The 57671-nt window shown below is 69.3% G+C and carries 46 protein-coding genes and 1 pseudogene (1 of these 47 running past the window's edge); 24 read left to right on the top strand and 23 right to left on the bottom strand.

From position 1 onward, the window contains the following. The 7 genes from VFZ09_RS37780 to cra all read right to left on the bottom strand — a co-directional run. Window positions 1–77 carry the 5' portion of a hypothetical protein gene (locus VFZ09_RS37780; RefSeq protein ID WP_329732630.1) on the bottom strand. Its footprint begins 67 nt before the window's first position, so 77 of the gene's 144 nt are visible here — the first part of the coding sequence; its start codon is at window positions 75–77; the stop codon falls past the left edge of the window. A gap of 254 nt (window positions 78–331) precedes the next feature. After that, window positions 332–997 carry a thiamine phosphate synthase gene (thiE, locus tag VFZ09_RS37775; RefSeq protein ID WP_329732629.1) on the bottom strand — a complete coding sequence of 222 codons (666 nt, stop codon included), beginning with the start codon at window positions 995–997 and terminating at the stop codon, window positions 332–334. 13 nt (window positions 998–1010) lie between these two features. Beyond that, on the bottom strand, window positions 1011–1805 hold the full coding sequence (gene thiM / locus VFZ09_RS37770) for a hydroxyethylthiazole kinase (RefSeq protein WP_329732628.1): 795 nt from the start codon (window positions 1803–1805) through the stop codon (window positions 1011–1013). Window positions 1806–1820: 15 nt separating this feature from the next. After that, window positions 1821–2960: an acyl-CoA dehydrogenase family protein gene (locus tag VFZ09_RS37765; RefSeq protein WP_329732627.1), complete on the bottom strand. Its 1140-nt coding sequence runs from the start codon at window positions 2958–2960 to the stop codon at window positions 1821–1823. Between the two features lie 27 nt (window positions 2961–2987). Further along, window positions 2988–4184 (bottom strand): acyl-CoA dehydrogenase family protein, encoded by a 1197-nt coding sequence (locus VFZ09_RS37760; protein ID WP_329732626.1) that lies wholly within the window; start codon window positions 4182–4184, stop codon window positions 2988–2990. Between the two features lie 33 nt (window positions 4185–4217). After that, on the bottom strand, window positions 4218–6302 hold the full coding sequence (locus VFZ09_RS37755) for a 3-hydroxyacyl-CoA dehydrogenase NAD-binding domain-containing protein (RefSeq protein ID WP_329732625.1): 2085 nt from the start codon (window positions 6300–6302) through the stop codon (window positions 4218–4220). 195 nt (window positions 6303–6497) lie between these two features. Beyond that, complete coding sequence (gene cra, locus VFZ09_RS37750; RefSeq protein WP_329732624.1) at window positions 6498–7481, bottom strand: catabolite repressor/activator; 984 nt, start codon at window positions 7479–7481, stop codon at window positions 6498–6500. Window positions 7482–7592: 111 nt separating this feature from the next. Between cra and ptsP the strand changes: the two genes are divergently transcribed. The 4 genes from ptsP (at window position 7593) to VFZ09_RS37730 (ending at window position 13940) form a co-directional block, all read left to right on the top strand. Beyond that, window positions 7593–10466 carry a phosphoenolpyruvate--protein phosphotransferase gene (gene ptsP, locus VFZ09_RS37745; protein WP_329732623.1) on the top strand — a complete coding sequence of 958 codons (2874 nt, stop codon included), beginning with the start codon at window positions 7593–7595 and terminating at the stop codon, window positions 10464–10466. After that, window positions 10466–11431, top strand: a complete 966-nt coding sequence (pfkB, locus tag VFZ09_RS37740; RefSeq protein WP_329732622.1) for a 1-phosphofructokinase — start codon at window positions 10466–10468, stop codon at window positions 11429–11431. The genes ptsP and pfkB overlap by 1 nt, the downstream gene beginning before the upstream one ends. Further along, window positions 11428–13212, top strand: coding sequence for a PTS fructose-like transporter subunit IIB (locus VFZ09_RS37735; RefSeq protein ID WP_329732621.1), 1785 nt, complete (start codon window positions 11428–11430; stop codon window positions 13210–13212). Before pfkB ends, VFZ09_RS37735 begins: the two co-directional genes overlap by 4 nt. A 116-nt stretch (window positions 13213–13328) precedes the next feature. Continuing rightward, window positions 13329–13940: a hypothetical protein gene (locus VFZ09_RS37730; RefSeq protein WP_329732620.1), complete on the top strand. Its 612-nt coding sequence runs from the start codon at window positions 13329–13331 to the stop codon at window positions 13938–13940. Between the two features lies 1 nt (window position 13941). Here the strand turns inward: VFZ09_RS37730 and VFZ09_RS37725 are convergent, their stop codons facing one another. Then, entirely contained in the window at window positions 13942–14097 is a 156-nt protein-coding gene (locus VFZ09_RS37725; RefSeq protein ID WP_329732619.1) for a hypothetical protein, read from the bottom strand. Between the two features lie 169 nt (window positions 14098–14266). On the opposite strand from VFZ09_RS37725, the gene VFZ09_RS37720 reads away from it, so the two are divergent. Continuing rightward, on the top strand, window positions 14267–14752 hold the full coding sequence (locus tag VFZ09_RS37720) for a hypothetical protein (protein ID WP_329732618.1): 486 nt from the start codon (window positions 14267–14269) through the stop codon (window positions 14750–14752). A 50-nt stretch (window positions 14753–14802) separates the two neighbouring features. Here the strand turns inward: VFZ09_RS37720 and VFZ09_RS37715 are convergent, their stop codons facing one another. Further along, window positions 14803–15387, bottom strand: a complete 585-nt coding sequence (locus VFZ09_RS37715; protein WP_329732617.1) for a hypothetical protein — start codon at window positions 15385–15387, stop codon at window positions 14803–14805. Between the two features lie 16 nt (window positions 15388–15403). Continuing rightward, complete coding sequence (locus VFZ09_RS37710; protein ID WP_329732616.1) at window positions 15404–16081, bottom strand: hypothetical protein; 678 nt, start codon at window positions 16079–16081, stop codon at window positions 15404–15406. A 435-nt stretch (window positions 16082–16516) separates the two neighbouring features. On the opposite strand from VFZ09_RS37710, the gene VFZ09_RS37705 reads away from it, so the two are divergent. Beyond that, a complete protein-coding gene (locus VFZ09_RS37705; protein ID WP_329732615.1) occupies window positions 16517–18520 on the top strand; it encodes a hypothetical protein in 2004 nt (667 codons plus the stop codon). Between the two features lie 75 nt (window positions 18521–18595). On the opposite strand, the gene VFZ09_RS37700 is transcribed toward VFZ09_RS37705, so the two are convergent. Then, window positions 18596–22948 carry a carbohydrate binding domain-containing protein gene (locus VFZ09_RS37700; protein WP_329732614.1) on the bottom strand — a complete coding sequence of 1451 codons (4353 nt, stop codon included), beginning with the start codon at window positions 22946–22948 and terminating at the stop codon, window positions 18596–18598. Between the two features lie 101 nt (window positions 22949–23049). Between VFZ09_RS37700 and VFZ09_RS37695 the strand changes: the two genes are divergently transcribed. Then, on the top strand, window positions 23050–23535 hold the full coding sequence (locus VFZ09_RS37695; protein ID WP_329732613.1) for a hypothetical protein: 486 nt from the start codon (window positions 23050–23052) through the stop codon (window positions 23533–23535). A 36-nt stretch (window positions 23536–23571) separates the two neighbouring features. Here the strand turns inward: VFZ09_RS37695 and VFZ09_RS37690 are convergent, their stop codons facing one another. Beyond that, window positions 23572–24204, bottom strand: coding sequence for an SRPBCC family protein (locus tag VFZ09_RS37690; protein WP_329732612.1), 633 nt, complete (start codon window positions 24202–24204; stop codon window positions 23572–23574). A 133-nt stretch (window positions 24205–24337) separates the two neighbouring features. On the opposite strand from VFZ09_RS37690, the gene VFZ09_RS37685 reads away from it, so the two are divergent. From VFZ09_RS37685 to VFZ09_RS37670, 4 genes are all read left to right on the top strand, one after another. Continuing rightward, window positions 24338–25624 carry a TolC family protein gene (locus VFZ09_RS37685; protein ID WP_329732611.1) on the top strand — a complete coding sequence of 429 codons (1287 nt, stop codon included), beginning with the start codon at window positions 24338–24340 and terminating at the stop codon, window positions 25622–25624. Next, a complete protein-coding gene (locus VFZ09_RS37680; RefSeq protein ID WP_329732610.1) occupies window positions 25621–27228 on the top strand; it encodes an efflux RND transporter periplasmic adaptor subunit in 1608 nt (535 codons plus the stop codon). Before VFZ09_RS37685 ends, VFZ09_RS37680 begins: the two co-directional genes overlap by 4 nt. 9 nt (window positions 27229–27237) lie before the next feature. After that, the gene (locus VFZ09_RS37675; RefSeq protein WP_329732609.1) at window positions 27238–30378 is read left to right on the top strand and encodes an efflux RND transporter permease subunit; all 3141 of its coding nucleotides are present in this window, start codon (window positions 27238–27240) and stop codon (window positions 30376–30378) included. Window positions 30379–30477: 99 nt separating this feature from the next. Then, window positions 30478–31140: a hypothetical protein gene (locus VFZ09_RS37670; RefSeq protein ID WP_329732608.1), complete on the top strand. Its 663-nt coding sequence runs from the start codon at window positions 30478–30480 to the stop codon at window positions 31138–31140. Window positions 31141–31169: 29 nt separating this feature from the next. Here the strand turns inward: VFZ09_RS37670 and VFZ09_RS37665 are convergent, their stop codons facing one another. Continuing rightward, window positions 31170–31595: a transposase gene (locus VFZ09_RS37665; protein WP_329732607.1), complete on the bottom strand. Its 426-nt coding sequence runs from the start codon at window positions 31593–31595 to the stop codon at window positions 31170–31172. Between the two features lie 207 nt (window positions 31596–31802). Here VFZ09_RS37665 and VFZ09_RS37660 point away from each other — a divergent pair, with 207 nt between their 5' ends. Further along, window positions 31803–32585, top strand: a complete 783-nt coding sequence (locus VFZ09_RS37660; RefSeq protein WP_329732606.1) for a hypothetical protein — start codon at window positions 31803–31805, stop codon at window positions 32583–32585. A 34-nt stretch (window positions 32586–32619) separates the two neighbouring features. On the opposite strand, the pseudogene VFZ09_RS37655 reads toward VFZ09_RS37660, so the two are convergent. From VFZ09_RS37655 to VFZ09_RS37640, 4 genes and pseudogenes are all read right to left on the bottom strand, one after another. Beyond that, window positions 32620–32907: pseudogene (locus tag VFZ09_RS37655) on the bottom strand (tyrosine-type recombinase/integrase); the annotation flags it as partial. A 304-nt stretch (window positions 32908–33211) separates the two neighbouring features. Beyond that, entirely contained in the window at window positions 33212–34003 is a 792-nt protein-coding gene (gene istB, locus VFZ09_RS37650; RefSeq protein ID WP_329732605.1) for an IS21-like element helper ATPase IstB, read from the bottom strand. Next, window positions 33975–35462: an IS21 family transposase gene (gene istA, locus VFZ09_RS37645; protein WP_329732604.1), complete on the bottom strand. Its 1488-nt coding sequence runs from the start codon at window positions 35460–35462 to the stop codon at window positions 33975–33977. Before istA ends, istB begins: the two co-directional genes overlap by 29 nt. Further along, a complete protein-coding gene (locus VFZ09_RS37640) occupies window positions 35459–35839 on the bottom strand; it encodes a hypothetical protein (RefSeq protein WP_329732603.1) in 381 nt (126 codons plus the stop codon). The genes istA and VFZ09_RS37640 overlap by 4 nt, the downstream gene beginning before the upstream one ends. A gap of 653 nt (window positions 35840–36492) precedes the next feature. On the opposite strand from VFZ09_RS37640, the gene VFZ09_RS37635 reads away from it, so the two are divergent. Further along, a complete protein-coding gene (locus VFZ09_RS37635) occupies window positions 36493–37047 on the top strand; it encodes a hypothetical protein (RefSeq protein ID WP_329732602.1) in 555 nt (184 codons plus the stop codon). A 51-nt stretch (window positions 37048–37098) separates the two neighbouring features. Beyond that, window positions 37099–38001 carry a LysR family transcriptional regulator gene (locus VFZ09_RS37630; protein WP_329732601.1) on the top strand — a complete coding sequence of 301 codons (903 nt, stop codon included), beginning with the start codon at window positions 37099–37101 and terminating at the stop codon, window positions 37999–38001. Between the two features lie 49 nt (window positions 38002–38050). Here the strand turns inward: VFZ09_RS37630 and VFZ09_RS37625 are convergent, their stop codons facing one another. Further along, complete coding sequence (locus tag VFZ09_RS37625; protein WP_329732695.1) at window positions 38051–38371, bottom strand: NAD(P)-binding oxidoreductase; 321 nt, start codon at window positions 38369–38371, stop codon at window positions 38051–38053. 705 nt (window positions 38372–39076) lie between these two features. Between VFZ09_RS37625 and VFZ09_RS37620 the strand changes: the two genes are divergently transcribed. The 5 genes from VFZ09_RS37620 to VFZ09_RS37600 all read left to right on the top strand — a co-directional run bounded on the left by VFZ09_RS37620 (window position 39077) and on the right by VFZ09_RS37600 (window position 43278). Beyond that, complete coding sequence (locus VFZ09_RS37620; protein ID WP_329732600.1) at window positions 39077–39307, top strand: hypothetical protein; 231 nt, start codon at window positions 39077–39079, stop codon at window positions 39305–39307. Then, complete coding sequence (locus tag VFZ09_RS37615; RefSeq protein WP_329732599.1) at window positions 39295–39993, top strand: hypothetical protein; 699 nt, start codon at window positions 39295–39297, stop codon at window positions 39991–39993. The genes VFZ09_RS37620 and VFZ09_RS37615 overlap by 13 nt, the downstream gene beginning before the upstream one ends. A gap of 341 nt (window positions 39994–40334) precedes the next feature. Continuing rightward, window positions 40335–40583, top strand: coding sequence for a hypothetical protein (locus VFZ09_RS37610; RefSeq protein WP_329732598.1), 249 nt, complete (start codon window positions 40335–40337; stop codon window positions 40581–40583). Between the two features lie 603 nt (window positions 40584–41186). After that, a complete protein-coding gene (locus tag VFZ09_RS37605; RefSeq protein ID WP_329732597.1) occupies window positions 41187–41504 on the top strand; it encodes a hypothetical protein in 318 nt (105 codons plus the stop codon). Window positions 41505–41547: 43 nt separating this feature from the next. Further along, entirely contained in the window at window positions 41548–43278 is a 1731-nt protein-coding gene (locus tag VFZ09_RS37600; protein WP_329732596.1) for a hypothetical protein, read from the top strand. Between the two features lie 490 nt (window positions 43279–43768). Here VFZ09_RS37600 and VFZ09_RS37595 read toward each other — a convergent pair whose 3' ends face one another. From VFZ09_RS37595 to VFZ09_RS37580, 4 genes are all read right to left on the bottom strand, one after another. Further along, window positions 43769–44017, bottom strand: a complete 249-nt coding sequence (locus VFZ09_RS37595; protein WP_329732595.1) for an ATP-binding protein — start codon at window positions 44015–44017, stop codon at window positions 43769–43771. Window positions 44018–44064: 47 nt separating this feature from the next. Then, window positions 44065–45846 carry a hypothetical protein gene (locus VFZ09_RS37590; protein ID WP_329732594.1) on the bottom strand — a complete coding sequence of 594 codons (1782 nt, stop codon included), beginning with the start codon at window positions 45844–45846 and terminating at the stop codon, window positions 44065–44067. A 24-nt stretch (window positions 45847–45870) separates the two neighbouring features. Then, a complete protein-coding gene (locus tag VFZ09_RS37585; protein WP_329732593.1) occupies window positions 45871–46698 on the bottom strand; it encodes a HEAT repeat domain-containing protein in 828 nt (275 codons plus the stop codon). Window positions 46699–46932: 234 nt separating this feature from the next. Continuing rightward, window positions 46933–47790, bottom strand: a complete 858-nt coding sequence (locus tag VFZ09_RS37580; protein ID WP_329732592.1) for a hypothetical protein — start codon at window positions 47788–47790, stop codon at window positions 46933–46935. A gap of 192 nt (window positions 47791–47982) precedes the next feature. On the opposite strand from VFZ09_RS37580, the gene VFZ09_RS37575 reads away from it, so the two are divergent. From VFZ09_RS37575 to VFZ09_RS37560, 4 genes are all read left to right on the top strand, one after another. After that, on the top strand, window positions 47983–49377 hold the full coding sequence (locus tag VFZ09_RS37575) for a sigma 54-interacting transcriptional regulator (protein ID WP_329732591.1): 1395 nt from the start codon (window positions 47983–47985) through the stop codon (window positions 49375–49377). Then, window positions 49374–53213: a protein kinase domain-containing protein gene (locus tag VFZ09_RS37570; protein ID WP_329732590.1), complete on the top strand. Its 3840-nt coding sequence runs from the start codon at window positions 49374–49376 to the stop codon at window positions 53211–53213. The genes VFZ09_RS37575 and VFZ09_RS37570 overlap by 4 nt, the downstream gene beginning before the upstream one ends. Before the next feature lie 80 nt (window positions 53214–53293). Continuing rightward, window positions 53294–54964: an ADYC domain-containing protein gene (locus VFZ09_RS37565; RefSeq protein WP_329732589.1), complete on the top strand. Its 1671-nt coding sequence runs from the start codon at window positions 53294–53296 to the stop codon at window positions 54962–54964. Between the two features lie 235 nt (window positions 54965–55199). After that, window positions 55200–55838, top strand: coding sequence for a DUF3575 domain-containing protein (locus VFZ09_RS37560; protein ID WP_329732588.1), 639 nt, complete (start codon window positions 55200–55202; stop codon window positions 55836–55838). Window positions 55839–55870: 32 nt separating this feature from the next. Here the strand turns inward: VFZ09_RS37560 and VFZ09_RS37555 are convergent, their stop codons facing one another. Continuing rightward, a complete protein-coding gene (locus VFZ09_RS37555; protein ID WP_329732587.1) occupies window positions 55871–56650 on the bottom strand; it encodes a hypothetical protein in 780 nt (259 codons plus the stop codon). A gap of 452 nt (window positions 56651–57102) precedes the next feature. On the opposite strand from VFZ09_RS37555, the gene VFZ09_RS37550 reads away from it, so the two are divergent. Beyond that, the gene (locus VFZ09_RS37550; RefSeq protein WP_329732586.1) at window positions 57103–57513 is read left to right on the top strand and encodes a hypothetical protein; all 411 of its coding nucleotides are present in this window, start codon (window positions 57103–57105) and stop codon (window positions 57511–57513) included. The last annotated feature ends 158 nt before the right edge of the window (window positions 57514–57671 follow it).

Below are 57671 nucleotides of genomic sequence, written 5' to 3'. Positions count from 1 at the left end.
ACACCCCCCGTCACCATGAACTTCACCGAGGCCGAGAGCGCCAACAGGTCCATGCCGTTGGAGATGGAGCCGATCACCAGCGCGCCGAGCGAGGAGGGCGATCTTCTTCTCCGCCCCGGGCGCTCCGGCGCTGGCCCCCTCGGGTTTCTTGTCCCGGTTGCAGGCCGAGGCCAGGAGCACCGCCAGCACGAGCAGCGGGAGACGGCCGCTGAATCCGCTGTTCGAGGAACGCATCCCGCGACCATGGCGTCTGGCCCACGGGCTCGGAGAAGAAGACCGCGGAGGATTCGTCGTCCATGCGACGCGCACCGTCCAGTACCTGCCGCGAGGGTCACCCTGTCGGCGGAGAGGCCCTGCGCGCGAGCCCCTGTCGGACGGCCCGGACGAGGGCACTCGCGGCCAGCTCGCAGTCGTCCGCCGAGCAGATGGCGGAGACCACCGATACGCCGTCCGCTCCCGCGGCGATGACCGCCGGGGCGTTGGCTGCGGAGATGCCACCGATGGCCACCACGGGGACGGGGAGCAGACGCCGCAGCCGGGCGAGCTCCTCCAGTCCGAGCGCCGGGGTGGCGTCCGCCTTGGAGCCGGTGGGGAAGATGGGGCCCACGCCCGCGTAGTCCACCACCGCCGGGTCCAACGTGGGCAGGTCCGCCGCCCCGGTGATGGACAGGCCCACCAGCGCGTCGGGCCCCATCAGCCGTCGGGCCACCTCGGGGGGCAGGTCTCCCTGTCCCACGTGGACGCCATCCGCTCCGAGCGCCAGCGCCAGGTCCACCCGGTCATTGACGATGAGCGGCACCCCGAGGGGCCGCAGCCGTTGGAGCAGCGCCCGGCCCAGCTCCAGCGTCTCGCGGGCCGAGGCGTCCTTCTCGCGCAGCTGCACCACGGTGGCCCCACCGCGTACCGCGGAGAGCACCACGTCCACCAGCTCGCGCCCGCGCGACAGCAGGCGGTCGGTGACGAGGTAGACGGACAGGTCGGGCACACGGCGAGGCATTGCGGGCGTCTCCTCAGCGTACGCGGGCGCGGGTGCGCACGGTGGCTTCGTCCAGGGTGTGGAGCACGTCCAGCAGGTGCATCTGCAGCGAGCCCGGTCCCCGGGACTGCTCGGCGGCGAGCTCTCCGGCCAGACCCAGCACGACGAGGGCGCGCGCGGCGGCCAGCACCGCATCGGGCTCCACGGCCAGGAATGCGCCCACGAGCGCGGAGGCCGTGCACCCCATGCCCGTCACGCGGGACATGAGCGGGTGCCCGTTATCCACCGCGACCACGCGGGAGCCGTCGGTGACGTAGTCCGTCTTGCCCGTGACGGCCACCACGGTGCCCAGGCTGGAGGCCAGCCGCCGGGCCGCGTCGAGCGAGGCCTCGGAGGACTGGGTGCTGTCCACGCCGCGTGTGGCGCCCGCCTCGCCCGCCACCGCGAGCACCTCCGAGGCATTGCCTCGAATGACGGCGGGCGCCTGCCGGGCCAGCTCGGCGGCGGTGGTGGTGCGGTAGCGCGTGGCCCCGGCACCCACCGGATCCAACACCCAAGGCACCCGGGACTGGCGCGCGGAGTGGATGGCCAGCCGCATGCCCTCCACCCATTCTGGCGACAGGGTGCCGATGTTCACGACCAGCGCCTGCGAGATGGCGGCGAACTCGGCCACCTCCTCCCGCGCATGCACCATGGCGGGCGAGGCCCCCACGGCGAGCAGGGCGTTGGCCGTGTTGTTCATCACGACGTAGTTGGTGATGTTGTGCACGAGCGGCGAACGCTCCCGCACCGCCTTCAGCGACTCCCATACTCCTGCGATCAAGTCCAACGCGAGCTCCTCTCCCTACGCCGCGTCCGAGGTGGCGAAGCGGGTCAGGTGGAAATCGGCATCGCCGAAGGTTCGGTCGATGCTGGTCAGCCGTTTGAAATAGTGGCCGGCGTTGTACTCCATCGTGGTGCCGATGCCGCCGTGCAACTGGATGGCCCACTGGCCGATGAAGCGGCCGGAGCGGCCAATCTGGACCTTGGCGGCCGACATCGCCTTGGTGCGCGCCGGAGCGTCCGTGCTGTCCGCCCGGCCGGCGGCGAGGATCGCCATGGACTTCGCCTGCTCGTGGGCGATGTACATGTCCACCATGTGGTGCTGCAGCACCTGGAAGCTGCCGATGGGCACGCCGAACTGGGTGCGCGTCTTCAGGTAGTCGAGCGTCACCTCGTTGAGCGCCTGCATGTTGCCCACCGCTTCCGAGCACAGGGCGGCGATGCCACGGTCGCTCGCCTGCTGGATGAACGGAAACGCGCCGCCCTCCGGTCCCATCAGGGCCGAGCGTGGTACCCGCACACCCTGGAGCGTGACCTCGGCGGCGCGGGTGCCATCGACCGTGGGGTAACCGCGGATCTTCAGGCCCGGCGCGCCGCGCTCGACGAGGAACAGCGACAACCCGTCCTGTGCGTCCGGCTTGCCCGCCGTGCGCGCCGAGACGATCAGGTAGTCCGCGCAGTCGCCCCCGAGCACGACCGCCTTGGCCCCATCGAGCGTGTAGCCATCAGCGCCGCCCCTGGCGGTGGTCGTGACGTGGGTGAGCGAGTAACGCGATTTGGGCTCACCGTGCGCGAAGGCCAGGAACAGCTTGCCCTCGGCCAGGCGGGGTAGCAGCTCGGCTTTCTGTGCGTCGCTGCCGGCGGCGCGCAGCAGGCCCGCGCCCAGGACGACCGTGGGGATGTACGGCTCCACCACCATGCCGCGGCCGAATGCCTCCAGCACGATGGCGAGGTCCTGGAAGGTACCGCCGATGCCGCCGTGCTCCTCGGCCAGCTCCACACCCAGCAGGCCCAGCTCGGCGAAGGTGGCCCACAGCTCCCGGGAGAAGCCGTCCGCCGAGGCCAATATCTTCGCCCGCGCCTCGAAGCCGTAGCGCTCGCGGATGAGCCGGGCGGCGGTGTCCCGCAGCATCTGCTGCGTGTCGCTCAGACTGAAGTCCATGAGAGTTCTCCTTCCTTCCGCGCGAGCTCAGAGCCCGAGCACGGCCTTGGCCAGGATGTTGCGCTGGATCTCGTTGGAACCGCCGTAGATGGTCACCTTGCGGTAGTTGAAGTAGTCAGGCCCCAGCGGGGCGGCATACTCCGGGCCGATCGGCTCTCCGTGCCAGCCGGGCTCACGGGCCTCGGGGTTGAACGGCAACGCGTAGGGGCCCACCGCTTCCATCATCAGCTCGGTCAACGTCTGCTGGATCTCCGAGCCCTTGATCTTGAGCATGTTGGCCTCGGCGCCCGGCGCCTGGCCCGCGCGCTCGGCGGCGATCATCCGGAGGTTGGTCAGCTCCAGCGCCATCAGCTCGATCTCCACCGCGGCGATCTTCTCGCGGAAGCCCGGGGTCTGGATGAGCGGCACGCCGTCCACCGTCTCCTCGGTGGCGATCTTCTTGAGCCGTGTCAGCTCCGACTTGGAGCGGCCGATCCGGGCGATGTTGGTGCGCTCGTGGCTCAGCAGGAACTTGGCGTAGCTCCAGCCCATGCCCGGCGCGCCGACGATGTGGTCCTTCGGCACGCGCACGTTGTCGAAGAAGACCTCGTTGACCTCGTGCTCACCGTCGATGGTGATGATGGGCCGGATCGTGATGCCCGGCGTGCTCATGTCCGCCAGCAGCATGGAGATGCCTTGCTGCTTCTTGGCCGCCGGATCCGTGCGTGCCAGCAGGAAGATCATGTTCGCGTACTGGCCCAGGGTGGTCCACGTCTTCTGCCCGTTGAGCACCCACTCGTCACCGTCCAGCTCCGCCTTCATCCGCAGCGACGCCAGGTCCGAGCCCGAGCCCGGCTCGGAGAAGCCCTGGCACCACCAGTCGTCCTGCCGCAGGATGCGGGGCAGGTAGTAATCCTTCTGCTTCTGGCTGCCGAAGGCCATCAGCACGGGGCCGATCATGCTCAGGCCGAAGGGCAGGGCCTGCGGGGCGCCCTCCTCGGACAGCACCTCGTCGAAGAGGTGTTGCTGGACGGAGTTCCAGCCGGGTCCGCCGTACTCCTTCGGCCAGCGGGGGGCTCCCCAGCCGTGCGCGTGGAGCCGGCGCTGCCACTCGACCTGCTCCTCCTTGCCGAGGCGCTTGTGGTGGAGGACGCGCTCCCGCGTCTCGGGCGGGAGGTTGGCCCGCACCCACTGCCGCACCTCGTCGGCGAAGGCGAGCTCTTCGGGGGTGTAGTTCAGGTCCATGGTGCTCTCCTGGGTGTCTCGTGCGTTCCCGGCTCAGACGGCCTGGGCGAAGCCCTTGCCCTCGGCGACCCACCGCTCCAGCAGCGGGGACGGCGTCCACCAGCGGGCGCCGTGCTTCCGGCCGTACTCGCGAATCTTCTCCAGCGCCTGGGGCAGGCCCACCTCGTGCTCCGCCCAGAACATCGGGCCCCCGCGGTGCGCCGGGAAGCCGTAGCCGTAGAGGTAGACGATGTCGATGTCGCTCGAGCGGTAGGCGATGCCCTCGCGCAACACCTCGCAGCCGATGTTCACCATGGCCAGGAAGCAGCGCTCGAGGATCTCCTGCTCGCTGATCTCCCGGCGCTGGATGCCGTACCCGGCCGCCGTCTCTTCAATCACCCGGGCCACGACGTCGGAGGGAACCGGGGTGCGATTGCCCGGCTGGTAGTCGTAATAGCCCGCCTGTGTCTTCTGGCCGAGCCGGCCCATCTCGACGAGCTTGTCGGCCACGGCGCCAGCCCTGGGCTCGAAGGTGGTGGGGTCCCGGTCCTTGCGAGACTTGTAGCCGATGTCGAGTCCGGCCAGGTCACCCATCTGCAACACGCCCATGGGCATGCCGAACTTCACCAGGGCCTGGTCCACCTGCTGCGGCGTGGCGCCTTCCAGGACGAGCAGGCTGCCCTCGCGCATGTAGCCTTCCAGCATGCGGTTGCCGATGAAGCCGTGGCTGTTGCCGGCCACCACGCCCACCTTCTTGATGCGTTTGGCGATGTCCAGCGCGGTGGCGAGCACGTCGGGCGCGGTCCGGGCGCCGCGGACGACCTCCAGCAGCTTCATGACGTTGGCGGGGGAGAAGAAGTGCATCCCCAGCACGTCCGCCGGGCGCGAGGTGTAGCCGGCGATGGTGTCGATGGACAGGTAGGAGGTGTTGGTGGCCAGGATGGCGCCCTTCCTGGCGACGCGGTCCAGTGTCTCGAAGACCTTCTTCTTCACCTCGAGCGTCTCGAACACCGCCTCGATGACGAGGTCCGCTCCGGCCAGCGCGTCATAGGAGAGGGTGGGGCGGATGAGGCCCATGCGCGTCTCCACCTGCTCGGCCGTGAGACGCCCCTTGGCCGCGGTGGCCTCGTAGTTCTTCCGGATGACGCCGAGCCCTCGGTCCAGCCCTTCCTGGTTCACCTCCAGGAGGGTGACGGGGATGCCGGCGTTCGCGAAGTTCATGGCGATGCCGCCCCCCATGGTGCCGGCGCCGATGATGGCCACGGACTGGATGGGGCGGGGCTTCACGTCGGCTGGGAGGCCCGGAATCTTGGAGACCTGACGCTCGGCGAAGAAGACGTGCTGGAGCGCCTTGGACTGGCTGTTCCGCGCGCACTCGAGGAACAGATCGCGCTCGCGCTGGATGCCCTGGTCGAAGGGGAGGGTGACCGCGGCCTCCACCGCGTCGATGATGCGCTGGGGAGAGAAGAGGTTGCGCTTCTCCTTGGCGGTGCGCTGGCGGGCCGTGTCGAAGAAGCCGGCGGGGACGGCGTTGGGCGCGAGGGTGAGGTCTCGCACCCGGCGCCGCGGCGAGCCGATCTTCTCCCGCGCGAAGATGACGGCGGCCTCGGTCAGGTCGCCCTCCACCAGCTTGTCGATGGCACCCAGGCCGAGCGCCACGGGCGCGGGGATCGGGTCACCGGAGATCATCGCCTGCAGGGCCGGCTCGACGCCCACGAGGCGCGGCAGGCGCTGGGTGCCGCCAGCGCCCGGCAGCAGGCCCAGCTTCACCTCGGGCAGGCCGACCTGGGCGCTGGCCACGGCCACGCGATGGTCGCAGGCCAGCGCGACCTCGAAGCCTCCGCCGAAGGCCGTGCCGTGAATGGCCGCGACCACCGGCTTGGAGAAGGCATCGAGCGCGTCGATCACCTCCGGCAGGCCCGGGGACTTGAGCGGGCCACTGAACTCGGTGATGTCCGCGCCCGCCATGAAGGTGCGCCCGGCGCAGGCGATGACCACGGCCTGGATGGCGCCGTTGGACTCCGCCTGTTTCAACCCGTCGAGGAGCGCCACCCGCACGGCGTGACTGATGGCATTCACCGGCGGGTTGTCGATCCAGAGGATGCCCACGTCACCGCGTGCCTCGAAACGTCCCGACATTCACCTGCCTCCCTTGGCGTGCGCTTGGAGCGGCTCAAGCGCCGCGCACTATACCGGGGCCGCTGGCGTGCCTACCCCTGCAATTCGCCTTGGGGCGGGAAGCCGTGCTGCTTCCGCCCCTCGTCGCCCTCGAAGAGGGCCGTCGTCTTGAACAGCCATCCGCTCCACCGGTCCGACAGGCGACACAGTGCCCGCTCAACCGCGGCGCTTGAGTTCGCGAGCCACCACTTCGCAACCGGGCGCGTAGTGGCCCCGCACCGCTTCCAGCGCGCGCGCCAGCGTCAGCTCGGCGATGCGATCGTGCCGCTGCGGCAGCGAGTTGACGCGCAGCGGGAGGAAGTCGAGCAGCCGATCGTCTCCGAACGTCGCCAGCCGCAGTGACCGTGGCAGACCGGCGGGTGACTCGAGCAGCACGTCGAGCACACCCTGCAGCAACGTATAGGAGCTGGTGACCAGGGCGTCCGGCAGGCCGTGCCGGGCGAGCAGTTCGCGCATCAACAGGGCGCCACTCTCGCGGTCGTACCGGGCGCCGGTGAGCTCGTGGACGTGCTCGATGCGTCCCTTGACGGCACGCCGGAAGCCCTTGCGCCGCTCGACGCTGATCGACAGCGCGGGCACCGCGTCGAGCCAGGCGATGCTCCGGGTGTGCTCGTCCATCACCGAGTCCGTCAGGGCCTCGGCGGCCGACACGTTGTCGCTGATGACACAGACGAAGCGCTTCGGGTCCAGCGCGCGGTCCACGGCGATCACCGGCGTGCCGCCCTCCATCAGCCCCGTGTAGAACGAGTCCTTCGCGGGCAGCGCGCTCGCGACGATCAACGCATCGCAGCGCCGCGCGCGCAGGGTCAACGCGAGCTCCCGCTCCGTCTGGGGGTCATCGCCGGAGCCGGCGATCAGCAACTGGTAGCCCTCCTTCCGGGCGCCGTGCTCGAGCAGCTTCGCGAGCCGGGCGTAGCTGGCGTTCTCGAGGTCCGGCACGATGAAGCCCAGCGTGTGGCTGGCACCCCGACGCAGTGCGGCGGCCTGGGCGTCGATGCGGAAGTTGTGACGTTGGACCACGGACATCACCCGCTCCACCGTCTGGGGGCTGATGCGGCGCGCCTCGGCCTGTCCGTTCAGCACGTAACTGGCCGTGGTCCGCGAGACGCCCGCCAGCCGGGCGATGTCCGCCAATGTCACTGCGTCCTCCTGCTGCCCGGGAATTCCAGGTGGGCCCCTGGCATTGAATCCACGTAGGTGACACGATTCAGCAAGTCATCTATAAGCCTCGGGACGGGGAGGACGCAACGGATGCTGACGCTGACTCGGGACGATGTCCGGCTGGGTTGCCGCGCCGCCGATTGGCGTGCGGCGTTGGACCAGGCCGCCGCCGCGTTGGTGGAGGCCGGCCGTGTCTCGGCCGAGTACCGCGAGGGGCTGCTCGCTCGCGAGGCCCAGTCCTCCACCTATCTGGGCCACGGCATCGCGATCCCCCACGGCACGCCGGACAGCCGGCGCTACGTGCGCTCCACGGGAGTGCGCGTGCTGCAGTTTCCGGAGGGCATCCGGTGGCACGACGGCACCCGCGTCAACCTGCTGGTGACGATCGCCGCGCAGTCCGACGAGCACCTCGACATCCTGCGTCAGCTCACGCACGTGCTGGAGCGCGAGGGCGTGGCCGAGACCCTGGCCGGTGCGACGACCGCGGACCAGGTCATCGCGGCGCTGTCCCGCGCGCCGGTGTCGGCGAGGCTCGATGCCGGGACGCTCTGTCTGGGCGTGCCGGTCCGAGACCGTCTGGAGCTGGCCCTGGCCGCGGCGGCGCGGCTGCGCCAGGCCGGCTGCGTGGACGCGGGCTTCGTCGCGGCGATCGCCGGACAGATGCCGCTGCCGCTGGGCCAGGGACTCTGGCTCGTGTACGGCGCCTCCGGCGTCAAGACTCCGGCCCTGGCGCTGGCGACCCCGGAGCAGCACTTCCGCGACGACGTGGGCGAGGTCTCCGGCGTCTTCTGTCTCGCGGCCCAGGGGGACACCCATCGCGCGCTGCTCGTGCGGCTGGATGAGCTGATCGCGCGAGGAGACGGTGGGGGGCTCGCGGGCCTGCCCGCCGATCAGGTCCTGGCCCGGCTGGCCGGTGAGTCCGCGCGGGCCGAGACCGCTCGGGTCCGCCTGCTCAACGCGCACGGGCTCCATGCGCGGCCGGCGAGGGAGCTGGTGCTGGTGGCGCGGGCGCAGACCGCCCAGGTCCGCGTCCGGTTGCTCGAGGGCAATGGGGAGACGGTGTCCGCGGCCAGTCTGACCAGTGTGCTCAGCCTCGGCGCGCGGCGGGGCCAGACGTTGGTGTTCTCCGCGGAAGGGGAGGGCGCCGCACAGGCCGTGGCGGCGCTGGCCGACGCGGTGCGGGGGGGCCTCGGTGAGCCGGTGACGCCGCTCCAGGAGACGCGCGAGGAGAGCGCTGCCCGGACTCCCCAGACTCCCCGTGCCGCTCCGGTGGAGCCGGTCGTCCCTCCCCGGGTGGACGAGCCGCTGACGGCCGTGCCGGCCTCGCCGGGACTCGCCATCGCGCCCGCGTACGTGCTGCGCCTGCCGGAGTTCCATTACCCCGAGCGGGCGGAGGTCCCCACGCACGAGCGCGGACGGCTGGAGCGCGCGCTCGACGGTGCCCGCCAGCAGCTCGAGGCGTTGGTGAAGCGGGCGGTGGGGGGAGAGGTCTCGCAGATCCTCTCCATCCACGCGGAGATGCTCGGAGACCCGGACCTGCGCGATGCGGCCTTCGAGTCCATCGAGGAAGGTGTGTCGGCCGAGGCCGGCTGGTGGCGCGCGATCGACACGGCGGCGCGCGCGCAGGAAGCGCTGGCGGACCGGTTGCTGGCGGAGCGCGCCGCGGACCTGCGGGACGTGGGCCGCCGCGTGCTCGGTCTGCTGTGCGGTGTCGAGATGCCGATGCCGCCGGAGCAGCCCTACATCCTGGTGGCCGACGACGTGGGGCCGTCCGATGTCGCGCGGCTGGACACGGCGAAGGTGCGCGGGCTCGTCACCGCGCGCGGCGGGGCCACCTCGCACAGCGCGATTCTCGCGCGGGCCCTCGGTATCGCCGCCGTGGTGGGCGCGGGGGAGCGCGTGCTGGCGTTGACCTCCGGTGTCGAGCTGATCGTCGATGGCGAGGGTGGGCGCATCGTGGCCGCTCCGACGCCGGAGCGCCGCCAGCGCACCGAGCGGCGCATCGAGGAGCAGGAGACGCTGCGGCGCGCGGCCCATGCCCGGAGGCACGAGGAGGCGCGCACGCGTGACGGCCACCGCGTGGAGATCGCCGCGAACCTCGGCAACACCGCGCATGCCGCGGATGCCGTCGAGCGCGGAGCCGAGGGCATTGGCCTCCTGCGCACCGAGTTCGTGTTCATGGAGCATGCGGAGGCGCCGGATCTGGCGACGCAGATCGCCGAGTACGGTGAGGCCTTCGATGCGCTGGCGGGCCGTCCGCTGGTCGCGCGGACGCTCGATGTCGGTGGCGACAAGCCGCTGTCGTACTGGCCGATGCCCCACGAGGAGAATCCGTTCCTCGGGGTGCGCGGCATCCGTCTCACGCTGATGCGGCCGGAGGTGCTGGAGACGCAGATCCGCGCCCTGCTGATGGCCGCCGGCAAGCGGCCGGTGCGCATCATGTTCCCCATGGTCAAGGACATCGAGGAGTTCCGCGCGGGCAAGGCGATCTTCGACCGCGTGCAGGCCGAGGTGAAGGCGGCCGACGTCCAGCTCGGGGTGATGATCGAGGTGCCGTCCTGCGCGCTGCTCGCGCCCACGCTCGCGAAGCAAGCCGACTTCTTCTCGATCGGCACCAACGACCTCACGCAGTACACGCTCGCGATCGACCGTGGCCACCCGCGGCTGTCCGCGCAGTCCGATGCACTGCACCCGGCCGTGCTGCGGCTGATCCAACTGACGGTGGAGGCCGCTCATGCCGAGGGCCGTTGGGTGGGCGTCTGTGGCGAGCTCGGCTCGGATCCCCAGGCCATCCCGGTGCTGGTGGGCCTGGGCGTGGATGAGCTGTCCGTGAGCAGCCGCCGTGTCCCGCTGGTGAAGGCCGCCGTCCGCGAGCTGACGCTGCCCCGGGCGCGTGAGCTGGCCGCGCTCGCATTGAGGCAGCCGACCGCCGCCGCGGTGCGCGAAGCCCTGGAGGTGGTGTGATGGCCCGGATCCTGACGCTGACGCTGAACCCCGCATTGGATCTCGCGATCCGCCTCGGACCCATCCGGCTCGGCGAGGTCAACCGCACCGAGAGCACCCGGCTCGACGCCGCCGGCAAGGGCATCAACGTGGCGCGGGTGCTCGGGGACCTGGGCCATGACGTCACCGTGTCCGGCCTGCTCGGTGCGGACAACGAGACGGCCTTCGTGCGCGCCTTCGCCCGCTACGGCTTGCACGATGCGTTCGTCCGGATACCGGGCGAGTCGCGCATCAACGCGAAGCTCTCCGAGCCGGACGGGCGGGTCACCGATCTGAACGGTCCGGGTCCGCTCATTCCGGCGCATGCCCTGGACATGCTGACCGTGCGCCTGGGGCCGCTTCTTCCCGGAATCGAGGCGGTCGTCATCTCGGGCAGCCTGCCGCCGAACATGACGCCCGCGCAGCTCGCCAGCCTCATCGCCCGCGTTCGTGAGCGCGAGATGCCGGTGTGGCTGGACACCAGCGGTCCCGCGCTGTTGGCGGGCCTGGCCGCGCGGCCCACGGGCGTCAAACCCAACGAGACAGAGCTGGCCGACTGGGCGGGCCATCCGCTCGACACGCCCGACGCGCGGCTCCAGGCGGCGCTGCGGCTCAATGCCGAGGGCATCGAGGACGTGCTGGTCTCCGCCGGAGCCGAGGGCGTGATCTGGGCCCAGCGGGGTGACGCCCTGATGGCGGAGTCGCCAAGGGTCTCCGTCGTCAGCACCGTGGGCGCTGGCGATACGCTGCTGGCGGGCGCGCTGCACGGCGTCATGTCCGGCTGGCCTCGGGAGCGCACTCTGCGCTTCGCGACGGCGCTCGCCGCCGAGTCCGTGCGCCACATCGGCGTGGGAGATGCATCGGCCGCGGATCTCGACATGCTCCAGGCGCGGACGGTCGTGCGGAGCCTGACCGGGCAACCACTCACCGGGGAGACGCAGCGATGAACGTGATCCTCATCACGGCCTGCCCGAGCGGCGTGGCCACGACCTTCCTGGCCGCCCGGGGGCTCGAGCGTGCCGCGAAGCGGCGCGGTTGGAACGTGACGGTGGAGATGCACAGCCAGCTCGAGCCGGTCGTCGTGCCCGGCCGTGAGGCCATCGAGGCCGCCGACCTGGTCGTCGTCGCGGCGAGCGCGCCCGTGGACCTCTCCCGGTTCGTCGGCAAGCGCGTCCACCAGGCGCCGATCTCCGAGGCGCTGCCCGACCCGGACGCCTTCCTGACGCAGGCCGAGCAGAGCGCCAGGACGCTGACGGCGGACGCCGCGGCCAGCCCCACCGAAGTGGCGCCCGCGGCCCGGCCTTCCACGGAGGGCGGGAAGAAGATCGTGGCCGTCACGGCCTGTCCCACCGGGGTGGCCCACACGTTCATGGCGGCCGAGGCGCTGACCCGGGCCGGGCAGGGGCTCGGTCATCCCATCCGCGTCGAGACGCGAGGCTCGGTGGGGGCGCAGGATCCGCTGACGGCGGAGGAGATCCGGGACGCCGAGGTGGTCATCCTGGCCGTCGACATCGAGGTGGACTCCTCGCGGTTCGCGGGCAAGCGGGTGTGGCGGACCTCCACCGGCACCGCGCTGAAGAAGTCCGAGCAGACGATTCGCGATGCCCTGGAGAAGGCCCAGGTCATGGCGGGCGCGCCGGGCCGTCCAGCGGGCGGTCCCTACCAGCACCTGCTGACTGGCGTGTCCTTCATGCTGCCCATGGTCGTCGCGGGCGGTCTGCTGATCGCCCTGTCCTTCGTGTTCGGCATCGACGCCTTCAAGCAGGAGGGCTCGCTGGCGGCGGCGCTGATGCGCATTGGTGGCGGAGCGGCGTTCAAGCTGATGGTGCCGCTGCTCGCCGGTTACATCGCCTACTCCATCGCCGACCGGCCCGGCATCGCTCCCGGGATGATTGGCGGCTATCTGGCGAGCGAGCTCGGGGCCGGCTTCCTCGGAGGCATCGCCGCGGGCTTCATCGCGGGCTACGCGGCACGAGGACTGAGCCGCTACGTCAAGCTCCCGGCCAGCGTGGAATCCCTGAAGCCCATCCTGATCATCCCGCTCGTGGCGAGCCTGATCACCGGGCTGGTGATGATCTACGTCGTTGGCGCGCCCATGGCCGCGATCATGTCAGCGGTGACGGGCTTCCTGACGAACATGAACTCCGGCAACGCGATCCTGCTCGGCGTGCTGCTCGGCGCGATGATGTGCTTCGACCTGGGCGGTCCCATCAACAAGGCGGCGTACACCTTTGGCGTGGGGCTGCTGTCGGCGGGAGCCGGCTCGTACGGTCCCATGGCGGCGATCATGGCGGCCGGCATGGTGCCGCCCATTGGCATGGGCCTGGCGAGCCTCCTGGCCCGGAACAAGTTCTCGGAGCCGGAGCGCGAAGCGGGCAAGGCCTCGCTGGTGCTGGGCCTGTGCTTCATCTCCGAGGGAGCCATCCCCTTCATGGCCAAGGATCCCCTGCGCGTGATTCCCGTCAGCATGATCGGTGGAGCGTTGACGGGCGCGATGTCGATGTACTTCGGCGTGCAACTCATGGCCCCGCACGGGGGACTGTTCGTGCTGCTGATCCCCAACGCGGTCAATCACGTGCTGCTGTACCTGTTGTCGATCGCCGTCGGTTCCCTGGCGGTGGGCGTCGGGTATGCGGTGATCAAGACCGGCCAGGCCGAGCTGCCGGGCACGGCGGCACCCCCTCGGCTGCTTCCGGCCGCCGCGGGGAAATCAGGGATGAGTCACTGATAGGCCCGGGCTATCAGCCCGATGAAAACCTTGTCTTGGTCACATCCGGGCCCGGAACGCATCCTTCCATGCACGACACCAGCGTGTTGCCGCGCTGGCGCACTGGGAGGCTGTTCATGGTTGCTGCCCTTGCTGGATTGGGATCTGGAGCGCTTCACGCCGTCTCCGGTCCGGATCACCTGCTGAGCCTGGCGCCCCTCTCCCTGGGCATCGGCCGGAAGGCGTGGCGCGTGGGGTTGATGTGGGGGCTGGGGCATGCGCTCGGCACCCTGCTGTGTGTGGCGGCCGTGGTGGTGGTGGCCGCGGCCCTGAACCTCGACGTGCTGCGGACGTGGGGCGAGCGCATCGCGGGCGGTGCGCTGGTGATGACGGGCATGGTGGGGTTGCGCCGTTGGTTGTCCCATCGCAAGCCGGCCAGGGACGCGACCGTCTCCAAGGCCGGCGGGACGAGCACCTGGGGCGTGTTCTCCATCGGCTTCATCCATGGCCTGACGGGGGCCGCGGCGGTGCTGCTGCTGCTCCCGGCCGCGGTGGCCTCCTCGCCCGTGTGGCAGGCGCTGTACCTCGGCGGCTTCATGGTGGGCAGCACCGTGGCCATGGCGGCGCTCACCGCGGCCCTGTCCGCCGGCTCGAGCGCCATGCCCAGGCCCGAGGCGCTCCTGCGGCACGTGCCGGCGGTCGCCTCGTTCGGCTCGGTGGTGCTCGGCGGCTGGTGGATGGTGGCGTGACTCAGTGGCCGCGCAGCACCGTGAGCCCGGCGTCGGTGAGGACGTAGAGCATCGCCGGGGTGCCGTTGGGCAGGTCTCCCTCCAGGAAGCTCGAGTCCTGGTAGGAGCTCCGCTGGGAGCACCTTCGTCCCCCTCGTGCCGGGCCATGCGGGAGCAATCCGCGTACCGGGCTGGAGGAGGAGAAGACGGGCCCGCGCCCACCCCGATGGAAACCGGTGAAACCGAGGGCTGGAGATGCGAGGAGGCAGGCTTGTGTCTACACTGACGGCATGCCCCTTCTACGCTCCTGGTCAAGTGCTCTGGGTCTCGGACTCCTCGTGGGAGGAGTGGCCCTGGCGGAAGGCACACCGGTCATCTCGGTGGACCTTCCGTATGACAATTACAACCTGCAGCTCCGGGGAGATGACGTCGTGTCGCGCGACCTCCAGCTCCACCGCACCCCGACGGAGATCCGCGGGCGGGCGCTCGGCTCGGTGGCGCAGCTCTCGCTCGAGAAGGACGGTGTCTCGGGGGCGGTGGGCAACTCCCCCGTGAACCTGAAGGTCCGCACGGAGGGAGACTCCCTGATCGCCGAGGGCGGCTTCATCGATGGGCCGGTGACGCTGCGCTTCAGCCCGAAGGAGCTCCACGTCTACATCAGCCAGTGCCGCTACGAGCTGACGTCCACCCAGGGGGTGTACGAAGGGCGGCGCAGCTGTGACAGCCGCCTGCTGCCCCCGGTGCGCATCACCGTGCCGGCCGGGCTCCGCGAGCGGAGTCCCGCGGAGCAGGCGGCCCTGCTGCTGTTCGCGCTGGCCCCCGCGGCCAGGTAGCGCGGCGCACTCCGGACCCGTCTCCCACCGGGTCCGGAGCGCACCGGGCGCTAGTTGATGATCGGAATGCAGCGGCAGCTGCTCATGTCACACCGCGCGGCGCCGCCGCAGGTGTCGCCGCAGTTGGGCTTGCAGACGCACTGATCACCCGCCTCGTTGCAGCCGAGCAGCGGGCCGGAGCAGTGGTCCGGCTCGGTCTCGCTGTATTTCGGGTCGTCCTCGCAGGGGATGCCGCCGTCGGGAGACTTCACCGCATCCACCCAGTACTGGTACGAGACGGCCACCTGGGTGGACTCGCTCGCGGGGCGGCAGGCGCCGAAGAAGGAGAGGGTGCGCGCGCTGCCATCGAAGTCGAAGCCGTTGACGGTGCTGCGCGGGATGTCACCGCTCGCCTTGCAGACGGCCGGGTCGCGCACGTTCTCCATGGCCACCTTGATGGACGCGCCGATGGGCGGCTTGAGCGTCTTGTAGCCCGCGTTGCCGATGGTGTCAGCGATGATGGCGTCCATTGAGGACCCGATGGAGGCGGTGTCGAGGATGGAGCCGAGCACGCCGCCCGTGGCGTTGACCACCGACGCGTGGCGCTGCGGGCCGTTGGCGGGCAGCGGGTTGAACTCGCGCGTGCCCTCGGTCACGGTGCAGGTCTTGCCCTCAGTCCGTGGTGGTGCCGGGATTGACGTCCGGGCGGAAGATGCCGGCGCAGTTGGCCTCGTCCAGGTGGGTGATGGCGCCCACCTCCACGCCGTCGGAGATGCCATCCCCATCCGTGTCGAAGCGGCGCGGGTCCGTCTCGGAGGCCCCGCGGGTGCCGTTGGCGTCCTGGTCCTCGCCCTTGATGCTCCCGCTGGAGGGACCGTCGCGCAGACCGTCGCAGTCCGTGTCCGCCAGCAGTGGGTGCGTCTCGTCGTCGTCCACCTTGCCGTTGTGGTTGGCGTCCTCCACGCCGTCCGGCAGGCCGTCCCCGTCCGAGTCCGCCTTCACGGGGCTCGTCTGCAGCGAGGTGTCCGCGTCCGCGGGGACGGTGCAGGAGGTTCCGGTCACCGGCGTGCCCACGCCCACCTCGAGCCCGTCCGGCAGCCCGTCCTGATCCGTGTCCGTCACTCCGGGGTTCGTCTTCTTCCCGTCGTAGGAGGCCTCGAATTCGAGCTTGTCGCTCAGGCCATCACAGTCGGTGTCCTTGGTGGCGTTGTTCGGATCATTGGCATCGGTGGGCAGCGGCGTGGGGCCGGGATCCGTGGGGCCGGGGTCCGGGTTGGGATCGGTGCACGCGGGTGCCGCCATCAGGCTCATGGCGAGCAATGCGGCGCTGAACAACTGTCTTGGATTCATGGGGCCTTCCTCACAGAGGAACCGAGGTGTCTGGAATACCGCCCCCCCCCCGTACGGCGAGTTCGAATCATATACAGTATCGGACGTATTCCACCTTGTTTCGCTGGGGCTGGGATTTACGGCTCGAAGTGGATTCCGCTGCCGGCAGGGGATTTCACGTGTTGGAAGAAGGTGGAGGCCCTGTATTTGAAAGGGATTGAGAACATGAGAAGGCTTTGAAGCCAGGGCCTGTTCCCATACGGACAGTGCGTGGCATGTGGGTGAGCCGGATGTATGTGAACAGGGGGAAGCCTCGGAGTGGGACTCACGGCTCGCGTGCCGGGATGTTGTCGATTTCGGCTGTCAGCGGACGTGCTTCGTCAGACACGGAAGACATACGAAAGTATCGACGGCACGCGCCCCCTCGCGTGCGTCCCCTTTCTGGATCGGAGGCCCATGATGTGCCGGACCTTGAGCACCCTGGTGCTGACGCTGCCCCTGTTTGCCCTGCTGGGTTGTGAGCCGGATCCTGGAGGAGGGCCTGGCGGGAACAATTCCGAGGTGACGGTGGTGCTGAAGCCGGCGGCGGTGACGCTGCCCATGACGGCGGCGCAGCACTTCACGGTGACGGTGACGGGCGCGAGCGACACGTCGGTCATCTGGACCTCGACGGGCGGGGACATCACCCGGGAGGGGGCGTTCACGGCGCCGAGGAAGGAGGGGACGTACAGGGTCCGGGCCACGAGCATGGCGGATACGACCCGGTATGCGGAGTCCGTGGTGACGGTGAAGAGGCCGACGGTGCCACCGGCCCTGCCGAAGATCCATGCCTTCACGGCGGCGGCGGCGACGATCAACCCGGGGGAGGGCACGACGCTGAGCTGGGAGGCGGCGGGCGCCACGAGCCTGAGCATCGAGCCGGACGTGGGCACGGTGACGGGGACGAGCGTGGCGGTGAGCCCGTCCGAGACGACGACCTATACGCTGACGGCCACCAACGCGGCCGGCAATGTCACGGCCACCACCACGGTCACGGTGACGCCTCCGGCCGCTGACACCTGGGCGTCCCTCGGTTGGGCCAACGAGCTGCCTGGCAACTACGACTCGGACGTCTACCGCTGGCTGGATGCGGGCAAGCAGCAGCGGACGGCGGTCCTCACGCGCAACACCGCTCGCGATCCGGGTGGCAGCCATGGCGGCATGCTGCGCCAGTTCCGCTTCTACATCGGCAGCACGGAGCGTGTCGCCACGGGCACCGGTGCCAGCAGCGGCGCCGGCTACATCTGGAACGGCTGGGGCTACGTGGTGAGCCACTTCGGCAGTGGCGGTGTGAGCCACTCCGGAAACCTCGCGGGCAACTACCGCCGGGTCTTCGTGGGCAAGCACCACGCCATCCACGAGTTCTCCTGGAACATGCCCATCAATGGCACTCCGGTGAAGGTCACGGTGCACTGGTTCTTCTCCACGGGCCGGGATTACCCGGTGTACGCCGTCACCTTCGACACCAGCGCCGCGGGGTCCTCGGGCCTGTCCACCAGCGCCGATTCCCGGACGCCCTACGGCGACATCGCCTGGGATGGGGACGGCACCAACGCCTTCGTGGACGGCGTGAAGTGGGGCGACAAGTACAAGTTCTACTCCCGCACCGAGCCCTTCACCGCCCAGAGCCAATGGGACTACAGCCAGCCCAACGTCGTCCCCTACACCCTGCTCTATTCCCGCGCCGCCGATGCCGAGATGGGCATGGTGCAGACGCTCGACTGGGTCCAGCACAACACGGGGGGCACCTGGTTCAACGACAACTGGGGCAAGAACTCCGAGACTCGCGTGGGAAGTTTCGATGGCTGGATGATGCCGCCCAATTGGAACTGGCCCTACCAGATGTGCCAGTACGAAATGGACGGCTACAGCCAGACCCGCAGCAAGCGCCTCGCCTGGGGCTTGATGTACGGGGCCGTGGGCAATCCCGCCTACTACGGCTATGGCTATGGAGGGACGTTCTCGGGCCATCCCTACCAGAGCTACTCCGTCTTCATGGTCATGGGTCAGCAGAGCGCTGGAGAGGTCCTGGCCCAGGCGACGCAGGTGGAGCGCATGCTCAAGGCGCAGCTCACCGTGACCCAGGGCGCGGTGGTGATCTCCGGTCCGCTCGGCGTGGCCCGCTCCGACACCGCCACCTATCCGGTGCCCGGGTACAACAGCAACTACGCGGTCTACGAGCTCCGGGCGGACCTGTCCGGCCTGTTCAACGCGACCCTGAACGCCGCCGGAGGAGAGTTGCAGAATCCGCTCTTCCTCGTCCGCGCTGCGGCGGGCGTGCCGGCGCGCCTCTACCTGGACGGCGTGCTGCTCAAGGCGGACGTGGACTACTTCGCTTCCTTCGACTCCAGCTCGGGCGTGCTGTGGCTCACCCTCAACCGGGCCTGGAGCGGCAGCCACACCCTGTCCAGCGGTACGTAGGCAAGCGCGGGGTCGCCGCGGGGACCACCGGCGCGAGGCTCATGGGCCTCGCGCCGGGGCACTTCCCGCGACGGATTACTTCCAGGTGTCGTTGAGCGTCAGGGTGCCGGTCGCGGGTGTCGTGGAGGTGCGGTTGGTGCCGCTCTCCCAGATGACGTTCCCGCTGCCGTCCTTCTTGATGTACTTGTACTCGAAGGCCGTGGAGCCGGGCAGGCTCAGCGTCACGCTCCACGTCGGGTAGTTGGTGGGCGAGAGCTGGATGGCGGCGGCGGTGCTCCAGCTCCCGAGCGCGGCGATGCTGCCCACGACGTAGATGTTCTGTCCCACCACGGTGCTGGCCGTCTCGTTGAAGGTGACGGTGGCGCCGGTGGTGCTGGTGGTGACGCTCAGCGCGGTGCTCAGCGCGGAGACGTTGCCCGCGGTGTCCCGGGCGCGCACGGTGTAGCTGTACGTGGCGCCAGCGCTCAGGCCGTTGTCGGTGTAGCTGGCCGAGGCGGGCGAGCCCACCAGCGAGCCATTGCGGTACACGTCATACCCGGCGATGCCGCTGGCGTCCGTGGAGGCCGTCCACGTGAGCGAGACGGAGGTGGACGTCTTGGACTGCACCGCGAGGCCCGTGGGGACGCTCGGCGCGGTGGTGTCGGCGGACGGAGCGCCCGCGGTGATGGTGCCGGCGCTGAACGTCTGCACTCCCGCGGGGAAGAAGTAGTTGAGCCCGCCGTTGTTGTCCCAGGTGCCGCTGCCGTTGTTGAAGACGGCCTCGAGCTGCGTGGCCGAGCCCAGGTTGACGGTGTACTTCGCGTAGCCGGCCACCTCCGCGGCGGGCATGGCGACACCCGGCGACGTCGTCCACGTGCCACCCGCGGGGCGGTAGTGGATGTACGGGGTGGCGAAGCCCTTCTTGTAATAGACGGTGACGGAGTTGCCCGCGCTGGTGGTGACGGAGAGCGCCGTGCTGGCCGCCGAGGTGTTGCCCGCCGCGTCCCGCGCCTTCACGGTGTAGCTGTACGCGGTGCTCGCCGCGAGCCCGCTGTCCGTGTACGTGGTGCCCGTGGGCGTGCCCACCTGCGTGCCGTTGCGGAAGACGAGGTAGCCCGTCACGCCGGCGTTGTCCGTCGACGCCGTCCACGACAGGGACACGGACGCGGCCGTCTTCGAGGGCGAGGTGAGGCCACCGGGAACGCTCGGCGGCGTGGTGTCCACCACCGGGGCGCCCGCGGTGATGGTGCCGGCGCTGAAGGTGGAGACGCCCGTGGGGAAGAAGTAGTTGCCGCCGTTGTTGTTGTCCCACGTGCCGCTGCCGTTGTTGAAGACGGCCTCGAGCTGCGTGGCCGCGCCCAGGTTGACGGTGTACTTCGCGTAGCCCGTCACCTCGGAGTCGGGCATGGCGTAGCCCGGCGCCACCGTCCACGTGCCGCCCGTGGGACGGAAGTGGATGTACGGCGTGGTGAAGCCCTTCTTGTAATAGACGGTGGCGGTGTTGCCCGCGCCGGTGGTGGCGGAGAGCGCCGTGCTCTGCGCGGAGAGGTTGCCCGCCGCGTCCCTGGCCCTCACGGTGTAGCTGTACGGGGTGCTCGGCGACAGGCCCGTGTCCGTGTAGCTGGTGCCCGTGACCGAGGCCACCTGCGTGCCATTGCGGAAGACGTCATACCCGGCCACGCCGTAGTTGTCGGTGGAGGCCGTCCAGAGCAGGGCCACCGAGGAGCTCGTCGTGCCCGAGGCCGTCAGCCCCGTGGGCGTGGAGGGCACGGTGGTGTCCGGCGCCAGGGTGGTGACGGAGAGCGCCGTGCTGGCCGCCGAGGTGTTGCCCGCCGCGTCCTTCGCCTTCACGGTGTAGCTGTACGCGGTGCTCGCGGTGAGCCCGCTGTCCGTGTAGCTGGTGCTGGGGCTCGAGCCCACCTGCGTGCCGTTGCGGAAGACGTCGTAGCCCGTCACCGCCACGTTGTCCGAGGCCGCGCTCCAGGTGAGCGTCACGGAGCGATCCGTCTTCGTGGAGGCCGCCAGGCCCGTGGGCGTGGAGGGCGCCGTGGTGTCGATCACCAGGAACGGGTGCGTACCCTGCACCGTGCCGTTGGGGTCCTCGATGTACTTGCCGCCCACCAGGTTGTACTTGCCCGAGCCGACGTAGACGGACTGGATCTCGCTGCGCGTCACGTTGCCCCGGCTGTCCGTGGCCTCGACGTAGTAGTCGAGCAGCTGGTCCCGGTAGTTGCCGAGGTAGACGTAGTAGAGGTCGCCGATCTCCTGCGCGGGCACCTTCGCCATGACGGGCAGGTAGGCGGGCTGCCACGAGACGCCGTTGATGACGGGCTTCAAATCCCTCCGGCTCAACGGGAAGTCCACCCAGGCGCCCACGCGCGTGGTGTCGATGTTGGGCACGCCCGCGGCCTTGAGCGCGGCGGGGTCATACACCTTGTGGGTGTTGTCCAGCGGGTCGATGCTCTTGTTGGTGTGCACGCGGACGCGGGCCTTGATGCTGGTGATGCCGCTCACGTCGTACGCGTAGGTGTAGATGGCGAAGTTGTTGTTGAAGTGGTGGAGCGTCCAGCCCTCGGACTTGTCCGTGTTGGGGCTGCCCGGGTTGTACGGCCAGCGCTGCGGCCACCAGACGGACGGGCCCGTACGGTCCTGCGTGAGGCGGTCCTGCACGTAGGGCTTGGAGAAGTAGAGCGAGTTGTTGAAGGCGAGCGTGGGCTTGACGATGTCGTCCTGGTTCTCGTCGTAGTAGCCGAAGCCCGAGTCCATGGCGGGCAGCAGGAAGTACCAGGCGAGCTCGGCGGGGTTGGCGCCGCCCGCCCAGTCGTTGGCCGCGTCACCCTTCACCGGGAAGGACATCATCCACGGGTTGAGCTGGTTGCCCGCATGCGTCACCTGGTTGTCCAGCGTGGTGGTGGGCTTCCAGTGGTTGGGGTGGGCGTCGAGCCAGATCTGCTCGGCCGTCTTCGCGTAGTTGAGCGAGGCCTGGAGCAGGGCGAAGTTGCGCTCCAGGTAGTGCCAGCCGTGCTCGAAGGAGACCGTCATGCCCTCCTGCACGCCGCTGAGGTTCGTCTTGGGCGCCAGGTTGAGGCCCGTGGCCGAGTTGAACGCGGGGAACTGGCCCCTCCAGATGCCGAAGGGCAGCTTCCAGTGGTGCCACTGGGGGTCGGACGAGGAGTCGCGCGTGTCCACCCACGAGCCGTCCTGCACGTGCACCACGTCGGTGGCGGGCGGCGTGTTGTTGACGAGGTACTCGCTGATGCCCAGGCACTGCACGCCAGCGGTGCAGGTGACGCTGCGGCCGTTGTACCAGGTGGTCTCCGAGCCCGCGCGCCCGCCCGAGTTGTCTCCGTCATGCGCGATGACGAAGAACTGCTTCTGCGGGACGAGCCCCTCGAAGCTCTGGAGGTTGACGATGTCGACGGTGACCTGGCCCTCCCAGCCCTCGTACCAGGAGCCGTTCTGGTTGACGGGGATGCCCACCACGCGCGACTCGGCGCCCGTGGCCGGGTCCACGTAGCGCACCCAGTGCGGCGTGGAGGCGAACGGGTACTTGTTGCGGATGACCTGCTGCTCGTGCGCCATCTGCAGGCTCACCCAGCTGCCCACGTTGCTGGTGTTCTGCAGGTCCGCGCGGTTGGGCGGCGACACCAGCGTGTCCGAGCCCGGATCGTTCAGGAAGGGGTAGTCCTTGAGCGTGCGCGAGAAGTGGTTGTCACCGATGACGGACCACTGGATGCCCAGCTTCGCCAGCGTGGGGATGAGGCGCTCGGAGAAGCCCAGCTCCGTGGGGAAGAAGCCCTTGGAGGACTGGAAGCCGCTGCCCAGGAAGTAGGGCTGCGCGAGCGTGGCGCTCTGGTTGACGAGGTCCTTGAGGAAGTAGTCCGGCCCCACCAGCGGCCCCATGGTGTGGTGGCCGGTGAAGTGGATGAGATCCAGCGTCCGGTTGCCCGCCGGGGTGCGCAGGGTGTTGTACCGGTCCCGCCAGGGCGAGCCCCAGCTGGTGTTGGTGTAGCCGGGCACGTTCTGCAGCGTGTTGATGTCCTGGACGTTGTTCACCACCGCCCCGGACATGGTCACGTGGACCTGGCCGGTGGGGGCGTTGGTGCTCATGTCCGCCGCCACGCTCGGGGGCCAGTACATATAGGCGCCCGTCTTCGCGTGGTGCGAGTAGTAGGCGACCAGGTCGTCGTGCGGCATCGGCGCGCCCGACGGCAGGAAGTACGTGTAGTTCGACGGCGGGCTCTGCTTGATGTTGATGACCTGGCCGTCATACGCGTAGCGGATGGCTCCGCCCACGGGCGTCGATGCGTACTTGCCCAGGTCGTAGTACGGCCAGAAGTTGGGCATGTGGTTGTGGTACACGTGCGACGCGGCGATCTGCGCCTGCGCCGGTCCGGCCCACAGCAGCGCCGCCACGGCGGGCAGCAGCAATGGCTTCAATCGGTTCACGGGGCTCCTCGGGGGAGGGGTGGGGGAAAGCGCCGGACGGATTAGTGGGGCTTACGCTTTTTGTCACTTTTTTATGCAATTCAGTTTTATTAGGAGCTCAGATGAACAAGGGGTTCTGGGTGTGCGCGCTGCTGCTGGTGGCGTGCTCCGAGAAGCAGGGGAGTGGGGCCGGGCCGGGCGCGCAGGACAAGGAGGCGGCGGCCCTGGCGAAGCAGGACGCGCAGTGCCCGGGCGGGACGGTGAAGGGGTGCCTGGACGGGGCCATGGAGGCCGATCGACGCGGTGAGTCACCGCGCGCGGTGGAGCTGTACACGCGCGTCTGTGACGCGGGCGTTGCACGGGCGTGCAACGTGCTGGGCACCTTCGTCTGGCAGGGGCGGGGCGTGAGCGCGCCGGATCCGGCGCGGGCCTATTCGCTCTACAAGCGCGCCTGTGAGGGAGGGGATGCCGCGGGGTGCTTCAGCGCGGGCATCTGCCACCGGACGGGCTCGTGCGCCGAGAAGAACGACGCGGAGGCCCACACGCTCATCCAGCGCGCGTGCGATGGCGGGGACAAGCGGGCCTGCGCCAACCTGGGCGGCCGCTGAAGGCCCGCCCGGCGGCTCAGGGAAACAGCGGGGACTTCACGGCGTGGGCGTGGCCGCCTGGGCTTCCTGCTCGGCCTTGGCGGCCTCGGCGGCGGCCCGGGCCTTGAGCTGGAGCTCGCGCTCGAGGCGGTTCTTCGCCTCCTTCTCGGTGATCGTCTTCAGGGTGGCCAGGCCCTGCTCGAAGTCCTTGCCGATCATCTCGTCCATGTCCACGAACAGGGAGAAGGCCTTGCCCATGAAGTCCTGGTGCCCCTCCATGGCCCACGTCACCTGGATGCTGCCATCACCCGTGGGCTTGAACGTGAAGAGGGCGGTGTTCGTGTTCGGCCAGGGCTCGAGGAACTCGAGCTGGATCTGGATGGACTCGTAGAGCTTCGCGTCCACGAGGGTCATCCTGCCCTTGCCCACCTGATCATTGCCGGACCAGGCGTAGATGGAGCCGGGCCCCGCGAAGGCTCCGTCGAAGGCCGTCTGCATCTTCGGGTCCTTCTCCGCCCACGGAGACCAGAACTTCCACTTGTGGAAGTCGTTCACGGTGCCGAAGGGGAGCTCGACAGGGGCGGCGATGGTGATGGACCGCTCGATGCGGAAGGTGGACGGCCGCGAGGCCACCACGGCACCCACTCCGATGAGGGCGACCACGAGCGCGAGGGAAATCTTCTTGAGCATTTCGTCTCCTGAGAGGCGGGGTGAACCGTATGTCCCCTCGCGGCTGGACGGCAAATGCCATGTGCCTCGGGACGGAGTGTCCGGGTGACCCGCTCCGGGTGTCCGGCCGAGCAGGCGTGCTAGGCTGCCGCCCATGAGCACGTGCTCGCCCCGTCGACGCTCGTCGTCTCGTCCTCCCTGGAGTTTCGTTCTCATTCTGCTGGCCGGGAGCGCCCTGGCCCAGCCCGCGCTCGACGAGTCCCAGTACGTGGAGCGGGTGCTCACCGCGAGCCTGGAGGCCCGTGTCGCCGGGCTCGAAGCCGCGCTCGGCCGGGCCGAGGCCGTGGGTGTGGGCCTGTGGCCCAATCCCTCGCTGGAATGGCAGCGTCAGAAGACGACCTCCGGGACTCGGGATGGGGAGAGCCAGGACGTGCTGGTGGCCTCCATTCCCCTCGTGCTCTCCGGGCGGTTGGGCCTGGAGGCCGAGGCCGCCGAGCGGAGCGCGCAATCCGCCGAGGCCCGGTACGCGTGGGCCCGGGCCGGGCTGCGCCATGAGGCCACCCGCGCATTCACCGCGGTGCTGGCGGCCCGGGAGCGCCGGAGCCTCCTCGAGGAGTCACTCGCCTCGCTGGAGCGCCTGGCCGGGGCCATCGCCGTCCGCGAGAAGGCGGGTGAGGCCGCGGGTTACGACCGGTTGCGCATCGAGCTGGAGGTGGAGGCGGTGCGGGATGCGCTGCGCGGCGCCGTGCTGGAGGAGCAACAGGCCTCGGCGCAGGCGTTGTGGTTGCTCGGGCCCGGGATGGCGTCCCTGCCTCCGTTGCAGGGCACTCTCGGGGTGGAGCGGCCCCTGCCGGACGTGGCCACGCTGTTGGAGGGGCTCGGCGAGCGGCGGGGTGATCTGCGTGCGCTCTCGCTGGAGGCCAGCGGCGCGGAGGCCGCGCGGCGTGCGGCGGGCCGCGGCGTGATTCCGGAGCCCACCGTGACGGCGGGCGCGCAGTTCCTCGACGTGGGATTGCCGGGCGCGGGGACGGGGTATGTCGTGGGCGTCGCGCTGCCGCTGCCTTTCTTCGAGCGCCGGCAGGGAGAGTCCGCCCGGGCGGAGGCGCGCAAGCAGCTCTCCGAGGCCCGCCACGCCGCGCTCCTGTACGCCGCGCGGACCCGGCTGCCGGTGCTGCGGGAGGCGGTGTCCGGCAGGCGGGAGCGGCTCGCGCGGCACCGTGCGGATGTCCTCTCGCGCGCCGAGGAGCTGCGCCGCATCGCCGCGACGGCCTACCGGGGTGGCAGCGCGGAGCTCCTCGTCCTGGTGGAGGCCGAGCGTGCCGCACGCGAGGCGCGGCTGACGGCCATCCAGCTGGGTGTGTCCCTCGTCGAGGCAGAGACCGATCTTCTTCTTTTCGTGGGCGCCTATGACGGCGCCGGATCCCGGAGCCCAGGGCGATGAGCCGACTGTCGTTGATCCTTCTCACCGTGGCGTGTCTGACCGCCTGCAAGCCGCGCCAGGAGGGGCATGAGCATGGGCCGGGCCAGGAGCATGGGCACGAGCACGGCGCGGCCTCCTCCGCGGAGCCGGAGCGGCCAGGCATGTCCGTGACCGTCTACCAGGATGGGCTCGAGCTGTTCATGGAGTACCCGGCGCTGGTGGTGGGCCAACCGTCGCCGCTGGTGGCGCACTTCACCGACGCGCGAGATCCCAACGGCTTCCGGGTGGTGACGAAGGGCCGGGTGACGGCCACGCTGCGCTACGCGGATGGCACCGAGGAGCGCTTCGTGGCCGGCAAGCTCCTGCGCGATGGCATCTTCAAGCCGCCGGTGCAGCCCACCCGGGCCGGCGAGGGCACGCTCACCCTGCGTCTGGAGGGCGAGCAGGTCTCGGGCACGGTGGAGGCGGGCAAGGTCGTGGTGTACCCCACCGTCGCCGCGGCCGTGGCCGCCGCGCCTCCCGAGGAGCCGGGTGAGGCCACCGTGCCCTTCCTCAAGGAGCAGCAGTGGAAGACGCAGTACGCGACGGCGCCGGCCGAGCCGCGCGCGCTGCAGGGAGGCGTGCGCGCCACCGGTGAGCTCAAGCCCGTGGCGGGACAATCCGCGGAGCTGTCCGCGCCCGTGGCGGGCCGAATCCCCGTGGGGGACCGCGTGGTGCACCTGGGGCAGCGCGTGCGCAAGGGCGAGGTGCTCGTGCGGCTGATGCCCACGAGCGCCGCCGCCGGGACGGATGTGGCCACGGTGGAGATGGAGGCGGCCCGGGCCCGGGCGGAGCTGGGCCTGGCGGAGCGTGAGGTGAAGCGCGCGGAGGAGATGTTCGCGGGCAAGGCCATCCCCGAGAAGCAGCTCGACGCGGCGCGGGTGGCGCGGGAGGTGGCGGCGGCGCGGGTGGATGCCACCGAGCGTCAGCTCTCGCTCTACCGCAGCACGCAGAATGGAGGTTCGGGGGGCCCCGGTGGCGCGGCCTTCGAGCTGCGCTCGCCGGTGGACGGGGTGGTGTCCTACGCGGAGGTGACGCCCGGGGCCATCGTGGACGTGGGCACGCGGCTCGTCTCGGTGGTCAACCCCGAGCGGCTGTGGCTGGAGGCGCGGGTGTACGAAGCGGACGTGGCGAAGGTGGAGCGCTCGCCGGGCGCGGCCTTCACGGTGGCGGGCTTCGAGCGCGAGTTCTCCGTGGACGAGAAGACGGGCCGCCGCGTGGCGGTGGGCTCGGTGGTGGATCGGCTGACGCGCACGCTGCCCGTCATCTTCGAGCTGCCCAATCCCGAGGGTGTCCTCAAGCCGGGCATGTTCGCCAAGGTGATGCTCTACACGGGCGAGACGGTGCGCGGGGTGGCCATCCCCGAGTCCGCCATCGTCGACGACAACGGCAAGCCCACCGTGTTCGTCATGGACGGGGGCGAGTCCTTCTTCAAGCGGGCCATCCAGCCCGGGGTGCGCTCGGGCGGCTACGTCCAGGTGCTCGAGGGCGTGAAGGAGGGCGAGCGGGTCGTCTCCCGGGGCGCCTACGAAATCAAGCTGTCCACCGTGGCGGGCGCCGCCGTCGGGCACGGACACACGCACTGAGGGCCCGGCATGAACCGCCTCATCCGCTGGTCCATCGACAACCGTCTGCTGGTGGTGGCCGCCTCGGTGCTGCTGCTCCTCCTGGGCATCGAGACCGCCCGGAACATGCCCGTGGACGTCTTTCCGGATCTCACCGCCCCCACCGTCACGGTGCTCACCGAGGCGCACGGGCTCGCGCCCGAGGAGGTGGAGACGCTCATCACGTTCCCCATCGAAACGGCGGTGAATGGCGCCACGGGCGTGCGCCGGGTGCGCTCGGCCTCGGCGGTGGGCATCTCCATCGTCTGGGTGGAGTTCGACTGGGGCACGGACATCTACACCGCCCGGCAGGTGGTCAACGAGAAGCTGCAACTGGTGGCCAGCCAGCTCCCCGCGGACGTGCCGCCGCCCACGCTGGCGCCCATCTCCTCGGTGATGGGGGAGATCCTCTTCCTGTCCATCTCCTGGGACAAGGCCGCGCAGGCGCCGGACGCGGCGGGGCGTGAGGCGCAGATGATGGAGGCGCGCAGCGCGGTGGACTGGGTGCTGCGCAAGCGCCTGCTGTCGGTGGCGGGCATCTCCCAGGTGGTGCCCATTGGCGGGGCGGTGAAGCAGTACCAGGTGCTGCTCCGGCCCGAGGCGCTCCAGGCGCTCGACGTCAGCTTCGAGCAGGTGGTGCACGCGCTGCGGACGACGAACCGGAACACCTCCGGTGGTTTCTTCGTGGAGCGGGGGCAGGAGTACCTCCTGCGCGCCGTGGGGCGGGCGCGGGGCGTGGAGGACGTGGCCAACACGGTGGTGACCGTGCGCGCGGGCCAGCCCATCCGCGTGGGGCAGGTGGCGGACGTGCGGGTGGGGCCGAAAACCAAACGCGGGGAGGGGAGTGCCAACGCGGAGCCCGCCGTCATCCTCGCTGTGATGAAGCAGCCGGACGCCAACACGTTGGAGCTCACCCGGCAGTTGGACGCGGTGCTGGACGACATCCAGCCCACCCTGCCCAGGGGGCTGATCATCAACCGCCACATCTTCCGGCAGGCGGACTTCATCTCGGTGGCCGTGCGCAACGTGTCCGTGGCGCTCCGGGACGGCGCCATCCTCGTCGCCGTCATCCTGCTCGTGTTCCTGATGAACCTGCGGGCCACCTTCATCTCGCTCGTGGCCATCCCGCTGTCGCTGGTGGTGGCGGTGCTGGCGCTCAAGGCGCTCGGCGTCACCCTCAACACGATGACCATTGGCGGGCTGACCATCGCCATCGGGGCGCTGGTGGATGACGCCATCATCGACGTGGAGAACGTCTTCCGGCGCCTGCGGGAGAACGCGCACCTTCCCGAGGGCCAGCGCCGCTCCGCCTTCGAGGTCATCTACCGGGCCTCGGTGGAGGTGCGTGCCTCCATCGTCTTCGCCACCCTCATCATCATCCTCGTCTTCGTGCCGCTCTTCTTCCTCTCGGGGTTGGAGGGGCGGATGCTGGCGCCGCTGGGGCTGGCCTACATCGTGGCCATCGCCGCTTCGTTGGCGGTGGCCGTCACGGTCACCCCCGCGTTGTGCGCGTACCTGTTGCCGCAGGCCCGCTCGCTGGGCGCGGAGGAAGGGCCCGTGCTGCGCTGGCTGAAGGTGCGCTACCAGCCCGTCCTCCTGTGGGCCCTGGCACGTCCCCGGGCCGTGCTGGGTGGAGCCGCCCTGGCCTTCCTCGCCACGCTCGCGATCGTCCCCTTCCTGGGGCGCTCCTTCCTGCCCGAGTTCAACGAGGGGACGTTCACCGTGAACGTCGTCACGTTGCCGGGCACGTCGCTGGAGGAGTCGGACCGGCTCGGCCGCCGGGTCGAGCAGGCGCTGCTGGCCCTTCCCGAGGTGGTGACCACCTCCCGCCGCACCGGGCGCGCGGAGCTGGACGAGCATGCCCAGGACGTCAACGCCTCGGAGCTCGATGTGGGCGTGGACCTCTCCAAGGGCAAGCGCGGCAAGGAGGAGATGCTGGAGGCGATGCGCCAGGCGCTCGCGCAGGTACCGGGGGCCGTGGTCACCATCGGCCAGCCGCTCTCCCACCGGATCGATCACATGCTCTCGGGCTCGCGCGCGGCCATCGCGTTGAAGCTCTTCGGGGATGACCTGGACACGCTGCGCGGACTGGCCGAGCGCGTGAAGACGGTGGCGGAGACGACCCGGGGCGCGGTGGACGTGTCCATCGAGCAGCAGGTGAACATTCCGGAGGTGGAGATCCGCATGGACCGTGACGCCGTGGCGCGCTACGGCCTCACCACGGGCGAGGTCGCCGAGGCGGTGGAGCGGGCCTTCTCCGGTGAGACGGTGGGCACCCTGCTGGAGGGACAGCGGGCGGTGGAGCTCGTCGCGCGTCTGGATGACGCCTCGCGGGCGGACCTGGATGCCATTGCCTCCACGCCGCTCGACACCCCCACGGGCCCGCGGATTCCCCTGAAGATGCTGGCGAGCCTCACGCGTGAGTCCGGCCCCAACACCATCACCCGGGAGAACGTGCAGCGGAAGATGGTGGTCCAGGCCAACGTGTCGGGCAGGGATTTGTCCTCGCTGGTGGACGAGCTCCGGGCCCGCGTCGCGAGCGAGGTGCGATTCCCCGAGGGCTACTACATCGTCTACGGCGGCCAGTTCGAGAGCGCCGAGCAGGCCGCGCGCACCATCACCCTGCTGGGTCTGGGCGTGGTGGTGGGCATCTTCCTGCTGCTGGTGGTGGCCTTCTCCTCGGTGCGCAATGCCTTGCTCACGCTCATCAACCTGCCGCTGGCGCTCATCGGCGGGGTGGTGGCGGTGGTGCTCACCTCGGGCGTGGTGAGCGTGGCCTCGCTGGTGGGCTTCATCACCCTGTTTGGGATTGCCACGCGCAACGGCATCCTCATGGTGAGCCATTTCGAGCACCTGATGACCGAGGAGGGAAAGAGCCTCCCCGAGGCGGTGGTGCAGGGCTCGCTGGAGCGGCTGGCGCCCATCCTCATGACGGCGCTGTGCGCGGGGCTCGCGCTGGTGCCGCTCGTCATCGCCGGGGGCGAGGCGGGCAACGAGATTCAAGCGCCCATGGGCGTGGTCATCCTGGGCGGGCTGCTCTCCTCCACCTTCCTCAACATGCTGGTGGTGCCGGTGCTCTTCCGGCTCTTCGGCCAGCCGCCAGGGTCAGGCTCCGCCAGCCCCTCCATCTGACGAGGCGCGTCAACGCCTGCCTCGCCTGCCTCGCAACCCCGTGGCTTGTATTTCAGGGCTGGAATATTGTACCTTGATAACAATCCTCGCGAGGTAATCATGAAATCACGGAAGACGACTGGTATTTCCCTTGGCGCCGTGCTGTCCGGTTTGATGCTTCTCGCTTGTGGCGGTGTTCCCGACGCGGAGCTGACTCCGGCCGATGGGCCCCAGGGCACCACCACGTCGGCCCTGTGCTCTGGCGTGAGCGTCACGACGCTCAGCCTCGCGGGCATCAGCACGTATCAGGGAGAGATGGCCGGGAGCGGGGACTGGGCGGTGGCCAACCCCGCCAATGCCGTCCGGCTGGAGTACTATGTCGATGGCGTCCTGCGCAGCTCGGAAGATCGCTGCAACGCCTCGGGCGGGACGTCTTCCTGCACCGGCTCGGGTTCCTGGTCCTTCAGCGCCTCGGGCATCACCTGCGGCTCGCACAACTTCCAGGTGAAGGCCTATCCGATGGTCATCGACAGCGCGGGCAATCGCACCGTCTGCTTGGACAGCCCCAGGTCGCTCTCCCAATCCGTTGCCGGTGATGCGTGCCCCCCGCTCATCACGCACATCCTGTACAACCCCTACTTCAGCGGCACCTATCAGTATGTCGATTCCGCCAATGTCACTCGCTATATCTTCGTGAACAAGAATCAGACGTACTACATCTGCGCGCGGGATGGCAGCGTCAACGGAGGACCCTTCACCAAGGGAGGTGGCTGCAATTACTAGTGGACTGTCCACGAAGTTATTGGACAAAATCAGGACGGGTGCCGATCCACCCACTCGTGCATCTTGGGACGGGTCCACGACCAGGTAAATGGATGGGCGTAGAGCCGGTTGTACTCGGGCCAGCTCGCTTCGAGGTGGGCAATGAACTCGGAGCGGCTGGCCCAATCTCCCCGCTGCAAGTAGTGGGCTCCGAAGGTACGCAGCAGCAGTTCAGCCTGATTGAGCCAGGAGGCATGCGCTGGGGTGAAGAGCACCCGGACATGAGGGTAGTTGTGCCGCAGGAAATCGAGCGTTTGTCGGCAGACATGGCTGGAGCCGTTGTCCCAGATGAGGTGGATGCGTGGTGAATGCCTGTACTCCTCGAGCAACTCGGGTAGGACGGCTCGCAGGCTGGCTGAGTCATTGCGCTCCAGACACCAGCCGCGCATCTGTCCGGTGTGGACCTCCAGTTTCACCAGGACTTCGTGGACAGTCCACTAGCGCCGGAGTTGGCCGAGCTTGTGGAGCACCTCGGGTATTCGCCGGCCTGCCCGGGATGTCTCGGCGAGCCTTTCCGCACCGGGCTCCGACTCGAATGCGTCGGGAGGAGTTCCAGGGGGTGGCGGGATGGGGTAGGTCCTGACTTAGGCTTTCTGGGTTTTGCTTGGTGAAAGGACACTCGCGTGAAATTCGAGGTCTTCCAGGTGCTGTTCAGCGCTGCTCTGGAACGGCGGCAGCACTATCTCTCCGACCCCTCGCTGGCCCCTTGGTTCAAGAACACGGCATTGCCGCCCATCATCGGGTTCGGGCTTCCAGCCGATGAGGCGCCGGTCCATCTCGTGACGATTGGCCTGAATCCGAGTGACCGAGAGGTGACCGAGGGCTTCGTGCCGAAATCGGACGATGCCAAGAGTCACTGGGACCGGCAGACTGGGTACTTCACGCGTCCGTACCGCACCTGGTTCGACAAGGCTGAGCGCATCGTTCGGGCGGCTTCGGGCGGAGAGGTCTCCTACGGCGGCGTGTACGGGACGGGACGACGGTGCGTGCACCTCGACGTGTCGCCCCTGCCGACGGCCGGCAAGTTCGACACGGTCTTCGATGCCTCTGAACGAACGCCGGAGGAGCGCGCACGGGCGATTGATCTCCTCAAGCGGGAGTCCGACGAGTTGCTGCGTCCGCTTGTCCGCCTGCTCGTGGAGAAGCACCAGCTGCCCCGCGTCCTCATCATGGGGTATTGCCCCCCGGCTGGAGGCTCCGCGACCATGAAGCGCTTCTGGGGCCGCGGCGCAGAGTTCAAGGTGCGCGATTTCGGGGCCGAGGCGGGTACGCGGTGGGCCGTGGGCGCGTGGGCCATTGGGACGTCTTTGCAGCTGCCGGTCGCGTTCCTGTCGAAGGGGCCTTCCAGTCAGGCAGGCATCGGTGACCTCGAGCGGGCGGCCTCGCGGCTCTCACCAGAACATTGATCGCCTCCCGGCGCGCGTCCGGGCTCAGGTGCGCGTACTTCATCATCATGTCGATGGTGGCGTGACCCAGCAGTTCCTGTGCTGCTTTGAGCGTCATGCCCTTCATCACCAAGTGGCTGGCGAACGCGTGGCGGAGCGTGTGCCAGCAGCCCACCTCACGGAGTCCTGCCCCCACTCGACTGCCCTTCGGTGGTGAAGCGCGGGCCGCAGCGGTACTCTCTGACCCCGGTTTGTTCTTCCTATCCGCGTAGCACGCCGGGCGCCGCGCCGTCAGAACTCGTAGTTGGTCTGATGGTAATTGAATTTTCCGCACTCGAGGCATTCGTACCAGCACTCATTCCACTGCGAGGTCTCAGCGCTTCCGAAGTGCGTCGCAGAGCTTGCGTAGATGACGCGGGTCTCCTTGCTCGCGCAGTTCATGCAGCGGGAGAACCAGCCATTCGCAAGCGGATGCTCCGAGGCCGGAACGCCCGAGCCCACGTAGGTTCTCGCGTAGCCACTGTAGACGGCAGCGAAGATCCGACGGAATTTGACGGTCGGGTCGGCCGAGCTCCCCGCCCCCCAAGACGACAAAACCCCCGGTCGTTGGGGCGACCGGGGGCGGGGGCGTCATGGGGGCTGGGCGCTCAAGCGGATTTGGCGCGCTTGCGCGTGGGGGCCGGAGGTGTCGGCTGCGGGTCATGGCCCGCGTGCTTCTGCCTCCAGGAGTCCGCGTCGATGTCCAGCACGTGGCAGTGCTGGACGAAGCGGTCCACCAGGGCCGCGACGCACGCCGCACCTGGGAAGACAGTCCCCCATTGCTTGAATGACAAGTTGGTGGTTATGACCGTCGCGCGTTTTTCATGCCGCTGGCTGATGATGTTGTAGAGCAGGTCTCCAGAGCGGCTGTCACACGGCAGGTAGCCCAGCTCGTCGAGAATCAGCAGGTCTGGCTGGAGGTAGCGGCGTAACCGCCTGTCGAGCGCGGGGAGTGACTCCTGTTTGAGCAGGTCGGCCAGCGCGCCCGCCAGGGTGGTGAAACGCACGGTGTAGCCCTGCTGGAGGGCGGTGAGGCCGAGGTTCTGTGCCAGCATCGTCTTGCCCACGCCACTCTGGCCGCGCAGCAGCACGTTGTGTCCGTGCTGGAGGAAGTCGAGTGTGAGCAGCCGCTCGTAGAGAGGCTTGTCGATGCTGCGCGGGTGATTCCAATCGAAGCGGTCCAGGGGACAGAGGGTGCCCAGGGTGGCGACGCGGGTGCGGCGGTCGAGGTTGGTGGCATCGCGGGCCCGGTGCTCCAGTTCCACCAGGCGCTCGCACACCTGGGTGGGTGAGGCCCGGTCGCGGGTGGAGCTCTCCAGCAGGGAGCGCAAGGCCTCGGGGGTGGCGCGCAATCCGAGGGCGCGCAGTCTGTCAATCACGTCGACGGGTGGTGCACTCATCGTAAGACTCCAGGGAGTGAGGCAGCACGTCCCGGTCAGGGACATGGCTGCCGAGGTGGACTTCGAGGGGAAGGGGCTGGCGCAGGGCGAGGCGGCGCTGCTCGCACACGGCGGCCAGGGCGCCCGGGTCATGAGTGCCGCGCTGGAGCACCTCGGCGACGGCGTCGGCCAACAGGGAGGGGCCGTAGGTGTCCAGCAGCCGCAAGGTGCGGGCGGTGAGGCTGCCCACGTTGCGGCCGGCCTCCACCCAGCGGGTGAAGAGAGCCTCCACGCCGGGCACGCAGGCGCGCAGCCTGTCCTGGCCCTTGGGCTCACGTGCATGGCGCTTGAGGGCCAGGAGGGCTTCGCGGTGCTCGGGGGCTTCCACCAGCTGGCGCCGGCCCCAGCAGCGGGCATGGCGGGCCACCTCCTGGGCGCCGTCCAGCAGACGCACGCAGGTGTCATCGGCCACCAGGGTGAGGCTGGTGCTGGCGTAGCGTGGGGGCACGGAGTAGCTGTTGGTGTCCAGGCGGATGAAGGCGGTTGCATCCACGCTCACCGGCTCCACCCTGTCGGTGCTGGCCGGTGTTGGTGGAAGCGGCAGCAGGCGTTGCTTCTCCTCGGCCAGGCACTCGGCCACGGTGCGCCCGGGCTGCGTGGGGTGGGGGCGCGCATGGGCCACCTCCTGAAGGAAGGCCCACAGCTCCTGGTTGCCCTGCTCCACCGAGTGCACGCTACGGCCCGCCAGGAAGCGCTCGCGCAGGTAGCGGATGGCCCGCTCCACCTTGCCCTTCTGGTTGGCTTTACGTACCGCGCACACCCTCGGCTGCACCCGGTAGTGCCCCGCCACCTCCAGCAGCAGCGGGTGGAAGCGCACCGCGTCCCCATACCTCTCCAGTACCACCGCCTTGGGGTTGTCGAACAGCCATTGCCGGCTGGTGCCTCCAAAGCAGCCCGCCGCTCTCACCAGCGAGCGCACCAGCGAGTGGGCTCCCATGTCGAAGACAAACTCGCCCCACATGCCGCGCGACCAGGCCAGCACCTGGACGAACAGCCACAGCGCCCTCTCCCCGCCGGGCACCTTCACCTTTCCCACGTAGGCCCAGTCCACCTGCGACTGCTCGCCCGGCAACGGCTCCACCCTCAGGAAGGCCTCCCGCGTGGGCCGCGGGCGCACCCCGGCCACGTACTCGCGCACCGTCCGGACGCTGCCCTCGTACCCTCTGCCCCTGAGCATGTCGTACAGCCTCGTGGCTCGCAGCTTCGGGTAGCGCGCCAACGTCTCGGTGATGAAGTCCGTATACGGCTCCACCAGCCGCGGCCTCTCCTGTCGTGACGGCCCGCGCCCCTCCATCAATCCCAACACCCGGCGCACCACGTCCCCGTGCACCTCGAGCTGGCTGGCGATGGTGCCTACCTTCCAGTGCTCGGCGTAGTACAGCCGGCGCACCTCCGCCTCCACCTGCGTGTCCACCGTCACGGCAACCCTCCCGCTGACTGCGCCTGTCTCAGCGCGTGCATGTCCTCGAAGTCACCCAGGCCGTGCACCTCGCCGGCCATGCGCTTGTCCCGTGGCGCGACGAGCTGCACGTCGTAGAAGAGGCCGCGCATGCCCACGCCACGTGCGTCGGTCAATCCCAGCCAGTACGAAACGGCCGTGGCGTTGGCACACAGCACAACGCGCACCGGACAGTCCATCCACAGCGCCAGTCCTTCCAGCAGCGTCGTCACCGTCCGGCCGTGGCGCAGGTGCGTCAACGGGGGCAGCACCGCCCTCAGCTTCTCCTCCGGGCCGTGCGTCAGCAAAAGGCGCGTCTGCGTGGCCGAGGGCCACATCAGCAGCGAGGGGCAATCCATGCTCAATCTCCACGCCGGCTCGCTCGCATGCACCGCCCATCGATGCGCCCGGCTCGCTCGGCGCCGCGCACTCCACAGCAGCCGGAGGAGACCGCGAAGGTGGATCCGTCACGCTATACTTGGTACGTTGGCTCAGCCGCCGCCTGTAGGCGCGTTGCCGGTCGCGGTGGTCCAACCGCCCCTCCTCGCTGCGCTGGTGGCGGGCCCGGGCGGCACGCACCACTCGCTGGCGGCCGGCCTCGCGGCACTCCGGGCCGCAGTAGGACTGGCCCCGATAGCAGGAGGGGCACAGGAAGAAGACCCTCAGGCACCAGGAGCAACGCTCCTCGAGAAGAAGCTCCACGTCCGCACACTCCGAGCGGACGGGCAGGAACTTGACGGAGCTGCGCAGCGGCGGCACTCATGCCGCCAGCCGACCGCAACACTCCGGAGGGCTCGGGTGGCACAGACCCGGGCCCTCTCTTTTATGGCCGCCCGCTACTGCTCAGGTGGTGTACGTCCCCCTACCACTCCGGTCGAATTCTCGACCCGACCGTCAAATTCCGTCGGATCTTCGCTGCCGTCTACAGACGAGAACCCGCACGCCCTGGCGGAACAACTGCTCGGCTTCTTCGCCGAACCCTGACACCTTCTGTCTCCTGGAGCCCTCCCCCATGTCCTGCTTCTTCAAGTCCGCCCTCCTGCTCGTCTTCCTCGCCACCGCCGGGACGGCCCATGCACAGACACACATTGAAACCCAGCCACTGGCCCTGGCCTTCCGGGGTGTGAGCGTGGGGGCCCTCCACCAGGTGGGCCACGTCAAGTTTGGAGGGGGTTTCTACTTCTTCTCCTTCCCGGACTTCTTCGTCGACCAGAGCCCGGGCAACGCCAACGAGGGCTGGAACGTCACCGTCTCCCCCGCCTTCTGGTTGGAGGGCAATTACCAGTTCCAGGAGGATGGGACGGGCCTGGGCCTCGGCGCCAACGTCGTCTACTCCAACTTCCAGATCACCCAGGACACCGCCCCCGGACGGGCCCAGTACCAGGCGCTCGTCTTCATCCCCAAGGTCACCTATACGTGGGTGTTCTTCTCCCACCTCGTCGTCTCGCCGGGCCTCGGACTGGAGTTGCACGCCAAGGTGGGGGGCAACACCACGGTGGGCACGAATGACTTCGAGCCGCTGCGCCTCCAGCCACTGCCCATCCTCAGCGTGGGCTACCGCTTCTGAGCCGGGTGGACGCCGCGCTCCAGCCTCTGGAATGCTGGAGGGGTGCTCGACTTGAATGACGTCCGCGTGTTTGCCCGGGTGGTGGAGCTGCGCAGCATCTCCGGCGCGGCCCGGAAGCTGGGCCTGCCCAAGTCCACCATCAGCCGCAACGTGGCCCGGCTGGAGGAGGCGCTGGGGGCGAGGCTGATCCAGCGCTCCACGCGAGGACTGGGGCTGACGGACACAGGCACCGTCTTCCACCGCCACTGCCTGCGCATCCTCGAGGACGTGGAAGCCGCGGAGGCGGCGGTGAGTCAGTTGCAAGGGGCTCCCCGGGGGCTGCTGCGGGTGAGCGTGCCCGCCACCTTCGGCCACTTCTTCCTCGGGCCCCTGCTGGCCGAGTTCCTCCAGCGCTACCCGGAGCTGCGCGTGGCGCTGGAGGTGACCAACCGGCGGGTGGACCTGGTGGAGGAGGGGGTGGACGTGACCATCCGCGCGGGGCGCCTGGCCGACTCCTCCTTCATCTCCCGCCGGCTGGGGGAGGCGCGCTTCGTGCTGTGCGCGAGCCCGGCCTACCTGCGCCGCCGGGGAACACCCCAGGAGCCCCTGGAACTGGCCGCGCACGAGGTGGCGGATGTGGTGCCCTTGGAGGGCAGCCGCACCTGGCGGCTCTCCGGCCCCGCGGGCCAGCAGGTGGACGTCACCCTCACCCCCCGCCTGGGCGTCAACGATCCAGGCATGGTATACAGGGTGGTGCTGGGCGGCACGGGGCTCGGCTGGGTGCCGGAGTTCCTTTGCGCGGAGGATCTGCGCGCCGGCCGGTTGCGCCCGCTTCTCCCGGGCTGGAGCCTGCCCGCGGCCGAAATGCACGCCCTCTTCCCCAGCCAACGGGACCTGGCACCCAAGGTCCGCGCCTTCGTCGATTTTCTCGTGGAGAAACTGGCCCGCCACGGTGCGGTCCAGGCGCCTCGATAGCCGATGGCCACGCCACAGCGCGGGGATGCGCGCTCGGCGGCTTGCGCGATCATGAAGCGCGCCAGGTCGGCACGGGTGAGCTCACTGCCACCGGGCACGCCCGCGTCGCGAGCGAGGCGGTAGCCCCCCGGGCCGGTCCATCCAGCAGCCGCGGCGGGCGGACGATCGTCCAGTCCAGCCCGCTCGCCTTCACGTGCTCCTCGAGCCGCAGGTGGTCCGCATGCACGTGGCGGAGCAGATGACGGCCGATGAAGCGGAAGAACAGGGGCTCCGTGCCCGTGGGGGTGACCATGCCCGAGGTGATGACCAGCAGGCGGCTCACGCCCCCGGCCTTCATCGCGGCGATGATGCTCGCCGTCCCCTCGGACATCACCGGGGTGGGCGACAGATCCTGTCGCTGGTGTGGTGTTGAGCCGCGAGCAGTCACGCCGCCAAAGACGCCCACGCCCCTGCTGCCACCCCCTGGGGAGGCCACCGGGCCGGCGTGTGCCCCAGGGAGCTGCACCGTGTCTGCACCAGCCCGGCCCCCAGCCCTCGTGGCACCCGTCAGCAGCCCTCCTCGCCCCCTCGGCTCCAGCCCTCTCCCTCCACACCGCCCCCATTCCGCCTATACGCCCCCGCCCAGGACAAACTTGACGCGCTTGCATGGCGTCTTCGCCCCAGGGGCGACACTGCGGCCATTTCTGGTCCCCACGGCGGCGGCGCCGGGCGAGGACGAAGCAGCAGCGGGAGGAGCGGGAGCAGGGAGTACGTGCAGGAAGCGGCAGCGCGTCCCGAGGCCGGACTGGGCCGGGTTGCTCCGCAGGACGTTCGCGGTGGATGTCTTCTCCTGCCCAAGCTGCGGGGGCAGGCGGCGAGTGCTGGCCCACCTCACGCAGGGCGCCGTCATCCGGCGCATTCTCCGCCACCTTCAGCTGCCTGAGTCCCCAGCTGTCCTGGCTCCGGCCCGGGGGCCACCGCAGCTGGAGCTCTGGGAGTAACTCACAGCGCAGGGACGCCCCCTCTCGCGGAGCCCGAGGCGACCGGTCGTCCGCGCAGGGGAGAGGTGCGCCTGGAGCGCGACGTGCAGTCCCCCATGGGGACCCTCCTGCACTGTCCACGGCGTGTCGCGCGGCCCTCCTGGCCGACCACCTACCCCGGCTGTCGCCCGCAACAGGGCTCCTATCCCGCCTATACTCCGACGGATGGCTGGGCCCTCAACCGGGGGAGCTGGTTCAATTTCAACACGGTCGCGCAGCTGCCGAGCTTCGACTTCGTCGGGGTGGAGACGGGCGTGAACGTCGGCGGCTGGACGTGCGCGAGCTGAACGGCACGGGCGTACCGCTGGAGAACAGGAGCACGGCCTTCCTGGCGCTCATCCTGGAGACCAACGCGAACCGGATGGCGTCCATGGGAGGCTACGTGGCGGCGTCCCACCGCTTCCAGTCGGGCCCGGTGGCGCCAGCGTGGGAAGGGCAGGTGAACCTGTATGGGACGGTGCGGCCCCACCCGGCGCTGGAGACGCGGCTGGAGGTGTTCCTGGACCGCGTCTCCTTCGGCCCGCGCCTCATCGAGGACCTGGGAGATAACCGCTTCCTGCTGAGCCCGCTGCTGCCGGACTCGATGTCGCTGACGCTGCGGCAGCAGTGGGTGGTGACGCCGAGGCTGACGCTGCAGGCCTACGCGCAGCTCTTCACCGCCTACGGGGCGTACGGCACGTATTACGAGGGAGTGTCCGACGCGTCCCGCACGCCCATCCGCTTCGCCAGCCTGGTGCCGGTGGAGCGGGAGAACACGGAGGACTTCCACGACGTGGCGCTGAAGCTGAACATGGTGCTGCGCTGGGAGTACCGGCTGGGCTCGACGCTGTACGTGGTGTACACGCACGGGCAGCAGCGCTTCCCGGTGGCGGACGGCGTGAGGCCGCCGCACACGCTGATGCCGAGGGGGCTGCTGGCGGGAGCGGCCAACGACGCGCTGATGGTGAAGTGGTCCTGGTACTGGGGCGCGTAGACCCCCCTCTCCCCTCGGGAGAGGGACGGGGTGAGGGTCTTCCCCCCGTACACGAATGTTCAATCGGGTTCAACATCCGTGCATGCAGGCGCAGGAGGCCGGCTACTCGCTGCCGCTCCTGACCCACCGTGTGAAGCAGGGCCCCTGCGGCGCAGGCATCGCGGCATCTACCGTCTCACGCACGACCCGGCTGTTCGAGTCCTCTGAGCGATGCCCGGAGGTTACTTGCCGCTTCAGGCTTTTCAACCTATGGAGTTGACTCAAGGGACTCGGATCGATTGCGACGGAGCCGAGCAAGCCCTGTAGGGCCTGACTTCTCAACCTCAGCGGGGAGCGGAGCAATGATGAAGGTTGTAGCAGCGTCGGCCGAAACGAAAATGGAGAGGTTCCCCATTGCGCCGGCACAGTTCCTGACCAACCTCTTCGCGCTTCTCCGAACGGCCGGTCACGAGCGCATCATCAAGCTCCTGGCGTCCTCTACGACCCAAATTGGCGTCCACAACTACGGTAACTGGAACGGAGGCACGTATAACTGGGGTCTCGTCTTCCGGGTCGACATGGAGTCCTTTGGTAGATTATCCGAAGCGTAGAAAGTCAGAATTGATAACGGAAGTCAGTTGAATGTTCCGGTCAAGCCATATGACACACCCTGTTCGACAATCTCTTGGCAGGGCCTTCACTCGGAGATGCTCGCTCCGACCTCTGATGGCGAACAGGTCTAGATATAATATAACTGACTTCCGTTATGATACGTAGCTGCGTGCTCCATCTAGGGCTCCCCTGAACGGGACGTGAAGAAACCCGATCTGAACTGCGCTGTTGCGCAAACGGGATCTGATTCCCACATGAGCTTGAGTATGAATGCCGATGTTCCATTGCCCGGACTCGATCGACTGATGGATGTTTGCCGGAAGCACGGCTTACCCATGAAGACCCTGCCACCAGGACACTCTCCTCCTGCCGCTGGGTCACTGGTGGCGGGGCACCCTTTCGATCCCATTCTCGCGACTGTCTACAGGCGTCTTGGAGGAGCCCTGCTAGGAGGGAAACACGATGGGGTGCTTTTTCTCAACCGGGTCGATGACCAGGTAAATGGAGTCGAACGGGAAACCGAAGAGCTACGCGACGGAGAAGAGCCCTTCCACTCCTCCGTCGCCTTCGGGTCCATTCCCGCGCTTGCCTCGTATTACGCCGTGGTGCCGAAGTTGGCCGACGAGCAGGGCCGCCAACCGGTCATCTACTTCGAGACCTACATGGATAGGTACGCCTTGCCCATCGCCTCGGACGTGGACCGATTCTTCGACACCCTCTCGCGCTATATCGACCTGCTCGTGGAGGACGAGGGCTTCCGCTCGGGTGGTAAGCGAGACGTTGAGTTCCCGGATAGCGTGCCCGAACTCATCGCCCGTGACCGGCGGCTGGTCGAGATGATCGTCACCGGCCGCTTCGACTTCATCATGAACCTGGGGGACGAGTTCCAGGACTGGCTCGCCCGGGTGAAGTCGGCCTGATGGAGAATCACTCATCGGCTCCGTCCCCTCTATTCCAAGCGCCATGAGTCAGGAGACATTCGCAGCGCTGCGCCCTGCCGACTACGGCTACAACACGGCCAGCGCCGCTCGATGCATCGGCGTTGAGCTCGCGTGGTGGGTATGCATCCTGGCCCTGGTGCTCCAAGCCTGTGCAACGACGGGAGCGATGGATGACCTCGAGCCCGAGGAGGACCTTCCAGCGAAGGAGATTGGAAGGGCCCTGCATCCCTCATGGGAGACACGCGACGCGGAAACGGACGAAGAAGCACGCCGGGCTGAGGCCACGGCGGCCCTGTCGGGCATGCGCGGAGTGGCCAGCCACGTGGAGGAAGCCGGCGCCGAGCTGGTCTTCCGGTTCTGGGCACAGGACGGCGTGCTGACACTGCTGTCCTGGAAGCGCAGTGCCGGAGAAGCTGGCTTCACGGGCAAGGTGGATTCATTCGTCCGGGATTTCGAAGTCTACCTGCCCACCTACGTGAGGGCTCGCACGGGAGAGGTTGTCTTCACCCTGCTCCAAGAACAGCGGGGCTGGAGCCTACGGTCCGTCACCACCGCCGAGGGTTCCAAGCCACTGGAGGCCAGGACATTGCCTGTGCGGCGCTCGGGCGTGACGGCGGACACTCTCGCCCAGGCACATGCCGTGGCCATCCAGCTGGCCAAGGGGCTGCGGGTCCCCAATGGGGGCAATGCCACAGTGTTGGCGGATGTCCTGTTGGATGATGACCGAGTCCTAGGCGCGACGACCGCACGCTACGAGTCCCATGGCGGCCCGCCCGTCCGAGAGCCCTCGCCGGAACTGGCCGCGCAAATCACTCAGGCGCTCCTGCCGTTCACCCACGGTATTGGACCGCGCACGGTCCGGTTGACGCTGCAGGCAGAGCATCACCGGGCGGAGCGGCATGCGCGCTGGCGAGTGATGGAGGCCGAGACGCTACGCCCGGAGTCACGCTCCTCGCCCGACCTCGTCGCCGAGCACTACGCGCTCTACGAGCGCATCCTCCGCGAGTGGAGGGAGGAGACCCAGGCCGCCTTCCTGCAAGCTGGGGTCACCAGCACCGAGTTCCTCGCCACCTGGTTCATCAGCAGTCTCGCGTTACGAGGCGGCATCACGCTCTTCGAGGCGGTGGCGCCCAGACTGGCCCCCATCCTGGCCCGGGGTGGCTCGGAGGCCGTGGCTTGGTTGCGTTCCTTCCTCGCCCGGGTACGTCCAACGGAGCGGGAACAGTTCCATCGCTTGTGGACGAAGGCCCAGACGCAGGGGCTGTCAGCCGCGGAGAAGGAGCAGTTGCGCAAGCTCATGGCCCGCTTCGAGAAGCTCCTCGGTACGAAACTTGACCGTTATGAGAGCAACGAACTCAGGCGGATGGCGCACGACGACTTCTACGAGAAATTACATCCCAATCTGGCGAAGCTCCTGCTCGATGATCGGGCAAATCTCTATCCCGTGCATCATCGCGTTCCAATTGAGTACGCCCATCTCTTCGTGCGGTTGAACATCAACGCCAAAGAGAACCTTTGGGGAGTGCACAAGTCCGTTCATCAAAAGATCAACAACATTTGGACGGCATTCCGGCGGGCAAAAGGCAAGGCCACTGCGGAAGATGTGCGGAAAGTGGCTGCCATCGTCGACCGGCACTTTGGTCGCTGGTTCAACCAACGTTATGAAGCGAGCCGCTCCGCATCCGCACTCGCCAAGGCCGAGGCGGATGCACTCGACGAAGTCAAGGTGCTGGTAGACCTCCTCATGAAATGAGCATGACTGCTGATATCGCACTGCATGGGCTCGACCGGCTGATGGAGGTGTACCGGAAGCACGGGCTGCACATGGAGACCCTGCCGCCGGGGCGCGCGCCTCCCTCGGCTGGAGAGCTCGTAGCGGGCCACCCTTTTGATCCCGTGCTCGCGGCCGTCTACAGGCGTCTTGGCGGGGCTATTTTCGGCGGGGAATTCGGGGGGCAACTCTTCCTCGACCAGGTCAATGATCAGTTGAATGGAGTCGTACTGGGGACCGAGGCATTTCGTGAAGAGGAGGACCCCTTCCGCTCCTCCGTCTTGTTCGGGAGGATCCCCGGGCTCGCCTACTACTACGCCGTGGTGCCCAGGCTGGCTGACGAGCGGGGCCGCCAGCCCGTCATCTACATCGATGCCTACATGGACCGGTACGTCCTGCCCATCGCCTCGGACGTGGACCGCTTCTTCGATGCCCTCTGCCGCTACATCGACATGCTCGTGGTGGAGCAGGGCTACCTGTTCGATGGCATGCCCGGTATCCATTTTCCCACCAGCGTGCCCGAGTTCATCGCCCGTGACCGGCGGCTGGTCGAGATGATCGTCATGAGGGTGCTGCGGTTGCCGTACCTGTCCTCGAGAATCTCCAGCATGTCCCTGCGCTCTTGCTCCTTGAGCGGCGCCAGCCCCCAGTCGTCAATCACCAGCACGTCCACCTTGGCCAGGCGCGCGAGCACCCGCGCGTGGGTCCCCCTGCACGACAATCCGGGCCCTCGGCCACTCCCTGCCGGGGCAGGCTGGCGACCAGTCCCTAACGCTGGTGCATCGCCGCATCCAACTCCGCCTGGAAGGCGCTGTGCCGGGGGAACTCCTCGCGGAACCGGTGGAGGAGCTCCGGGGCCCGTGCCGGCTGTCCTCGTCTCTGGAGCACCTCGGCGCAGGCCGCCAGCAGCAGGGCGGCCTTGCCGTAGCTGCGCCGGTGCTTCTCCCGCACGATGGCGCGCGCCCGCTCGCGGGCCACCGTCAAACACCCCTCCGACAGTTCCTCCTGCCGGGGGCGGCTCACCGAAAACGCGGGAAGGACCTCGGCGTACGCGCGGGAGAGCCGCTCCGACAGCTCCCGCTCCGCCTCCTCCGTGGTCCAGGGCTCGTCCTCCAGACTGTTCTCCAACGCCGTGCGCCACAACTCCTCCACGGAGCGTGGGGGCCCCTCGGGAGAAGACGGGCCCGACAGCCACAGCAGCAGGAACGGCACCACGAGCCCCTGGGGATTGTCATTGTCCGACCACCCGAGCACCTTCGCATTCGCGGCGCTCTTCCAGGCCGCCTGCCAGTCGTGCCCGAGCAACCGGGCATGGGCGAGCAGCACCTCATCCAGGCGCGGGTACGGCTCGTCCCGCTCACCCCTCGGCAGCGGGGGTTCTTCCCAGGGCATCGGCCCCGTGTCGTCCGGTCGGGCCAGGGCCTTTTCCAACTGCCGCGCGGCCCGCTTCATCAGGCGCGCGCGCTCGGGCTCGGTCTTGCCGCAATCCCGCAGCTCCAGCAGGCGCCTCAGGTCCGGGCTGGCCACCAAGGACTCCCAGCGGGCTTCGCGGACCTGCTCGGGGCGTGCGAGGCGCTCGGCGGCCGTGGCGAGGAAGTCCGCCACCCAGGCGCGCAGCGGCAGTCTGGCCGGCAGGGCTTTCAGGGCCTCGTGGGCCGTGTCGAGCACCTCGCGCGGCTGCCCCTCACGTTCCAGCAGCGCGAGCAGGTCCACCCAGGCCCTCGGGTGGCGGCCCCGTCCGGCACGTGCCAGCTCGCGCAATCCCTCGGCGCCCCGAGACAGGCCCACGGCCTCGCGCAACCAGGCCTCGGCTTCCGAGTCGTCCTCCTGCTTGCGCAGGAGGGCTTCCCAGTCGGACAGGAAGGCCTCGAGCTCCGGTAGCGGCTCGGGGGAGATATCACTCACCTCCTGCAGCTTTGGCCGTGGGCCGAAGCTCCACCGGTCCGCCTCTTTCATCGCAGCCCACAGCGCCTCGGCGCGCCGGGCGGGCGGCGTGGTCCGATAGAGGGCGCACAGGTAGCGGGCCCGGGCCTCGGGCACGTCCACTTCCCCGAAGTGCTCCGGGCGCAGGCCCAGGCCGTAGTCGTCCTCGCGTTGGAGCAGCTCGAACAGGGCCCGGTAGGCGTCCCGGGCGAGCGGCCAGCGGCCTCGCTCGAAGGCCCGCTGCGCCCGCCGGAACAGGGCCGTCACGGGCGCGACGAGCTCCGCGTAGGGACCGGGGCCGGAGTCCTCATACTGGTCGTACTCGTCCCAGTCGGAGGGGGCCTCGTCCTGGAGCTCCTCGAAGCGCTGGACCTGCTCGGTGATGTCGGCCAGCAGCTTGTCCTGGAGGGCGTGCTCGAGTTCCTGCTGCCGGTCATCCGGGACGGGGGTGAGCGAGTCCAGGAAGGACTGCCGCTCGGAGGGGTGGACATGGCTGGCCATGGCGCGCAGCACGGTGCGCAGGTCCTCGAGCGAGGAGGCACCGAGCCGCGTCTCCACCGCCCCCCAGAAGGACTTGAGCGAGAGCCGGGGTTTCCAACCTTCTTGCTGCTCGACGTCGGGAGTCATGCCGATAGGGTATGACCTCTCCCGTCATGAGGACACCTCCGCCAGACGTGTCCGCGATGGCCCATCCCGCTCGCCCTGGTACATGGCGAGCACGGACTGCCGGGCGCTGGCCATCTGCTCCGCCGGCACTCCGCCCAACGCGAGCGCCGCCGCCTTGCGCACCTGGGCATCATCGCTGTGCAGCAGCGACTGAATCTTGCCGGCCGACCCGGCGCTGATCTTCTGGGTGTCCATGTTGCCGAGGATCTTCGCCGTCACCTTCGGGTCCGTGGAGGCGGCCGCGGCCGACACCGCGGCGTCCGAGGCCGGGCCGTGATAGCCCGAGTAGACGTTCTGGATGTCCTCGGCGATGTTGGTGGCGGCCTCCTGGCGCACCTCGGGCGAGGGGTCGCGCACCAGCTTCTCGTACAGGTCGCCCGTATTCTCCAGGGCGCTGGTGCGCCGCATCGAGCGCACGGTGGCGGCGCGCACGGCCGGGTCTCGCTCTTCCAGGGCCCGCTTCGCCACGAGCTTGATGGCCTCGGGGTCCGCCCCGCGCTCGGTCCGCGCCACCAGCGCGGTCGCCAGGTGCTCGGCCATGACGGGGTCCGTCTCACGCTCGAACGCGGCCTGGAGCTCGTGAGCGGGCAGGGTGACGGCGGACTCGCGCAGCAGCGTGCGCAGGTACTTCTTGTAGGCCTCGGAGTTGGACTGGAGCCCGCGGCGGATGGAGTCCATCAGGCCCTCGACCGAGCAGCTCCCGCCCTGGAGTGCTGGGCCCGGGGCGGCCACCTGGGCGGCGGCCTCTGTGGGCACGAGGGGGCAGAGCGTGAGCGCCAGCAGGAGGGTGCGGAAGGTGGCGGTGCGTGTCATGGGAGCTCCCGGGCTCACTCGTGGCGGTCGAGGCAGTTGAAGGGGTGCTGGTGAGGTTGTGCGCCGCCATTTGTGGTGTTGAGCCTCGAGCAGTCACGCCGCCAAGGACGCCCACGCCCCTGCTGCCTCCCCCTGGGGAGGCCACTGGGCCGGCGTGTGCCCCAGGGCGCTGCACCGTGTCTGCACCAGCCCGGCCCCAGCCCTCGTGGCACCCAGGGCCGCGGCTGAAGCGGCCTACGGCACGGGGGGAAGACCGCCGATGGCGATGAAGCTGGTCACGCTCAGGGTGTAGTTCTCGAGCTTCTCGGCCCGGACCAGGCGGTCGGCGGTGGCGCTGAACCAGACCTTGTTGACCCGGTGGCCGTCGGGCACGAGGATCTTCGCATCGCAGTAGAGCAGACCGAGATCCGAGCCCTGGAGCGGCACCTCGTAGCAGAACTGGGCGTACTTGTAGTCCACCCGGTTGCTGTCGAAGTTGCACATCGACGCGACGACGTCGCCACCCGCCCGGTAGATGAGCTGGTGATTGTCGATGCTGTTGCCGAGCAGCTCGGAGTTCCACCCGGAGACGTTGGACGTGAACGCGGTGTAGCTGTCACAGGCCGTGCTGTCGACGGTCTCCATCATGCTCACCTCGTTCGCGGAGAGCTCGCGGACCTCGGGGGTACGGCCGCGCCGGGCCGCCTCGCGCACATGCACCTCGCGCAGCGGGGCGGGGACCTCGGTGCCCTCGGGCGCCACCGCCAGGAACGCCTCCAGCGAGGTGGCTCCACGCGCGTTGAGCCGATCCAGGGAGGAAGGAGCGTTCAGCGGGGCCACCTCGGTGATGGACACCACCGGAGTGCCACCGTTTCCGCCCTCGTACTCGACGGTGAAGCTCAGCCGGGCGCCCCCGGCCGTCTCGAACTCGCCGAGAACCTCGGAGCTGTACTCGATGACCTGGCGCTCGGCCTGCGTCGCGTCCGCCTCCGACTCGGGCCCACAACCGGTGAGCGCGAGCATCGCGCCCGCCAGGCTGGAGACCAGGGCCCGGGTGGTGAAACCAGGGCGCTTGTTGCTCGGGATGGACTTGCTGGAGATCGTGTTCGTCATGGCCGTTTCCTTGAGTGGGGGTTTCCGTTTGCCGCCTCCAACCCATGAGCAAGCGGCGGGCCAGCCGCTCCGGCCGCGATGAAGCCTCGAAGGACGCGGAAGAACGCGCTCGCGCCCGCCTGGGAGCGGGGGGAGCGGCAAGAGTTGCATGCAACACCTGCATGCAACGCCTGCCAGGGCTAGACTGCCCCCATGCGCGAAGAGGACCAGACCTGGACCCAGGACAAGGTGCGCGTGAGCGTGCGCGCCGGGTGGTTCCGTCTGCTCGTGGTGGATGGAGCGACCTCGTCCATGGTGGAGCTGCCGCCCAAGGGGCTGCTGCTCGTCGGGAGGGCCCCGGAGGCGGATCTCCGGCTGGCGGACCGCTCCGTCTCCCGGCGGCACGCCCGCATCTTCCTGGACGAGGGCCAGATGCGCATCACCGACCTCGAGAGCCACAACGGCGTTCGCGTCAACGGACAGCCCCTGACGCAGGTGCACACGCTCCAGCCGGGTGACGTGGTGAACATCGGCGAGGTGCACCTGGTGGTGTACACCGCGGCCGCCTCGACGCCCGCGTCCCCCGCGGAGGGCGCGCCCCAGGTCACCGAGCTCACGCTCGGCGAGCGCACCGTGGTGGTGGCCGACCCCGCCATGAAGCGCCTGTACGAGCTCATCCGCCGGCTCGCGGCCAGCGAGCTGCCGGTGCTCATCCTGGGCGAGACGGGCGCCGGCAAGGAGAACGCCGCCTTCGCCGTGCACCACTGGTCCCGCCGCTCGGGCAAGCCCTTCGTGGCCCTCAACTGCGCCACCCTCGGCGAGACGCTGGCGGAGAGCGAGCTGTTCGGCCACGAGAAGGGGGCCTTCACCGGGGCGGCGTCCGCCAAGGAGGGTCTGCTGGAGACGGCCGCCGGGGGGACGGTCTTCCTGGATGAGGTGGGAGAGCTGCCGCAGGGCGCTCAGGCCAAGCTGCTGCGGGCCCTGGAGGCGCGGCGCATCCTGCGCGTGGGCGGCACCCGGGAGCGGGACATCGACATCCGCATCGTCGCCGCCACCCACCGCCAGTTGGAGAGGGAGGTGGAGGCCGGGCGCTTCCGGAGGGATCTCTTCTTCCGGCTGGGAGGCGCGACCGTGGTGCTGCCGCCGCTGAGGGACCGTCCGAGCGAGGTGGGCGTGCTGGCGCGCCGGTTCCTCGACAAGGCCTGTGCCGCCACCGGACGCGAGCCCCTCACACTGGCGCCGGCCACCCTGGAGGTGCTCGAGCGCCATGGCTGGCCAGGCAACGTGCGCGAGCTGAAGAACACGCTGGAGTATGTGGCGGCCACGGTGGATCAGTCCCTCGTCGAGCCGAAGCACCTGCCCGAGCGCATCCTCTCCGCGCTGCGTTCCCCGGAGCCAGGGCCCGAGGCACCTGCCGAAGCCCCCTCACCGGCGGCGGCTCCCTCGCGCCGCGGTGCCTCGGTCTCCGAGGAGATGCGCGCCCTCGAGCGCGAGCGCATGGTCGAGGCGCTGCGTGCGACGGGCGGGGTGAAGGTGCGCGCGGCCGAGCTCATCGGCATGCCGATGCGCACCTTCGCGCTCAAGTGCAAGCGGTACGGCTTGCCGTGAGCACCGCTCCGGCCCAGTGGGAGCCACCCGCCTCCTTCGAGGAGTACCACCTCCTGCGCGCGCTCGGACAGGGGGCCATGGGGCAGGTCTACCTCGCGCGCGACACGCTGCTCGACCGGCTCGTCGCCGTGAAATTCCTCTCGGGCCTGGCCCCGGACGAGAGCCAGCGGGAGCGCTTCCGCATCGAGGCGCGCGCCGTCGCCCAGCTCCAGCACCCCAACATCGTCGCCATCTACCGCATCGGCGAGGTGCTGCGCCGCCCCTACCTCGTCTCGGAGCTCATCCGCGGCACCAGCCTCGACAAGCTGGAGCGCCCCGTCCCCTGGGAGCGGACGCTGGACATCGGCATCGGCCTGGCGCGCGCGCTGGCGGCGGCACACCGGCACGGCGTGCTGCACCGGGACATCAAACCCGCCAATGCCATGCTCACCGAGGAAGGCGAGGTCAAGCTGCTGGACTTCGGCCTCGCCAAGCTGCTGGATGCCGGCGAGCGGGGAGGCGCGCGGGCACGGCCAGAGGCCCCCTCGCGCGAGCCGCTGCCGCTCGGCATGGAGCCGGCCGGCGCGGACAGTCTGGCCACGCTGCCGGCCGCGGGAGCGCTCGCGGCGACGCCAGCGGTGGGGGACCGGAAGGAGAGGCCCACCAGCGCGCTGACGGCCACGGGCGCCTGGGTGGGGACGCCCCGGTACATGGCCCCGGAGCTCTGGCGCGGCGAGCCGGCCTCGTTCCGCAGCGACGTGTACGCGCTCGGCGTGCTCCTCCATGAGCTGTGCGCGGGCCAGGCGCCCCACCACGGCCTGGGACTCCAGGAGCTGCGCGAGGCCGTGCAGCTGGGTCGCGCTCCGCCGCTGGCCTCGGTGGTGCGCGGCGTCGAGCCGCGCCTCGCGGCGCTCATCGACCAGTGCCTCGAGCCCGAGCCAGCGCGACGGCCCGCCTCGGGAGAGGCGCTGCGCGAGGCGCTGGAGTCGTTGCGTGAGGGGGAGCAGGAGGCGGGGGGGGCGACGGCGCGGCCCTACCCGGGCCTGCATGCCTTCTCCGCCGAGGAGCGCGGGAACTTCTTCGGCCGCGGAGCCGAGGTGCGCGCGCTGCTCGAGCGCCTGCGCGCCGAGCCGTTCGTCCTGGTGGCGGGGGACTCGGGCGTGGGGAAGTCCTCGCTGTGCCGCGCCGGGCTGCTGCCACGCATCGCCGAGGGGGCCCTGGGAGGACAGTGGGCGGTGGTGGCGGTGGTGCCCGGGAGGCACCTGCTGAGCGCGCTGGCCGCCGCGCTGGCGCCCCTGCTGACGCTGAGCGAGGCCCGGCTCGCCGAGGAGCTGCGCGCCGATTCCCTGGCGCTGGCACGGCTGCTGAGGACGCACGCCGGAGGGCGGAGCACGCTGCTCTTCGTGGACCAGTTGGAGGAGTTGCTCACCCTGGCCGTGCCGGAGGAGGCCGCCCGGGTGGCCGAGGCGCTCGGGAGGCTGGCGGAGGGAGTGCCCGGTGTGCGGCTGGTGGCCACCGTGCGCGGCGACTTCCTCACGCGGCTGGCCACCCTGCCCGGCCTGGGCGAGCGGCTCTCTGGAGCGCTGTACGTGCTGCGCCCGCTGTCGGAGACGGGGCTGCGCGAGGCCATCACCCGGCCGGCGCGCGCCAACGGGGTGTCCTTCGAGTCGGAGGCGCTGGTGGAAGCGCTGGTGGCGGCGGGGCGCGCCGAGGGGGGGCTGCCCCTGCTGCAGTTCGCGCTCGCCGAGCTGTGGGAGGCCCGGGACGTGGGGCGGCACCTCATCCCCGCCGCCACGCTGGAGAAGCCAGGCGGCGTCGCGGGCGCACTGGCCCACCACGCCGATGGGGTGCTGGCGAGGCTGTTGCCCGCGCAGCAGAAGGTGGCCCGCGAGCTCCTCCTGAGACTCGTCACGCCGGAGGGGACACGGGCGCGGCGCCCGGCCTCGGAGCTGCTGGGAGAGGGGGCCCGGGCGGAGGACGCGCGGGCCGTCCTCGAGACGCTGGTGCGCGGACGGTTGCTGGTGGCGCGCGAGGCCGAGGGAGAGGCGGCCTACGAGGTGGCACACGAGGCGTTGCTCACCCGCTGGGAGCAGCTCCGCGGCTGGCTGGCGGGAGATGCCGGGCGCCGTGCGGCCCACCAGCGCCTGGAGCGGGCCTCGGCCGAGTGGCAGCGGCTGGGGCAGCCGAGGGAGGCGCTCTGGGGAGCCCGCCTGCTGGCCGAGGTGCGCGCGCTCGAGCCGGACGAGCTGGCGCCGCGGGAGGCCGCCTTCCTCGTCTCCTCGCGCCGGGCCGTTCGCAGGGGCCGTCTGGTGCGCCTGGGCGCCGCGCTGGCGCTGCCCCTCGCGGCGGCGCTCCTCCATGGCGGCAACCTGCTGCTGCTGCGGCTCGAGACGGACCGTGAGGTGGGCCGGCACCTCGAGACGGCGCGGCATCACCTGCAATGGGCACGGCAGCAGAACGCCGTCATCGAGGCGCTGCGGGAGCGGGCCTTCACCGCCTTCGATGGGCGGCGGAAGAAGGAGAGCGAGGAGGACTGGGCCCGCGCCAACGAGCTGACCGCCCGGATGAACGAGCGGGGCCATGACCTGGCCCGCCAGGAGTTGGAGAAGGCGATGTTGCGCGACCCGGGCCGGGCCGGCACGCGCCACCTGCTGGCGGGAGCCCTCTACGAACGCCTGGTGCTGGCGGAGCGCGACCACCAGGACGCCCTGCGCGGACACCTGCTGCGCCAGCTCGAGCTGTATGACGAGACGGGCGAGTACCGCCGCCGCTTCCACGCCCCGGGGCGGCTCGAGCTCGAGACGCGCCCCGCGGGAGCCACCGTCCGCGTCCAGCAATACGTGGAGGAGGAGGGCCGCCCGCGCCTGGGGCCCCACCGGCCGCTCGGCACCACCCCGCTGGCGGGAGTCGCGTTGGAGCCCGGCTCCTACCGGCTGGAGCTCCACCTGGCCGGCCGTCCCCCCGTGCTCTACCCGCTCCTCGTCACGCGCGGGGAGCAACTGCACCTGCGCCTCCCCCTGCCGGCCTCCGTCCCGGAAGGCTACGTCTACGTGCCTCCGGGCCGGTTCCTCTTCGGGAGCCGGGATGAGGAGCTGGTGCGGCGCGTCTTCCTGCAGACGCAGCCGCTGCACACCGTGCGCACCGGCGGCTATCTGATCGCCCGCCACGAGGTGACCTACGGCGAGTGGTTGCGTTTCCTGCGCGCGCTGCCTCCCGCGGAGCGGGCCCTGCGCCGGCCCCTGGCCACCAACACCTTTGGCCGTGTCGCGCTGAGCGAGCTGCCCGGGGGAACGTGGCAGCTCACCCTGCAGCCCCGGACACACGCCTACGTGGCCCGCGAGGGCGAGCCGGTGCGCTACCTCGAGCGCGAGCGCAACGCCGAGCAGGACTGGCTGCGCATGCCCGTCTCCGGAGTCTCCTGGGAGGATGCCCGGGCCTACGCGGCGTGGCTGTCCGGCTCGGGCCAGCTGCCCGGGGCCCGCCTGTGCGAGGTGCACGAGTGGGAGCGCGCCGCCCGCGGTGCCGATGCGCGCATCTACCCTCACGGGGACCGGCTGGAACCGGGGGACGCCAACTTCGACCGGGCCTATGGACAGAAGGTGCTCGCCTTTGGCCCGGACGAGGTGGGCAGCCACCCCGCCTCGGACAGCCCCTTCGGCATCGCCGACCTCACGGGCAATGTCTGGGAATGGAACCAGGTGGCCGCCGAGCCCACGGCCGCCCTCTACTCGGGCGGCAGCTTCTACCAGGACGTCATCAGCAACCGGAGCAACAACCACGTGCGGGGCGAGCCCTCGCAGCGCACGGCCCTCATCGGCCTGCGCATCTGCGCGGACCCGCCCGTGCCGGACCCCTGAGCCCTCCTCGAAGCCTTGGCCGATCACTTGCACGCCTGGAGACGGCCAGGAACACCCGCCGTAATAGGGAGGTATTCCGGATGATTGGGAGAGAAACGAGGCACGGACTGAAGCGGCTCGGGCTGTCCACGGTGTTGGCGCTCCTCACCCTGGCCACGCGTGCCGGGGCGGCGAACGAGGGGTACGAGGGACAGCAGGGCACGCGCCTGCATGGGACGGCGCCGGAGCTGTTCGAGCGGGTTTCCATCCCGTTGACGAGCGCCACCACCCTGGGCGGCATCGCCATCCAACAGGTGGTCATCGACAAGGGGCAACTGAAGAGCGGAGTGCCCGCGTTGAAGGGCGCGCAGTGGAGCGGAGCGCGCTTCAATGCCTGGGTGAAGACCGAGCTGGTGACCTTCCAGATTTCCCAGGCCCAGCCGCACCGCAACGTGTACGCCGACCCCGACTCGCCCGAGAGCCTGTCGGCCACGGTATGGGAGTACGAGGTGAAGTGGAGCTCACCTGCTCTGGGGAGCGGGGAGCTGTGCCCGGGGAGCGCGGCGCTCGTGCTGCCGGGGAGCTGGAACGGAGCGCGCTACGCGCACAGCACCACCACCTTCTCCTTCGCCTGCCTGCCCCGGCGGCAGCTCGACGGGACCCTGGTGAAGGGAGGCGTGGCGGCCAAATGCGTGGACTGGGGCTACCCTCCCTGGACGAGCGAGGATCCGAGGTTGGACAACAGCTCGCTGTCCCTGACGGAGATGGATGCGATTCGCCACCACCTGGCCTGTACGGCCATGGCCACCGCGGACTTCTGCGGCGAGGCCCGGCCCAACACCCTGGACGGCACCCCCATCACCCTCTTCCACCAGGGCAATGTGCGGAGCGAGGTGGTGAATGCCTATTCGCCACCGGTCGTCTCGGGAGGCCCGCTGGGGCAAGGCTTCTTCTTCGAGGCCGCGTGGGTCATGGTGGATGCGAGCACGGGTCAGCCCCTCCTGTCCGCCCCCCACTTCCCGACGACCCCGGTGCGCGCACAGGCGCTGTGCCTGACGAAGAAGCGCTGGGCCACGCTTCCGCCCGCGGGCACGTGCACCATCCAGGGGCCCCTGGTGGATCCTCGAAGCGCGTGGATGGATCCCCGCCAGCCGCGCCCTCCTTCCCGGTACTGTGAGGAGTACAGCCGGGACGAGCTGATACAGAATGGCGCCGTGCTGTTCTCCTACTCGAGGTTCCTCGACGCCGGGCTCTTCCGGTTCAAGCGCAACAACGAACACACCCAGTACACCGACCAGTTCCTGAGCACGGCGCACATCGTCATCAACCCGCAGCCGCCCTACACCTACCAGCCGGATCCCTCCCTCTTCCCCAACGCGGACGAGTACGTGCTGGATACCCGCATCGCGCTGGGCTTCGAGGGCCCGCTCTTCAAGTTCGACGCCCCCGCCACGGTGCTGGACGGGCTGCCGGTGCGCCGGCTGCTGCGCTACCGCCAGAAGGATGGCACCGGACGCTTCGTCACCCTGGTGGAGGGAGCCCCGGTGCCCGCTGACCATCAGCTCGACCTGGATGCCCGGGCCCAGGGCGTCGAGGGCCATGTCCGTGATGGGCTGGCCCCCGCCACCACCCCCCGCCCCCTCCACCTGTATGGCAATGGGAGCGACTACTTGACGAGCACCCAAGGCAACGTCCCGGACTTCATGCAGCGCACGGCCTCCCCCATGGGATACATGCCTTCGCTGGCGGACTACGCGGCCCAGCAGCCGTGAGCAACTGTCAGAAGGGGGGCCGGGTGCCCACTCCGCCGCTGGCGCCGCCAACGCACTGCGTGAACGGTGATTGCGTGCCGCGGGAGACGGACGCGGTGGGGACGCAGCCCCCGCTGACGGATGGGAACGGTGCTGTCCATTGTTTGTTGCGGGCAGGCCGGAACAAGGGATGATGGCCGGACAACGCGGGAAGGAAGACATGCGCGGCCTGAGACAAACACTTGTATGGATATGCATGGTGGCCAGCCCTGCCCTGGGAGCACAGCCCCCGGGAGCAAAGGCACAGCCTCGCCCGCTGAGCACCGTGCTGTCGGTGGATGCCGTGAGCCTGGTGCGCAGCACCTTGCAGCTCGAGGGAGAGCGGGTCCTGACGGAGAAGCTCAGCGTCCAGCTGGGAGTCGGCCTCTCGCTGTCCGCCAGCCGGGTGGGCCGGGAGGTTCCCATCGCCAGCGCCGGAGGCTTCGTCACCCGGCGCGTCGAGCAGGGCAACACCACGGGCACCGTGTCCCTGTCGCCGGGCGTCCGCTACTTCCTGTGGGGCAGTGCTCCCGAGGGGCTGTGGGGTGGCCTGCAGCTCGGGGGAGGCGTGGGCCGCAGCTTGTTCGACAGCCGGTCGGATGGCGTGGCCGAGCCGTCCCGCATCACGAGCCTGCTGACCCTGGGCGGTGACGCCCTGGTGGGCTACTCGCTGCTGCTCACCCGGGGCTTCATGCTCCAGGCCGCCGTGGGGATGGGGGCCGCGTACACGACCTACGAGGAGTCGTCGACCCTCTCGATAGGGCCGGATGACCAGCCCTCCCATGGACCTCCCTCACGCACGCACCGCTGGGACTTCGGCCCTACCACCCGGCTCGCGCTCGGCTGGGCCTTCTGAGTCCGGGCGGCGTGCACGGCCTCGATTCCTGGCTACGGTACCGGGCACGCGGGGCTGGCGCTGGGGCAGGTGCCGCAGCCGGTGCCCTCGCAGTACTGACACGCGTCCCGCACGGCCGGATCGCTGGGCGCCGACTGGTCGTGCACCACCTGCACCTGGCAGGCCGCCGAGGCCCGGTTCCCACTCGGATCCGTGACCGTGAAGTGCACCGTGTACACACGCCCGTTGCCGTGCCCCTGCCGCTCCGAGCGCAGCCGCGCCGCCGACCCGCCCCCCAGCTCGATGTCCCGGCACGTGTGGCCATCGCCCACGGCGTCATCCACCAGCGAGTCATCCTCCACCTCATCCGACTCGGCCCTGGAGATGACACCCACCGCGTCCACGTCCAGCGGACCGTGACACCTGTCCACCACGCTCTCCACGCAGTGGCTGAGCTTGAAGTCCAGCATCTCATGGTTGGGCGCCCACAGGCTCACCGGCGCCGGCTTGAGGGTGATGATGGGGGCGAGGGTGTCCACCACGCACACCTGGTGCCCGCAGCTCGCGCCCTGGCCAATGGAGTCGCTCGCCGAGCACGTCCCCGTATTGCACCCCAGCGGGAAGAAGCTGCCCGAGGGCGGCTGGCACGACACGCTGTAGCCCGGCACTCCGCCCGTGACCGAAGGGGAGAAGCTCGCCACCGCGCCTCCGTTCTCGCACTCCAGCGTCTGCGAAGCCGGGCAGTCGATGTACAGCGGCGGTGGGGGATCTCCCGCGCAGTCCGGTGGGCTGACGGCGACTGCCAGGACTCCCAACATCACGAATGCCTTCATCTGTGAGTGCCTCCCTGTTTCAGGGAAGCATAGACCAGAAGCGGGGGGCTGTCCGGTGTCTGGTGGAGTGTCCACTTGACCGGGGCAAGCCCACTGCTCTCCGGGGAGCAGCTCCCGCGCATCTGTTGAGAGGTGGGATTGGCTCCGCCCTGCTGCAGCTGGGACGAGTGGCCGGGCTGGACATGTACGGGGCGGCTTCCGCTCGCTCGCATGAACTGGTACCAGGAGGACCTGGCCGCCCTGCTGGATCTGCTCGGCCGTGGAGCCGTGACAGGCAAGATTGTCCTGCTCTGCAACGGCTGGGGAACAGCCTTGCCATGGACGAGCCATCCCTCCCTCCTCCAGGAGTGAGGCCTTCTCCTCGGCCGCCTCTTTCCATCCATTTCTCTCGTGGGCAAGATTTTCCAGGAAACAGGTTCACGTATTTCAAACGAACCTGGGGAGAAATCATCGTGAAAATGAAGATTACATTCTACGGATTCCCAGACAATGACCCTCCAAGCAAGGACATCGCATTTCCTGTCATCCACCAGCAGGCGGGTGGAAGGGGAACCTTCGAAGATCCCATCACGGCGGCGACGGCTACGCCTGAAAACGGCGGGAGGTTCACCCCAGGCACGCGCATGTACGTGCCCTCGCTGCAGAAATACCTGATCGTCGAAGACTCGTGCGCATCGTGCAGCCCGGACCAGGTCGATATCTGGATGGAGAGCGATGAGCGTTCTCCAAGCGAGATCGTCCTGAAATGCGAGGAGGCCTGGACACCAGACACGCCGGTGGAGGTCGAGATCTCTCCAACTCAGGGCCGTCCAGTGAATACCGGTCCTTTCTTCGATGTGAACTCCTCAGCCTGTACGATATAGACGGCAGCTGAAAATCAGGATCTTCTGTAGCTGAGGTGGGCGCTCGACGGTGGACGGAGGGTCTCCGGTGAGAGACGGGAGAGGAGCGGTCGGAAGAGGCGACTGTCACTCTGGCAACAGCCCTGGTCGCGGAGTTGCAGTGCGTGCCGCCCCTGCGA

Origin of the sequence: Archangium sp., from assembly GCF_036277355.1 — a bacterium.
Taxonomy (GTDB): Bacteria; Myxococcota; Myxococcia; order Myxococcales; family Myxococcaceae; genus Archangium.
Note: the sequence above shows the minus strand (reverse complement) of the source record. Positions and strands in the feature narration are given on the sequence as shown.

Excerpts from the sequence above, each read along its gene's own strand:
- VFZ09_RS37670 (WP_329732608.1), top strand. The coding sequence starts at position 30,478 with ATGAAATCACGGAAGACGACTGGTATTTCCCTTGGCGCCGTGCTGTCC.
- VFZ09_RS37625 (WP_329732695.1), bottom strand. The coding sequence starts at position 38,371 with ATGTCCGAGGGGACGGCGAGCATCATCGCCGCGATGAAGGCCGGGGGC.
- VFZ09_RS37555 (WP_329732587.1), bottom strand. The coding sequence starts at position 56,650 with ATGAAGGCATTCGTGATGTTGGGAGTCCTGGCAGTCGCCGTCAGCCCA.
- VFZ09_RS37685 (WP_329732611.1), top strand. The coding sequence starts at position 24,338 with ATGAGCACGTGCTCGCCCCGTCGACGCTCGTCGTCTCGTCCTCCCTGG.
- VFZ09_RS37640 (WP_329732603.1), bottom strand. The coding sequence starts at position 35,839 with ATGGATTGCCCCTCGCTGCTGATGTGGCCCTCGGCCACGCAGACGCGC.
- VFZ09_RS37705 (WP_329732615.1), top strand. The coding sequence starts at position 16,517 with ATGATGTGCCGGACCTTGAGCACCCTGGTGCTGACGCTGCCCCTGTTT.
- VFZ09_RS37580 (WP_329732592.1), bottom strand. The coding sequence starts at position 47,790 with ATGACGAACACGATCTCCAGCAAGTCCATCCCGAGCAACAAGCGCCCT.
- VFZ09_RS37560 (WP_329732588.1), top strand. The coding sequence starts at position 55,200 with ATGGTGGCCAGCCCTGCCCTGGGAGCACAGCCCCCGGGAGCAAAGGCA.
- VFZ09_RS37590 (WP_329732594.1), bottom strand. The coding sequence starts at position 45,846 with ATGACTCCCGACGTCGAGCAGCAAGAAGGTTGGAAACCCCGGCTCTCG.
- VFZ09_RS37760 (WP_329732626.1), bottom strand. The coding sequence starts at position 4,184 with ATGGACCTGAACTACACCCCCGAAGAGCTCGCCTTCGCCGACGAGGTG.
- VFZ09_RS37690 (WP_329732612.1), bottom strand. The coding sequence starts at position 24,204 with ATGCTCAAGAAGATTTCCCTCGCGCTCGTGGTCGCCCTCATCGGAGTG.
- pfkB (WP_329732622.1), top strand. The coding sequence starts at position 10,466 with ATGGCCCGGATCCTGACGCTGACGCTGAACCCCGCATTGGATCTCGCG.
- thiE (WP_329732629.1), bottom strand. The coding sequence starts at position 997 with ATGCCTCGCCGTGTGCCCGACCTGTCCGTCTACCTCGTCACCGACCGC.
- istB (WP_329732605.1), bottom strand. The coding sequence starts at position 34,003 with ATGAGTGCACCACCCGTCGACGTGATTGACAGACTGCGCGCCCTCGGA.
- VFZ09_RS37565 (WP_329732589.1), top strand. The coding sequence starts at position 53,294 with ATGATTGGGAGAGAAACGAGGCACGGACTGAAGCGGCTCGGGCTGTCC.
- VFZ09_RS37635 (WP_329732602.1), top strand. The coding sequence starts at position 36,493 with ATGTCCTGCTTCTTCAAGTCCGCCCTCCTGCTCGTCTTCCTCGCCACC.
- VFZ09_RS37675 (WP_329732609.1), top strand. The coding sequence starts at position 27,238 with ATGAACCGCCTCATCCGCTGGTCCATCGACAACCGTCTGCTGGTGGTG.
- VFZ09_RS37735 (WP_329732621.1), top strand. The coding sequence starts at position 11,428 with ATGAACGTGATCCTCATCACGGCCTGCCCGAGCGGCGTGGCCACGACC.
- VFZ09_RS37575 (WP_329732591.1), top strand. The coding sequence starts at position 47,983 with ATGCGCGAAGAGGACCAGACCTGGACCCAGGACAAGGTGCGCGTGAGC.
- VFZ09_RS37730 (WP_329732620.1), top strand. The coding sequence starts at position 13,329 with ATGGTTGCTGCCCTTGCTGGATTGGGATCTGGAGCGCTTCACGCCGTC.
- VFZ09_RS37710 (WP_329732616.1), bottom strand. The coding sequence starts at position 16,081 with ATGAATCCAAGACAGTTGTTCAGCGCCGCATTGCTCGCCATGAGCCTG.
- VFZ09_RS37600 (WP_329732596.1), top strand. The coding sequence starts at position 41,548 with ATGAGTCAGGAGACATTCGCAGCGCTGCGCCCTGCCGACTACGGCTAC.
- VFZ09_RS37765 (WP_329732627.1), bottom strand. The coding sequence starts at position 2,960 with ATGGACTTCAGTCTGAGCGACACGCAGCAGATGCTGCGGGACACCGCC.
- VFZ09_RS37610 (WP_329732598.1), top strand. The coding sequence starts at position 40,335 with ATGATGAAGGTTGTAGCAGCGTCGGCCGAAACGAAAATGGAGAGGTTC.
- VFZ09_RS37695 (WP_329732613.1), top strand. The coding sequence starts at position 23,050 with ATGAACAAGGGGTTCTGGGTGTGCGCGCTGCTGCTGGTGGCGTGCTCC.
- VFZ09_RS37620 (WP_329732600.1), top strand. The coding sequence starts at position 39,077 with ATGGGGACCCTCCTGCACTGTCCACGGCGTGTCGCGCGGCCCTCCTGG.
- VFZ09_RS37585 (WP_329732593.1), bottom strand. The coding sequence starts at position 46,698 with ATGACACGCACCGCCACCTTCCGCACCCTCCTGCTGGCGCTCACGCTC.
- VFZ09_RS37755 (WP_329732625.1), bottom strand. The coding sequence starts at position 6,302 with ATGTCGGGACGTTTCGAGGCACGCGGTGACGTGGGCATCCTCTGGATC.
- VFZ09_RS37680 (WP_329732610.1), top strand. The coding sequence starts at position 25,621 with ATGAGCCGACTGTCGTTGATCCTTCTCACCGTGGCGTGTCTGACCGCC.
- ptsP (WP_329732623.1), top strand. The coding sequence starts at position 7,593 with ATGCTGACGCTGACTCGGGACGATGTCCGGCTGGGTTGCCGCGCCGCC.